Source organism: Enterococcus sp. DIV0901a (assembly GCF_051711525.1).
GTDB lineage: Bacteria > Bacillota > Bacilli > Lactobacillales > Enterococcaceae > Enterococcus_B > Enterococcus_B faecium.
Map to the genome: position 1 here is coordinate 901,372 of NZ_JBIOMW010000001.1, position 57,671 is coordinate 959,042.

The 57,671-nt window shown below is 38.3% G+C and carries 55 protein-coding genes (2 of these 55 only partly in view); 46 read left to right on the forward strand and 9 right to left on the reverse strand.

The genetic code is table 11. The annotated features are described in order from the left end of the window. The 15 genes from IGL70_RS04235 to copB form a co-directional block, all read left to right on the forward strand. Nucleotides 1-1,892 carry the 3' portion of a helicase C-terminal domain-containing protein gene (locus IGL70_RS04235; RefSeq protein WP_002288763.1) on the forward strand. 898 nt of this gene lie to the left of the window's left edge, so 1,892 of the gene's 2,790 nt are visible here — the last part of the coding sequence; its start codon lies beyond the left edge, outside the window; it ends in the stop codon at nt 1,890-1,892. 46 nt (nt 1,893-1,938) lie between these two features. Continuing rightward, on the forward strand, nt 1,939-2,466 hold the full coding sequence (locus IGL70_RS04240) for a cell wall elongation regulator TseB-like domain-containing protein (RefSeq protein ID WP_002348809.1): 528 nt from the start codon (nt 1,939-1,941) through the stop codon (nt 2,464-2,466). A 20-nt stretch (nt 2,467-2,486) separates the two neighbouring features. Beyond that, nucleotides 2,487-3,677: a pyridoxal phosphate-dependent aminotransferase gene (locus IGL70_RS04245; RefSeq protein ID WP_002296294.1), complete on the forward strand. Its 1,191-nt coding sequence runs from the start codon at nt 2,487-2,489 to the stop codon at nt 3,675-3,677. Nucleotides 3,678-3,716: 39 nt separating this feature from the next. After that, nucleotides 3,717-5,015 carry an asparagine--tRNA ligase gene (gene asnS / locus IGL70_RS04250; protein WP_002288767.1) on the forward strand — a complete coding sequence of 433 codons (1,299 nt, stop codon included), beginning with the start codon at nt 3,717-3,719 and terminating at the stop codon, nt 5,013-5,015. A gap of 1,175 nt (nt 5,016-6,190) precedes the next feature. Next, nucleotides 6,191-6,865 (forward strand): SGNH/GDSL hydrolase family protein, encoded by a 675-nt coding sequence (locus tag IGL70_RS04255; protein WP_104873746.1) that lies wholly within the window; start codon nt 6,191-6,193, stop codon nt 6,863-6,865. Then, entirely contained in the window at nt 6,862-7,203 is a 342-nt protein-coding gene (locus IGL70_RS04260) for a hypothetical protein (protein ID WP_104873747.1), read from the forward strand. The genes IGL70_RS04255 and IGL70_RS04260 overlap by 4 nt, the downstream gene beginning before the upstream one ends. Nucleotides 7,204-7,232: 29 nt before the next feature. Further along, nucleotides 7,233-7,592 carry a YccF domain-containing protein gene (locus IGL70_RS04265; RefSeq protein ID WP_002288776.1) on the forward strand — a complete coding sequence of 120 codons (360 nt, stop codon included), beginning with the start codon at nt 7,233-7,235 and terminating at the stop codon, nt 7,590-7,592. 259 nt (nt 7,593-7,851) lie between these two features. Beyond that, on the forward strand, nt 7,852-7,974 hold the full coding sequence (locus IGL70_RS04270; RefSeq protein WP_002294862.1) for a hypothetical protein: 123 nt from the start codon (nt 7,852-7,854) through the stop codon (nt 7,972-7,974). A 141-nt stretch (nt 7,975-8,115) separates the two neighbouring features. Next, nucleotides 8,116-10,197, forward strand: coding sequence for a heavy metal translocating P-type ATPase (locus tag IGL70_RS04275; RefSeq protein WP_104873748.1), 2,082 nt, complete (start codon nt 8,116-8,118; stop codon nt 10,195-10,197). A 310-nt stretch (nt 10,198-10,507) separates the two neighbouring features. After that, on the forward strand, nt 10,508-11,974 hold the full coding sequence (locus IGL70_RS04280; protein ID WP_002288779.1) for an APC family permease: 1,467 nt from the start codon (nt 10,508-10,510) through the stop codon (nt 11,972-11,974). Between the two features lie 614 nt (nt 11,975-12,588). Next, nucleotides 12,589-13,128 carry a topology modulation protein gene (locus IGL70_RS04285; RefSeq protein ID WP_104765654.1) on the forward strand — a complete coding sequence of 180 codons (540 nt, stop codon included), beginning with the start codon at nt 12,589-12,591 and terminating at the stop codon, nt 13,126-13,128. 73 nt (nt 13,129-13,201) lie between these two features. Next, nucleotides 13,202-13,642 carry a CopY/TcrY family copper transport repressor gene (locus tag IGL70_RS04290; RefSeq protein ID WP_002294855.1) on the forward strand — a complete coding sequence of 147 codons (441 nt, stop codon included), beginning with the start codon at nt 13,202-13,204 and terminating at the stop codon, nt 13,640-13,642. A gap of 12 nt (nt 13,643-13,654) precedes the next feature. Then, entirely contained in the window at nt 13,655-13,864 is a 210-nt protein-coding gene (copZ, locus tag IGL70_RS04295; protein WP_002289040.1) for a copper chaperone CopZ, read from the forward strand. Beyond that, nucleotides 13,864-16,050 carry a heavy metal translocating P-type ATPase gene (locus IGL70_RS04300; protein ID WP_104873749.1) on the forward strand — a complete coding sequence of 729 codons (2,187 nt, stop codon included), beginning with the start codon at nt 13,864-13,866 and terminating at the stop codon, nt 16,048-16,050. The genes copZ and IGL70_RS04300 overlap by 1 nt, the downstream gene beginning before the upstream one ends. A gap of 19 nt (nt 16,051-16,069) precedes the next feature. Continuing rightward, entirely contained in the window at nt 16,070-18,241 is a 2,172-nt protein-coding gene (gene copB / locus IGL70_RS04305) for a copper/silver-translocating P-type ATPase CopB (protein ID WP_104873750.1), read from the forward strand. A gap of 111 nt (nt 18,242-18,352) precedes the next feature. Here the strand turns inward: copB and IGL70_RS04310 are convergent, their stop codons facing one another. From IGL70_RS04310 to IGL70_RS04320, 3 genes are read right to left on the reverse strand one after another with little or no spacing between them, the layout of a single operon-like run. Further along, nucleotides 18,353-20,524, reverse strand: coding sequence for a transglutaminase domain-containing protein (locus IGL70_RS04310; protein ID WP_104873751.1), 2,172 nt, complete (start codon nt 20,522-20,524; stop codon nt 18,353-18,355). Then, nucleotides 20,514-21,587 carry a DUF58 domain-containing protein gene (locus tag IGL70_RS04315; RefSeq protein WP_104873752.1) on the reverse strand — a complete coding sequence of 358 codons (1,074 nt, stop codon included), beginning with the start codon at nt 21,585-21,587 and terminating at the stop codon, nt 20,514-20,516. Before IGL70_RS04315 ends, IGL70_RS04310 begins: the two co-directional genes overlap by 11 nt. A 13-nt stretch (nt 21,588-21,600) precedes the next feature. Next, nucleotides 21,601-22,545 carry an AAA family ATPase gene (locus tag IGL70_RS04320; protein ID WP_219842388.1) on the reverse strand — a complete coding sequence of 315 codons (945 nt, stop codon included), beginning with the start codon at nt 22,543-22,545 and terminating at the stop codon, nt 21,601-21,603. Between the two features lie 257 nt (nt 22,546-22,802). Between IGL70_RS04320 and IGL70_RS04325 the strand changes: the two genes are divergently transcribed. Together IGL70_RS04325 and IGL70_RS04330 are read left to right on the forward strand one after the other, a co-directional pair. Continuing rightward, nucleotides 22,803-24,095, forward strand: a complete 1,293-nt coding sequence (locus tag IGL70_RS04325; protein ID WP_010829592.1) for a hypothetical protein — start codon at nt 22,803-22,805, stop codon at nt 24,093-24,095. Between the two features lie 73 nt (nt 24,096-24,168). Continuing rightward, complete coding sequence (locus IGL70_RS04330; RefSeq protein WP_002294835.1) at nt 24,169-24,738, forward strand: prevent-host-death protein; 570 nt, start codon at nt 24,169-24,171, stop codon at nt 24,736-24,738. 61 nt (nt 24,739-24,799) lie between these two features. Here IGL70_RS04330 and IGL70_RS04335 read toward each other — a convergent pair whose 3' ends face one another. Beyond that, nucleotides 24,800-25,165: a hypothetical protein gene (locus IGL70_RS04335; RefSeq protein ID WP_002289810.1), complete on the reverse strand. Its 366-nt coding sequence runs from the start codon at nt 25,163-25,165 to the stop codon at nt 24,800-24,802. Nucleotides 25,166-25,372: 207 nt separating this feature from the next. Here IGL70_RS04335 and IGL70_RS04340 point away from each other — a divergent pair, with 207 nt between their 5' ends. The 4 genes from IGL70_RS04340 to IGL70_RS04355 all read left to right on the forward strand — a co-directional run bounded on the left by IGL70_RS04340 (nt 25,373) and on the right by IGL70_RS04355 (nt 31,391). Then, nucleotides 25,373-25,855, forward strand: a complete 483-nt coding sequence (locus IGL70_RS04340) for a hypothetical protein (protein WP_002305696.1) — start codon at nt 25,373-25,375, stop codon at nt 25,853-25,855. Between the two features lie 196 nt (nt 25,856-26,051). After that, the gene (locus tag IGL70_RS04345) at nt 26,052-26,942 is read left to right on the forward strand and encodes a phosphate ABC transporter substrate-binding protein PstS family protein (RefSeq protein WP_002323154.1); all 891 of its coding nucleotides are present in this window, start codon (nt 26,052-26,054) and stop codon (nt 26,940-26,942) included. A gap of 323 nt (nt 26,943-27,265) precedes the next feature. After that, a complete protein-coding gene (locus IGL70_RS04350; protein WP_010829593.1) occupies nt 27,266-29,734 on the forward strand; it encodes a cation-translocating P-type ATPase in 2,469 nt (822 codons plus the stop codon). Between the two features lie 184 nt (nt 29,735-29,918). After that, a complete protein-coding gene (locus IGL70_RS04355; RefSeq protein WP_104857465.1) occupies nt 29,919-31,391 on the forward strand; it encodes a C69 family dipeptidase in 1,473 nt (490 codons plus the stop codon). 95 nt (nt 31,392-31,486) lie between these two features. Here the strand turns inward: IGL70_RS04355 and IGL70_RS04360 are convergent, their stop codons facing one another. Together IGL70_RS04360 and IGL70_RS04365 are read right to left on the reverse strand one after the other, a co-directional pair. Further along, a complete protein-coding gene (locus IGL70_RS04360) occupies nt 31,487-33,226 on the reverse strand; it encodes an ATP-binding protein (RefSeq protein WP_010829595.1) in 1,740 nt (579 codons plus the stop codon). Next, the gene (locus IGL70_RS04365; RefSeq protein ID WP_002306267.1) at nt 33,223-33,927 is read right to left on the reverse strand and encodes a response regulator transcription factor; all 705 of its coding nucleotides are present in this window, start codon (nt 33,925-33,927) and stop codon (nt 33,223-33,225) included. The genes IGL70_RS04360 and IGL70_RS04365 overlap by 4 nt, the downstream gene beginning before the upstream one ends. A 130-nt stretch (nt 33,928-34,057) precedes the next feature. On the opposite strand from IGL70_RS04365, the gene IGL70_RS04370 reads away from it, so the two are divergent. The 5 genes from IGL70_RS04370 to IGL70_RS04390 all read left to right on the forward strand — a co-directional run bounded on the left by IGL70_RS04370 (nt 34,058) and on the right by IGL70_RS04390 (nt 37,514). Then, complete coding sequence (locus IGL70_RS04370; protein WP_002297194.1) at nt 34,058-34,561, forward strand: DUF523 domain-containing protein; 504 nt, start codon at nt 34,058-34,060, stop codon at nt 34,559-34,561. Further along, nucleotides 34,521-34,859 carry a putative DNA-binding protein gene (locus IGL70_RS04375; RefSeq protein WP_002332522.1) on the forward strand — a complete coding sequence of 113 codons (339 nt, stop codon included), beginning with the start codon at nt 34,521-34,523 and terminating at the stop codon, nt 34,857-34,859. Before IGL70_RS04370 ends, IGL70_RS04375 begins: the two co-directional genes overlap by 41 nt. Before the next feature lie 20 nt (nt 34,860-34,879). Beyond that, nucleotides 34,880-36,298: a signal recognition particle protein gene (gene ffh / locus IGL70_RS04380; RefSeq protein ID WP_002291602.1), complete on the forward strand. Its 1,419-nt coding sequence runs from the start codon at nt 34,880-34,882 to the stop codon at nt 36,296-36,298. A 112-nt stretch (nt 36,299-36,410) separates the two neighbouring features. Beyond that, nucleotides 36,411-36,989, forward strand: a complete 579-nt coding sequence (locus tag IGL70_RS04385; RefSeq protein ID WP_002332521.1) for a DNA-3-methyladenine glycosylase I — start codon at nt 36,411-36,413, stop codon at nt 36,987-36,989. 3 nt (nt 36,990-36,992) lie between these two features. Next, entirely contained in the window at nt 36,993-37,514 is a 522-nt protein-coding gene (locus tag IGL70_RS04390; protein ID WP_002332520.1) for a dihydrofolate reductase family protein, read from the forward strand. Nucleotides 37,515-37,589: 75 nt separating this feature from the next. Here the strand turns inward: IGL70_RS04390 and IGL70_RS04395 are convergent, their stop codons facing one another. Further along, nucleotides 37,590-38,144 (reverse strand): NADPH-dependent FMN reductase, encoded by a 555-nt coding sequence (locus IGL70_RS04395; RefSeq protein ID WP_002306271.1) that lies wholly within the window; start codon nt 38,142-38,144, stop codon nt 37,590-37,592. Nucleotides 38,145-38,323: 179 nt separating this feature from the next. Here IGL70_RS04395 and IGL70_RS04400 point away from each other — a divergent pair, with 179 nt between their 5' ends. The 11 genes from IGL70_RS04400 (at nt 38,324) to IGL70_RS04450 (ending at nt 45,361) form a co-directional block, all read left to right on the forward strand. Further along, a complete protein-coding gene (locus IGL70_RS04400) occupies nt 38,324-39,436 on the forward strand; it encodes a helix-turn-helix domain-containing protein (protein ID WP_104765679.1) in 1,113 nt (370 codons plus the stop codon). Nucleotide 39,437: 1 nt separating this feature from the next. After that, a complete protein-coding gene (locus IGL70_RS04405) occupies nt 39,438-39,638 on the forward strand; it encodes a PLDc N-terminal domain-containing protein (RefSeq protein ID WP_010829599.1) in 201 nt (66 codons plus the stop codon). Continuing rightward, nucleotides 39,638-40,540, forward strand: a complete 903-nt coding sequence (locus IGL70_RS04410; RefSeq protein ID WP_010829600.1) for an ABC transporter ATP-binding protein — start codon at nt 39,638-39,640, stop codon at nt 40,538-40,540. Before IGL70_RS04405 ends, IGL70_RS04410 begins: the two co-directional genes overlap by 1 nt. Then, nucleotides 40,537-41,307, forward strand: coding sequence for an ABC transporter permease subunit (locus IGL70_RS04415; RefSeq protein ID WP_104873753.1), 771 nt, complete (start codon nt 40,537-40,539; stop codon nt 41,305-41,307). The genes IGL70_RS04410 and IGL70_RS04415 overlap by 4 nt, the downstream gene beginning before the upstream one ends. Nucleotides 41,308-41,429: 122 nt before the next feature. Beyond that, nucleotides 41,430-41,705: a 30S ribosomal protein S16 gene (rpsP, locus tag IGL70_RS04420; protein WP_002290274.1), complete on the forward strand. Its 276-nt coding sequence runs from the start codon at nt 41,430-41,432 to the stop codon at nt 41,703-41,705. An 11-nt stretch (nt 41,706-41,716) separates the two neighbouring features. After that, nucleotides 41,717-41,968, forward strand: coding sequence for a KH domain-containing protein (locus IGL70_RS04425; protein WP_002290277.1), 252 nt, complete (start codon nt 41,717-41,719; stop codon nt 41,966-41,968). A gap of 124 nt (nt 41,969-42,092) precedes the next feature. Beyond that, entirely contained in the window at nt 42,093-42,884 is a 792-nt protein-coding gene (locus IGL70_RS04430; RefSeq protein ID WP_104856180.1) for a hypothetical protein, read from the forward strand. 169 nt (nt 42,885-43,053) lie between these two features. After that, a complete protein-coding gene (gene rimM, locus IGL70_RS04435) occupies nt 43,054-43,575 on the forward strand; it encodes a ribosome maturation factor RimM (RefSeq protein ID WP_010829603.1) in 522 nt (173 codons plus the stop codon). Further along, nucleotides 43,565-44,326 (forward strand): tRNA (guanosine(37)-N1)-methyltransferase TrmD, encoded by a 762-nt coding sequence (gene trmD / locus IGL70_RS04440; protein WP_002293717.1) that lies wholly within the window; start codon nt 43,565-43,567, stop codon nt 44,324-44,326. Before rimM ends, trmD begins: the two co-directional genes overlap by 11 nt. A gap of 135 nt (nt 44,327-44,461) precedes the next feature. After that, on the forward strand, nt 44,462-44,809 hold the full coding sequence (gene rplS, locus IGL70_RS04445; protein WP_002286913.1) for a 50S ribosomal protein L19: 348 nt from the start codon (nt 44,462-44,464) through the stop codon (nt 44,807-44,809). 258 nt (nt 44,810-45,067) lie between these two features. Then, a complete protein-coding gene (locus IGL70_RS04450; RefSeq protein ID WP_002332518.1) occupies nt 45,068-45,361 on the forward strand; it encodes a DUF2087 domain-containing protein in 294 nt (97 codons plus the stop codon). An 87-nt stretch (nt 45,362-45,448) separates the two neighbouring features. On the opposite strand, the gene IGL70_RS04455 is transcribed toward IGL70_RS04450, so the two are convergent. Continuing rightward, on the reverse strand, nt 45,449-46,105 hold the full coding sequence (locus tag IGL70_RS04455; protein ID WP_002306282.1) for a CPBP family intramembrane glutamic endopeptidase: 657 nt from the start codon (nt 46,103-46,105) through the stop codon (nt 45,449-45,451). Between the two features lie 573 nt (nt 46,106-46,678). On the opposite strand from IGL70_RS04455, the gene IGL70_RS04460 reads away from it, so the two are divergent. From IGL70_RS04460 to IGL70_RS04480, 5 genes are all read left to right on the forward strand, one after another. Continuing rightward, entirely contained in the window at nt 46,679-49,006 is a 2,328-nt protein-coding gene (locus IGL70_RS04460) for an MBG domain-containing protein (RefSeq protein ID WP_104873754.1), read from the forward strand. Continuing rightward, nucleotides 49,003-49,923 (forward strand): pilin N-terminal domain-containing protein, encoded by a 921-nt coding sequence (locus IGL70_RS04465; protein ID WP_240187441.1) that lies wholly within the window; start codon nt 49,003-49,005, stop codon nt 49,921-49,923. The genes IGL70_RS04460 and IGL70_RS04465 overlap by 4 nt, the downstream gene beginning before the upstream one ends. Then, nucleotides 49,920-50,504, forward strand: coding sequence for a prealbumin-like fold domain-containing protein (locus IGL70_RS04470; RefSeq protein WP_240187442.1), 585 nt, complete (start codon nt 49,920-49,922; stop codon nt 50,502-50,504). The genes IGL70_RS04465 and IGL70_RS04470 overlap by 4 nt, the downstream gene beginning before the upstream one ends. Beyond that, a complete protein-coding gene (locus tag IGL70_RS04475; protein ID WP_162781113.1) occupies nt 50,501-51,931 on the forward strand; it encodes a SpaH/EbpB family LPXTG-anchored major pilin in 1,431 nt (476 codons plus the stop codon). The genes IGL70_RS04470 and IGL70_RS04475 overlap by 4 nt, the downstream gene beginning before the upstream one ends. A 577-nt stretch (nt 51,932-52,508) precedes the next feature. Next, nucleotides 52,509-53,681, forward strand: coding sequence for a class C sortase (locus IGL70_RS04480; RefSeq protein WP_104873890.1), 1,173 nt, complete (start codon nt 52,509-52,511; stop codon nt 53,679-53,681). A gap of 193 nt (nt 53,682-53,874) precedes the next feature. On the opposite strand, the gene IGL70_RS04485 is transcribed toward IGL70_RS04480, so the two are convergent. After that, nucleotides 53,875-55,068 carry an MFS transporter gene (locus IGL70_RS04485; protein WP_002332512.1) on the reverse strand — a complete coding sequence of 398 codons (1,194 nt, stop codon included), beginning with the start codon at nt 55,066-55,068 and terminating at the stop codon, nt 53,875-53,877. Nucleotides 55,069-55,290: 222 nt separating this feature from the next. Between IGL70_RS04485 and IGL70_RS04490 the strand changes: the two genes are divergently transcribed. The 4 genes from IGL70_RS04490 to IGL70_RS04505 form a co-directional block, all read left to right on the forward strand. Further along, complete coding sequence (locus IGL70_RS04490) at nt 55,291-55,668, forward strand: MerR family transcriptional regulator (RefSeq protein WP_104873889.1); 378 nt, start codon at nt 55,291-55,293, stop codon at nt 55,666-55,668. 20 nt (nt 55,669-55,688) lie between these two features. Beyond that, nucleotides 55,689-56,570, forward strand: coding sequence for a LysR family transcriptional regulator (locus tag IGL70_RS04495; RefSeq protein WP_002331511.1), 882 nt, complete (start codon nt 55,689-55,691; stop codon nt 56,568-56,570). 390 nt (nt 56,571-56,960) lie between these two features. Further along, complete coding sequence (locus IGL70_RS04500) at nt 56,961-57,281, forward strand: LPXTG cell wall anchor domain-containing protein (RefSeq protein ID WP_104873888.1); 321 nt, start codon at nt 56,961-56,963, stop codon at nt 57,279-57,281. Next, on the forward strand, nt 57,278-57,671 hold the 5' portion of the coding sequence (locus IGL70_RS04505) for a WxL domain-containing protein (RefSeq protein ID WP_002332509.1). Its footprint extends 266 nt past the window's final position; 394 of the gene's 660 nt are visible here — the first part of the coding sequence; the start codon lies at nt 57,278-57,280; the stop codon falls past the right edge of the window. The genes IGL70_RS04500 and IGL70_RS04505 overlap by 4 nt, the downstream gene beginning before the upstream one ends.

The following is a 57,671-nucleotide window of genomic DNA, read 5'->3' on the forward strand; positions in this document are numbered from 1 at the left end:
TGGCTACACCTGAAAAACCCGCTGTCATCAGTACCGTTTCGCTAGTTTTGCAGCAGCAGATCATAGAAAAAGACATTCCATTGCTGAATCAATTGCTAGATCAGCCCATACAACCTGTAATTATCAAAAGCTATCGCCACTATATCGACCTGCAACGATTTAAAGGAACACTTGTGGAACCGCCAGAACAAAAACAATATGCTTTGTATCAAATGGCGGTCTTAGTTTGGCTGACGCAAACGAAGACCGGTGATTTGGATGAATTACATTTAACAAATTTGAACCATTCATTCTTTGCAGATATCGCGCACAGAGGTATTGGATTTTTAGCAAGAAATCAGTCATTTTACGAACAAGACTTTGTTCGTTTCTTGCAAAAGAAAATCAGGCAAAGTAATTTTTTGATTGTCAATCATGCGTTTTTAGTACAAGAAACACAGCGAAAAGAACCATTGCTTCCAGCTAGTCCATTTTTGTTGATCGATGAAGTACATCATTTGCCGGAAATCGCTGAAAAAGTAAATGACAAACGATTAAGTATTAACTATTTCCATAAACAAATCCAGCAATTAGAAGAACCAAATCAGCTGTTTGACCGAATACAAAGCTATTTACCGAAAGAACATGAAGCCTTACGCTGGTTATCGATTTATCGAGAAGAACTTTCTGCGCTATGCGAAGCACAGATTTGTATGGCAGAAGGATTAATGAGTTTAGTGAGCGGCAAGCAACCCAACGGACAGTATCCAGAAGAAGTCATGATGACAAAAGAGATGTTGGATCAGCTGCCACTGGAATCTGGGACAGCCATTGATCACCTGCAGCTTTTTTATCAGGAGATCCAGCAGCTACAGTCACAAATGCGTCTGACTTTTGAGATTATCCAAGAAAGCTGGACAAACCAGATGCGGATCGATTTAGCAAGTTTATATAGCCTATTTGATCAATTAGACAAGCAGTACTTGCTGATGGATCAATGGCTGGAAGACTGGCGAGATCATTTGATCCATTGGTTCGTTCCTGGGAACACAGCGCAGCAGATGATTTTTCATCTCCATGATTTTCAAGCGGCTATGTTGCCGTCGACTGTTTGGTATCCTCGATATGATCGTATTCTTTATATTGGAGGAACGCTGAAGATCGGCCCTAATCGACACTATCTCTCTAAGAGGCTTGGCATTGAAGCAGCACCTCTTAAAGTGATTGCCTCTCCTTATGATTATGAGAAACAGGCAAGGATCTATGTGCCAAAAGAGGCACCTGCCGTCCATCAAGTCAGCAATCAAGCATATATCGATTATTTAGAGACAGCACTTACAGGTCTGATCGAACAAGAAGATCGGCCAATACTTGTGTTATTCACTTCTCATGATGTTTTGCAGAAGGTCTATCAGAAAATGCATCTGTCTATGCTAGAAAAAGGACGAGAAATACTAGCTCAAGGGTTTGGCGGAAGCCGGGAGAAGCTTTTGAAACGCTTCATTTTGTCAGAAAAAAGCGTATTGTTTGGCGCTGACAGTTTTTGGGAAGGTGTAGATTTGCCTGGAGATGCTTTGCAGATCGTTGTAGTCACACGTTTACCCTTCGATAATCCGCTTCGCCCGATGGTCAAAGCTAGGAACGCTTATTTAGAATCAGAGGGGATCAATCCTTTTTACCAGGAATCCGTACCTAAAGCAGCTTTGAAGTTACGCCAAGCATTAGGTCGCTTGATAAGGACGGAGACAGATCGTGGCGTATTGCTTATTTTGGATCGAAGACTAGTCACTGCAAAATATGGTGCACGGATCATCCATGCATTACCGAAAAAAGTACCGATCAAAGAGCTAGCTATGGAGGAAATCTATCAGGACATCCATGAATTCTTAAAGAAAAATGAAGAAGGAAGTTAGAGGAGCTGTCTTTTTTCATAATTAAAATCTGCTATAATGAAAAGGAATGAAGATAAAGGAGCGACGACCCTTGAAGAAAAAACAGACAAAGGAAAAAACGATTAATCGCGTGTTACTTGGCTTGATCGTATTTTTATTAGCGGTCATCGTGATCAGCTCGATTTTTTACTTGCGTTCCAGTCGTCCGGCGGTGCAGGCGAAGAAAGAAGCAGTAGAAATCGCAAAGAAATATGCAAATCTTGAGGAAGCCGATCATTTTTATTGGTTTACTCGAAAGAAGACATACTTTTCACTGACAGGTACAAATGATAAAGGAAAAGAAATCGCCGTTATCATTCCTAAATCTGGTGAAAAAGTAAAAGTATTGGATCAAACAAAGGGACTGACTGAAAACGAAGCAAAACAGACAATTGCTGCGGCCCATCCTGAAATCCAAATCGAAAAAGCTGCTTTAGGGATGTATGATGATCAGCCTGTGTGGGAAGTAGTAGGAAAAGAAACAAATGGGAAACTGAATTATTACCTGATTGGCTTTGAATCTGGAGATGAAGTCAAGACAATCAAGGGAATTTAAAAGGTAAAGGAATGAATGGGATGGAGTTATCAAAAAGAACAAAACGATTAGAACCGTCTGTCACTTTGGCAGCTGCGGCAAAGGCCAAGGCATTAAAAGCAAAAGGCAGAGATGTGCTGAGTTTGACTGTGGGAGAACCGGATTTTGCGACACCAGAAAACATCCAAGAAGCAGCAATCGAAGCAATCCGCAATGGGAAAGCTAGCTATTATACACCAACAGCAGGAATCCCAGAGCTTCGACAGGCAATCGTTGATTATCTGAAGAAAAACTATGGACTTGTCTATGAACCTTCACAAACAGTCGTAACAGACGGAGCGAAATTTGCTTTGTATACCCTTTTCCAAACGATCCTTGACCCGCAAGATGAAGTCATCATTCCTGTGCCTTACTGGGTCAGTTACGGTGAGCAAGTAAAACTGGCAGAAGGACTTCCTGTCTTTGTGAAAGGGGAAGAATCCAATAGCTGGAAAGTTACTGTTGAACAGCTAGAACAAGCACGTTCAGAAAAAACAAAAGCCGTAATCATCAATTCTCCATCGAATCCGACTGGAATGATTTATAGCAAGAATGAACTGCAGGCAATCGGTGAATGGGCAGTAAAAAATGATATTTTGATAGTTGCTGATGATATTTATGGCCGTTTAGTTTATAATGGCAATGAGTTTACTCCAATTGCAACGATTTCAGAAGCAATCAAAAATCAGACCATCATCATCAATGGCGTGTCTAAAACATATGCGATGACAGGCTGGCGTATTGGTTATGCGGTGGGAAATCCTGTGATCATCAATGGAATGATCGCTGTTGCTTCCCAATCAACTAGCAATCCGACAGCAGTCAGTCAATATGCAGCTGTTGAAGCATTGAAAGGTGAGCAAGATACAGTAGAAGAAATGCGGAACGCCTTTGAAGAACGCCTGAATACGTTATATCCGCTTGTGGCAGAACTGCCAGGTGTTTCTCTTGAAAAGCCACAAGGAGCTTTTTATCTTTTTCCTAATGTAAAAGAAACGCTACGCATGTGTAAATATGAAAATGTCACACAATGGGTAGAAGATCTTTTAGAAGAAACGGGGGTAGCACTTGTGACTGGCGAAGGCTTTGGGGCACCAGAAAATGTCCGCATGAGTTATGCGACTGATCGTGCTACGTTAGAAGAAGCGGTACGCAGAATCAAGCAATTTATTGAGAGTAAAAGTCAAAATTAATCCTGAAGAAATTCAAGGAATATAAAAGGAGAGTCATACGTGGAACAAATTCAAATCATCGATTCGAAAAACCATGTGGGAGAAACAGTAACAATCGGCGCTTGGGTCGCAAATAAGCGATCAAGCGGAAAAATCGCATTTTTACAATTAAGAGACGGAACAGCCTTTTTCCAAGGTGTAGTTGTAAAAAGCGAAGTGTCGGAAGAAGTTTTCCAAACAGCTAAAAATCTACACCAAGAAACATCCGTGTTAGTAACTGGAGAAATCCGTGAAGACAGTCGTTCAAAATTTGGTTATGAAATTGGAATTACAAATGTGGAAGTGGTAAGCGAGAGCCACGATTATCCGATCACACCAAAAGAACACGGAACAGATTTCTTGATGGATCATCGTCATTTATGGCTGCGTTCTTCAAGACAACATGCGATTATGCAGATCAGAAATGAAATCATTCGTGCAACGTATGAATTCTTTAATCAACATCATTTTGTCAAAATCGATCCGCCAATCTTGACTGGTTCTGCACCAGAAGGCACTACGGATCTATTCGAAACAAATTACTTTGATCAAAAAGCTTATTTATCTCAAAGTGGCCAATTATACATGGAAGCTGCTGCTATGGCTTTCGGAAAAGTCTTTTCATTCGGTCCGACTTTCCGTGCTGAAAAATCAAAAACACGACGTCATTTGATCGAATTCTGGATGATCGAACCAGAAATGGCTTTCACTCATCAAGAAGAAAGTTTAGAAGTACAGGAACAATATGTAGCATTCTTAGTACAAAATGTTTTAGATCATTGCGAATATGCATTAGATGTACTAGGACGAGACAAAGAAGTCTTAAAAACTTATACAAAATTGCCATTCCCTCGTATTACTTACGATGATGCAATCGAATTACTGAAGAAAAATGGATTTGATGACATCGAATGGGGCGAAGACTTTGGTTCACCTCATGAAACGTTCATTGCGAATTCATTCGAACAGCCTGTCTTTATCCTAAACTATCCAAAAGCCATCAAGCCATTCTACATGAAACCACATCCAACAAGAGAAGACGTGGTAATTTGTGCAGATATGATCGCACCAGAAGGTTACGGTGAAATTATTGGCGGAAGCGAACGGGCAACAGACTATGATTTCTTGCTAGAACAAATCCGTAATCACGGTTTGGATGAAAAAGAATATTCATGGTATCTTGATCTACGTAAATACGGTTCTGTTCCGCACTCTGGTTTTGGTCTAGGCCTTGAACGAACAGTCACTTGGATTGCTGGTATCGACCATGTACGTGAAGCTATTCCATTCCCACGTTTGTTGAACCGAATTTATCCATAAGAGGTGATGAAAAAGCTGTTCTGCATCAAGTAATTAGAACAGCCAAGCAAAAACAGCTGTTCATGTTTTTGAATTGGCGGGACTTATTACCGCAGATGTAAGCTTTTGAACACCGTTTAGTGGAGAGGTTGTGAAAAAGCTGTTTAGTTTCGAGTATTAAGAAAAACTTTGTGAAAATGGCTTTCCACATTTTTGCATAAATTTGGCTTAATACCGAGAAACTGGCTTTTGAACACCGTTTAAGGAAGAGGTTGTGAAATCAGTGCCTTGACCTGAGTATTAGAGAAACAAAACGGAAAAATAGCTACTCATATTTTACCGTTTTTTGAGCTAATATCGAGGGTCAGCTGATTGAACATCGTTTATATCAAGAGGTTGTGCGCCTGCCATTCAGCTCCGAGTCACAAGGAGTAATTTCAAAAAACAGTTTTTCATGTTTGATGACTATTGTGACTTGTGACCAAGGAGTTGGCCGGAGAGCAACGTTTATTAAAAAAAAAGAACTGCGAACTCTCGCAGTTCTTTTTTTTAAATACGGGATAAAGGAAGTTTCCAGCAGACAAGAGAAGAAAGCAAAAGAAATTGCTATTTGATTCACAAGGTTCTATAACGAAATCGCAATCAATCAAACATTTACAAAGAAGGTAATTCAAATGGAAATCTGATTTGATGATGCTTCTGCTGTTGAAATAAAGCAGCATCTAGCACCTGAAAACAAACTAATAGTAACATTCGAAGATGGAGTAGGTCCGTATTTTCAGCATGCAATAATCCATATGTAAGTTCAATTCACCCTTGAAATCATCGGACCAGATAAAGTTATGACCAATCTATCCCAAGCAATCTAGAAGAGATATTAGTAAAAGAACATTTACTGGAAGTCTTAGATGAGCCTATAAATATATGTTCTGATGGCGTCATCAGTGGTCTGATTGACGGAAGCTTAGGTGTGATCGATCTCTCTGGACCAAACAACGAAGGAATCAAGGGGAATCCGGCACGTTAAGAAAAAAAGTATAAAAAACTAGACACTTGATGAGCGTTCATTCAATTGTTTGAAGGGACTAGGCTGGTGTCATTTTTTATACATATATTTTCTCTTTCGTCTTGATAGGGCTTATGGGATAATATAAGGAAGAAAATCATCGTTTTATTCAAAAAGGAGTTTTTGACAAATGAAAACACGTGTGTTATTTATTGGTGACAGCATTACAGACGCAGGAAGAGACCGTTCAGAAGCAACTGATCTAGGTAAAGGTTATCCACTTTTGATTGCTGGAAAACTAATCTCCCAATATCCAACGATGGAATTTGAATGCATGAACCGTGGGATAGGAGGAGACAAAATTGCAGATCTGCAAGTACGCTGGCAAGAAGATTGTTTAGCTTTACAACCTGACTATGTATCGATTTTGATCGGAATCAATGATACCTGGCATAATACTAGCGATCAGGCTATATTCGGAACTGAGAAATCTGCTCAGCAATTTGAATCCGTTTATCGAAAATTACTAAATGAACTTCAAAAAGCGGGAATCTGCAACATCATCTTGATGGAGCCGTTTGTACTTCCTATAACCGACGACCGTCATGGCTGGCGTAAAGACTTAGACCCTAAAATCCAAATTGTTCGTAAACTTGCTAAGGAATATGGCGCATTGCTGGTTCCTTTAGATGGTATATTCAATGCTTTAGGGATTGCTTATGGTTTTTCGAAATATACAAGAGAAGATGGGGTCCACCCAACGATTGGCGGACATGAGATCATTGCACAAAGCTGGATAGATGCAATTGCCGCAGTCGATTTTTTTAGTGGAGATAAAAATGAGCGAAAGAAAAGTGAAAAATGATGGAAATACGGTGGGCAGTAAAAGAAGATCTACCTCAAATCAATCAGCTGATTACTGATCATCCAGAATCATTCGTAAAAGCAAAAACGGCAGCTGACCTAAATGATAAGAATAAACTATTGCTCGTTGCTGTAACAAAAGAAAAACGGATTATCGGATTTGCGCAAGCGGACGTGCAACAGTCAGAAGAACGGGTGGATCAGCGACCATCAGGAAAACTAATCCAACACACATTAGTAACAAAAGAAAATACGGAAGAAATCCAAAAAAAATTTGCAGAATATTTGATGCTGGAAGCTAAAAAAAGAAGAATAAAATCATTTTTTGCCCAGTTTTAATCAAAAACAGTAATAGAAGGAGAAATATAATGAGTTGTTTAGGAAATGTCATCTGGTTTATATTCGGCGGACTAATCGGTGGTCTTAGCTGGTTAGCAGCGGGGATACTTTGGTGTATCACGATCATAGGTATCCCAATCGGTATGCAATGTTTTAAGATCGCCTCCCTTTCTTTTGCGCCTTTTGGCAAAGAAGTAATTTATCACCAGTCTGGCATGTCATTGATCGTTAATATCATCTGGCTGATCGTTTCAGGCCTACCAATTGCTCTCGCACATGTCGTCAGCGGCATCCTTCTATGTATCACGATCATAGGGATACCTTTTGCCAAGCAATCTTTCAAACTTGCTCGATTGGCGTTGATGCCATTTGGTGCAGAAATTGTATAAAAGAGAATAATAAAGGTTAGATAACGCATAGAGTCAGGTGGGATACATGTATTTCACCTGACTCTATGCGTTCTCCTGTATAAGTTCTTCCATGTGACTTTTACGTCTTTTATTTATATGGGGTTACTGTTTATGGAAAGTTGAAATAATTTTCATTAAAGAACTCTTTCTATATTTTTGAAAGCGTAGTGGAGCTTCGAATATCTGGGAAGGACATTTTGCAGGGATTGAAAAAAGATATTGTCCTATCGAAAAATTAATGAATTTAGACAAATTGCCAGCAACAGGCTTCAAACTTAGTTGCTATCCTGTCAAGATCAAGAAGGCAAGTGCGGGTTGGATAAGAGCAGTGGCAATGATCGAAAAGAAAAAGAAAGAATAAGCCAAAACATCTGTATGGAAGAAATTTTCCGATGCAGATGTTTTTCATTTTTTCTTTCGGATACCTTGACATATGAATAACCATTCATTTATAATTAGTTATGAAGAGATATTCATATGTTGAGGCGAGGAGGTCATTAAAATGAAAAGTTACAGATTAGAAGGTTTAGATTGTGCGAACTGTGCAATGAAAATCGAAAAAGGAGTTCAGAAGATCAATGGAGTCAAGGAAGCAACGGTAAACTTCACTTCTGGAAAACTAACGATTGACGCAGAGGAAGATCATTTGGCTACGATTGAACAAGAAGCAAAAAAAGTAGTGAAGGAATTAGAACCAGATGTCAAAGTAACAGAAATAGATAAGGAAAAAGTATCTGAACATGGAAATGAAAAAGAGAGAAATACGCTGTTCCGGATTTTATTTTCCCTTGCAGGTATCGCTTTATTGCTATTATTTGATTTTAATGAACCAATTCGCTTGATAGGGTATTTATTGATTTATCTGCTGATAGGATATGATGTAGTGAAGAAGGCAGTGATGAATATCGTCAAAGGAAAAATCTTTGATGAGAATTTTCTTATGTCTGTTGCTACGATTGGCGCTATGTTGATCGGTGAATATCCAGAAGCCGTAGCAGTGATGCTATTTTATCAAATCGGCGAGTATTTCCAAGGATTGGCAGTCAGTCATTCAAGAAAATCGATTCGCGAATTGATGGCGATCCGTCCAGAAACAGCTCACGTGCAGACGACGGAAGGATTGATGACCGTGAACCCTGAAGACGTGCAGATCGGTCAGTTTGTACTTGTGAAGCCTGGTGAACGTGTACCGTTAGATGGAACGATCATCGAAGGAGAATCATTAGTCGATACGTCAGCACTTACAGGAGAATCAGTCCCTAAATCTGTATGTGTTGGTGAAACAGTATTAAGCGGATTTATCAATAAAAATAAACCATTTTTAGTTCAAGTAGAAAAATCCTATGAAAATTCTACCATCAGTAAATTATTAGAATTAGTAGAAAATGCCAGCAGCAAAAAAGCACCAGCTGAAAATTTCATTACCAAATTTGCGCGATATTATACACCAGTCGTTGTAGGGCTGGCCGTCTTATTGGCTGTTTTACCTCCAATAGTTTCTGGAGCGGCGTTTTCTGAATGGATCTATCGAGCATTGACATTTTTAGTGATCTCATGTCCATGTGCATTAGTGATTTCCGTGCCACTTAGTTTCTTTGGCGGTATCGGAGGAGCAAGTAAAATCGGTGTATTAGTAAAAGGTTCAAATTACTTGGAGTTGCTTGCACAAACTGAGACAGTGGTATTCGATAAAACTGGCACATTAACGAAAGGCGACTTTTCGATCCAGACGATCGATCCAACAGGAATTGATCCAAAGAAATTTATGCAATATGTTGCAAGTGCAGAACAGTTTTCTACACATCCGATTGCTCAATCTGTTTTAGAAGGCTACGCAGGTCCGCTTTTACCAACAACTAATATCCAAGAATTTGCAGGTGAAGGGATCTTAGCTGAAGTTGATGGCAAACAAGTATTAGCAGGTAATCACAAATTGATGGAAAGATTTGAAATCTCTTTTCCTTCAAGTCAAGAAATCGGTACTTTGCTTTATCTAGCGATCGATCAAAGTTACAGTGGTTATCTTGTTATTGCAGATACCTTGAAAGAAGATGCCGTAGACGCATTGGTTCAATTAAAACAGGCTGGTGTGAAGAACACAGTCATGTTGACGGGCGACTCGAAAAAAATTGCTGATCATATTGGGAAGCAAGTAGGCGTGGACAAGATATATAGCGAATTGCTTCCAGAAGATAAAGTGCAGCGGTTAGAGGAAATCTTACAAAGAAACAATAAAAAGACCGCATTTGTCGGAGATGGAATCAACGATGCACCGGTGCTAGCAAGAGCAGATGTAGGGATCGCAATGGGTGGATTGGGAAGCGATGCTGCAATTGAAGCAGCAGATGTAGTCATCATGAATGATCAACCATCGAAGATTGCAGAAGCAATCCATTTAGCAAAGAAAACATTGAAAATCGTCAAACAGAACATTGTCTTTGCTATTGGGATAAAAATTTTGGTACTTGCCTTAGGTGCTTTTGGTTTTGCATCAATGGGAGATGCAGTATTTGCAGATGTTGGGGTGACAGTATTAGCTGTTTTGAATGCCATGCGAAGCTTGCATGTAAAAAATAAACGTTGATCAATGAAGAGGACGAATGAACGTCCTCTTTTTTTTATATCCTTTTCTTAATGAAAAATGTAAAGAAAATAGATAGAATCATAAAATAACTATTGTTTTTAATTTTACAGAAAATTCAAAATAGCTTGAAATTCAATAAGGTCAATGAAATAAAAGAAAATAACTTATTTTTTTGATGGAAAAAATATGAAAAAACGATGTGTATTAAATAAAAGAATACACACATAAAATAACACTGTCTTGTAAGTTTGTTAAAAATTGAATATGATTACATCTGGATAACAAATTTTTATCATAAAGGAGAGAACGAATGAACAACAAACAATTACGCTGGTTTACTGTTGCGTTAATTGCATTTAACATGGTTTGGGGCATGGGGAATGTAGTTAATAACTATGCTCAGCAAGGAGTATCAGTTGTCACCTCTTGGCTATTGATTTTGGCCATTTATTTTATTCCATACGCATTGATCGTTGGACAATTAGGATCAGCCTTCAAGGATAGTAAAGGAGGCGTCAGTTCATGGGTCGAAAATACGACATCTAATAAACGACTGGCATACTATGCCGCTTGGACTTACTGGGTCGTCCATATTCCTTATTTGGCACAAAAGCCTCAAGCAATCCTGATTGCTGGCGGTTGGGCAGTCCAAGGAAATGGAAATATCGTAAATACGATGTCAGTACAAATGGTAGCAGTTATTTCACTTATTATATTTCTTGCCTTTTTATATTTATCAACAAAAGGACTTTCTACTTTGAAAGTGATTGGCGGACTGGCCGGAACAGCGATGTTCGTCATGTCGATCTTATTTATTCTTTTAGCTGTAACGGCACCGTTCATCAATCCAACGATGGAATTTGCCACACCACATATGAATCAAGTGAAAACATATATTCCAACATTTGATTTCAGTTATTTCACAACCGTTTCGATGCTAGTATTTGCAGTTGGAGGAGCGGAAAAAATATCCCCTTATGTCAACTCTACAAGAAATCCTGCAAAGGAATTTCCTAAAGGGATGATCTTCTTAGCAGCAATGGTAGGGATTTGTGCTGTATTAGGCTCAGTCGCAATGGGTATGCTGTTTGCTAGCGATAATATTCCTAAAGACTTGATGGCAAATGGGGCATATAGTGCTTTTCAAATTTTAGGTAATTACTATGGTATCGGTAACTCATTGATGATCATTTACGCATTGACAAACATGATTGGACAAATCTCCGCATTAGCCTTTTCAATTGATGCACCACTAAAAATCTTGTTAGCAGATGCGGATCCAGAATTTGTACCAAACTGGCTACGTAAACGTAATCGTAAAGGTACATTGGTGAATGGTTATCTTCTGACAGGTATACTAGTAGGAATCATTATTTTGTTGCCGATCTTTGGTATCAAAGATATGAATGAATTAGTAAAATGGTTGACGAACTTGAACTCAGTTGTCATGCCAATGCGTTACCTATGGGTGTTCTTGGCATATATGATGTTGAATAAAGCTTATAAGAAATTCAATTCTGAATATAAATTTGTTAAAAATCCAAAAATCGGTTTTATCTTTGGTGCTTGGTGCTTTGCCTTCACTGCGTTTGCATGTATCCTGGGAATGGTGCCAAAAGTAGATTATACTGCTGATCCTAAAGCATGGTGGTTCCAATTATTCACGAATATCATCACACCAATCGTCTTGATCTTATTAGGTATGATCTTGCCAGCAATTGCTCGTCGAGACAAAAACAAAGAAATCACTGAACCAGAAACAGTGGTTCAGCCTTAAAATAGAAATACTTGTTACAAGAGGTTGTGACAGAAGTGGTCAGCTTCAAGAAATAAGAAGGAATTTACGAAAATTGCTTCTCAAATTTTTGTGAAGTTTCGGCTTGTTTTTCGAAGAAGCTACTTCTGGAACACCGTGAATCAGAGGTTGTGAAAAAGCTGTCCTGCATCAAGTAATAAGAACAGCCAAACAAAAATAGCCCCTCATATTTTTCGTTTGGCTGGGCTTATTACCGCAGATGCAAGCTTTTGAACACCGTTTAAGAAAGAGGTAGTGAGCCTGCCGTTTAACTCCGAGTCACAAGGAGCAATTTCAAAAAACAACTTCTCATGTTTGTTGACTATTGTGACTTGTGACCGAGGTGTTGGCAGGAGAACACCGTTTAAGGAAGAGGTTGTAAAATCAGCGATTTGACCTGAGTATTAGAGAAACAAACGGAAAAATAGCTCCTCATATTTTGCCGTTTTTTGAGCTAATGCTGAAGGTCAGCTGATTGAACACCATTTATTCGAAACAAGGGACTTTGACACGACTTTTGTCACAGTCCCTTGTTTTTTTGCGGCGTTATAAGTGGTATGATCGAACCAAATTCCAAAGAGAAGTGAGGGAGAAGAATGAAGATCATCGTGATTGGACAAAGTGGGTCGGGAAAATCGTCCCTCGCAAGGAATATCAAAGAAATCACCGGCTTTCCGCTACTGCCGCTAGACCTTTTATGGCATACAACAGACTACAGTATTCAGGCAAAAAAGTGGTTTTTGCAAGAACAGCAATCGTTTATGGTATCTAATCCGTCATGGATCGTTGAAGGAAATTATACTTCTACGTTAGAGGAAAGGATTAAAGAAGCAGATAAGATCATTTGGCTTAAAGTGCCGCGTTATCTCGCCATCTACCGAGTAGTTTGGCGTTCTCTAAAAAGAAAGATAAACAAAAAATCTCGGCCAGATATGCCTGAATCATTTTCGGAGAAACTAAACAGGGAATACTTAGAATTTTTATCTTTTATCTGGCATTTTGAAGAAAACAATGAACCAAAAATACAGCAGCTGATCCAAGTAGCTAATGCAAGAAATAAACTGATCATCCTTAAAACAAGACGAGAGAAACAAGAATTTTTAACTAAATTGAAAATAGAGAGCAAAAATAATTGACAGTTTTTGTTTACAAGTGTAATCTGTATTCATAAGCTAATGATTACATTTGTAAACGAAAGGTGTGAAATAAATGGAAAAAGTCAAAACGCCAGTAAAGATCAGTGATTCAGAGTGGGAGATCATGCGTGTTATTTGGACACTTGGACAGACGACAGCCCAAGAAATCACGCAGATCTTAGCTGATTCGATGGATTGGAAACCAGCAACGATCAAAACTTTGCTGGGACGTTTGGTAAAAAAAGAAGTGATCTGGACAGAACAAGAAGGAAAAAAATTCATTTATCATCCAGCTGTCTCGGAGATGGAAACAGTTCGCAGTGCGACGGAAAATCTTTTTTCCCATATCTGTGCAAAAAGGATTGGAGAGACGATTGCGGATCTAGTAGAAGAAGCCACTTTGACTCAAGAAGATATCAATGAGATTTTGAAACAACTGGAACAAAAGCAACCAGTAGATACGATCGAATGTAACTGTATCCCAGGTCAATGTGAATGTAAACAACATCAATAGGAGGAAGAAAAAATGAAACAACAATTTTCAATCGAAGGTATGAGCTGCAATCATTGTGCAGCAAGAGTAGAAGAAACAGTAAGCGCACTTGACGGCGTGCAAAAAGTGAAAGTAAATTTGAAAAAAGCAAACGGTACGGTCAAGTTTGATGAAACAAAAGTTCAATCCGAAAAGATTTGTCAAGCAATCAATGGATTGGGTTATAAAGCAGAGGTGATTTGATGGCAACAGCAGAAACCAAAATGGATACGTTCGTCATTACAGGTATGACTTGTGCAAATTGTTCTGCTAGGATCGAAAAAGAGCTGAACGGACAACCTGGTGTGGTCAATGCCACAGTCAACTTGGCCACTGAAAAAGCAAGTGTCAAATATGAAGGGACGACCACTGAAAAATTAATCCAAAGCGTAGAAAACATCGGCTATGGTGCAATTTTGTACGATGAAGCCCACAAACAAAAAATTGCAGAAGAAAAGCAAGCGTATTTGAAAAAAATGCTATTCGATCTTATATTGAGTACGGTTTTGACTTTGCCGTTGATGTTGTCAATGATTGCTATGATGTTAGGAAGCCATGCGGCGATTGTTCACTTTTTTCATTTTCCAATCGTCCAGTTAGTGCTGTCTGCTCCTGTCCAATTTTATGTTGGTGCTCGTTTTTATAAAGGTGCGTACCATGCAATCAAGACGAAAGCACCAAATATGGATGTATTGGTAGCAATTGGAACATCGGCTGCCTTTGCATTGAGCATTTACAACGGATTTTTCCGTGGACACCCCCAAGATCTTTATTTTGAAAGCAGCAGTATGATCATCACGCTGATTTTGCTCGGCAAATATTTGGAACATACAGCAAAAACGAAAACAGGTAATGCAATCAAACAATTGATGTCTCTTCAAACAAAAACCGCCCAAGTGATAAGAAACGGGAAAGAAGAAACGTTAGCGATTGAAGAAGTAGTCGTTGGTGATCAACTAGTCATCCGTCCTGGTGAGCAGATTCCAGCAGATGGTCGAATTATTTCAGGAAGCAGTGCGATAGATGAAAGTATGCTTACTGGTGAAAATCTACCTGTAGAAAAGAATCCGGATGACACGCTTTTTGGCGGGACAATCAATACGAATGGTCTGCTACACATGGAAGTCACACAAGTCGGCAAGCAGACAGTATTAGCGCAAATCATTCAAATGGTGGAAGATGCTCAAGGGAGCAAAGCCCCAATCCAAAAAATCGCAGATCGGATCTCAGGGATTTTTGTTCCGATCGTATTAGTCATCGCGTTTATCACGCTCATAGCTACAGGTTTGATCACTGGTGATTGGCAACTCGCATTGATCCATAGTGTCTCTGTATTAGTCATTGCGTGTCCATGTGCATTAGGTTTAGCGACCCCAACAGCTATTATGGTAGGAACGGGTGTTGGTGCACGAAATGGAATTTTAATTAAAGGCGGAGAAGCATTAGAAGCAGCTGCTCACTTAGACAGCATTGTTTTGGATAAAACTGGAACGATTACAGAAGGAAAGCCCAAAGTTACAGATCTAGTCGGTTCAAAAGAAGTCCTATCTATTTTTTATACTTTAGAACAAGCTTCTGAACATCCACTAGGTAAAGCAATCGTGGAATACGGAAAACTGCAAGAAGCAGCAACATACGATATGATTGATTTTACAGCCCACCCAGGTGCTGGGATCAGCGGTACGATTAATGGAGTACGCTATTTTGCGGGTACACGTAAACGATTAATTGAATTGAACCTATCATTTGATGAATACCAAGAACACGCGTTAGAATTAGAACAGCAGGGAAAAACAGTCATGTTTTTAGCTGATGAAAAGCAAGTGATCGGGTTGATTGCCGTGGCTGATCAAATCAAACTAGAAGCCAAACAAGCAATCAAGCAGCTCCAGAATAAAGGATTAGATGTTTTTATGCTGACAGGAGACAACAAACTGGCAGCCGAAACGATTGGTAAACAAGTTGGTATTGATCCAAAGCATATCTTTGCTGAAGTACTTCCAGAGGATAAAGCAGCCTACGTAGAAAAACTTCAGAAAGATGGCAAAAAAGTCGGTATGGCAGGCGATGGAATCAATGATGCACCGGCTTTAGCATTAGCTGATGTTGGTATGGCAATGGGAAGTGGAACGGACATCGCGATGGAAACAGCCGATGTGACACTGATGAATAGCAGTTTGGCATCCATTGCTCAAACAATCGAGTTGTCTAGGGTGACATTGAGAAAAATCAAACAAAATCTTTTCTGGGCTTTTATCTATAATACGATTGGTATTCCTTTTGCTGCATTAGGCTTTTTGAATCCAATCATTGCAGGAGGAGCGATGGCGTTTAGTTCCGTCAGTGTATTGTTGAACTCCCTGAGCTTAAATCGGCACATGAAAAAGTAAGAGAAGGGATGGAGTAAAAATGAATGGGAACGATATGGAGAAAAAACATGAACATAAAAAAGAAGTAGTAAACAAAGAAAGTACAGAATCTCCTGAAAAACAGATGGAGATGAAGCATGACCATAGCCAGATGGACCATTCCATGCACATGGGACATAACCATGGAGATATAGCAAACAGCAAACAAATGGACCATTCGATGCACATGGATCACGAACACGGCGGCATGGATCATTCCATGCACATGGGGAATTTCAAGCAAAAATTTTGGCTATCGCTTATCCTAGCCATCCCAATCATTCTTTTTTCACCAATGATGGGAATGGAATTTCCATTTCAAGTAACGTTTCCTGGTTCTGATTGGCTCGTACTGATCTTAGCAACTATACTGTTTATCTATGGCGGACAACCATTTTTAAGCGGGGCAAAAATGGAATTGAAACAAAAAAGTCCTGCTATGATGACGCTGATCGCGATGGGGATTACAGTTGCATATATTTATAGTGTCTATTCGTTTATCGCGAATCTGATCAATCTTCATACGCACGTCATGGATTTCTTCTGGGAATTAGCTACTTTGATCGTTATTATGCTACTAGGTCACTGGATCGAAATGAACGCTGTTTCGAATGCCAGCAATGCTTTACAAAAACTAGCAGAATTACTGCCAGAATCAGTGAAACGCTTGACGAAAGATGGAAAAGAAGAGACAGTTTCATTGAAAGAAGTAAACGAAGGTGATCGTTTGATCGTCCGGTCTGGTGATAAAATGCCAACAGATGGTGTAATCTTGAAAGGTGAAACAATTGTTGACGAATCAGCTGTGACTGGCGAATCAAGAGGAATCAAAAAACAAGCCAATGACAAAGTGATTGGCGGTTCTATCAATGGGGATGGAACGATCGAAATCGAAGTAACTGGAACTGGTGAAAATGGTTATCTAGCGAAGGTTATGGAAATGGTGCGAAAAGCACAAGGAGAAAAATCCAAGCTAGAGTCATTATCTGACAAAGTGGCAAAATGGCTGTTTTATGTCGCATTAATTGTGGGTATCCTGGCATTCATCGCCTGGTTGTTCTTGACAGATCTTCCTAATGCATTAGAACGTATGGTAACAGTCTTTATCATCGCCTGTCCTCATGCTCTAGGTTTAGCTATCCCATTAGTTGTTGCTCGCTCTACATCAATAGCAGCTAAAAACGGATTACTTTTGAAAAACCGCAATGCACTGGAGCAAGCCAATGATCTAGATGTGATCATGCTGGACAAAACAGGAACACTAACAGAAGGAAAATTTACTGTAACGGGTGTCGAAGTACTTGATGATGCGTTCAATAAAAATGAAATCCTTCAATATTTAGGAGCATTGGAAGCGAATGCCAATCATCCATTGGCTGTTGGCATTATGAATTATTTGAAAGAACATGAAATCAAGCCTTATCAAGCCGAAAATCTAAAAAATCTTTCAGGAGTTGGGCTAGAGGCAACAGTCAAAAACCAACAAGTGAAAATAGTTAATGAAAAAGAAGTTGAGCGTCTCGGATTAAACGTAGAACAAGCATTATTGAAACCTTACCAAGAACAAGGAAATACCATCAGCTTCCTGATTTTAGAAAATCATCTAGCTGCAATCGTTGCTTTAGGTGACGTAGTAAAAACAGAAGCAAAAGAATTTATCCGAACATTGAAAGAAAGAAAAATCACTCCTGTCATGCTTACTGGTGACAATAAAAACGCTGCCCAAGCAGTAGCAGATTATTTAGGGATCGAAGAATATTATGGCGGTTTATTACCAGATGATAAAGAAGCTGTTGTCCAGAAATACCTTGACCAAGGGAAAAAAGTAATCATGGTGGGTGATGGGATCAATGATGCGCCAAGTTTAGCCCGTGCTTCAATCGGGATGGCAATCGGTGCAGGGACAGATATCGCAATCGATTCTGCGGATGTCGTATTGACAAACAGCGATCCAAAAGATATTTTGCATTTCCTTGATCTAGCCAAGCAAACGCGAAAGAAAATGATCCAGAACCTCTGGTGGGGGGCAGGTTACAATATTCTTGCAATCCCGCTAGCAGCCGGAATTCTTGCGCCAATTGGTATCATATTAAGTCCAGCAGTTGGTGCTGTCTTGATGTCGTTAAGTACGGTAGTTGTAGCTCTAAATGCTTTGACATTGAAAATCAAATAATAATGAAAAAAGGTTGTGACAAAAAACGTGTCACAACCTTTTTTTCGAATAATCGATACTCAATCAGCTGGTTCTCGGCATTCCAGAAGTAGATTCTCCAGAAATTTTATCTTATTTTTTGAAGTGGCTCCCTTTTGTCAGAACTTTTTTGTATACCGTTTTTCTTATTATATGCGTAATTTCTAAATAGGTTTTTTTATCGAATTTTACCGGATCTGCTTGTCGTCCATATATTTCTGCTTCATATTGAGTAGTTAATCGAATGAAACGCAGATCTAGCTTGAATTCTTGTTCTATTCGCAGGCTATATTCCTGCAAAGATTCTGCGGGTTTGCGCGGTACCAATGTTTCCAAATGGTTAAGAAGTTTTTGATATGCAATCGTATTAGTAGAAGCAAAAAAATGAAGATAGATAAGATAACTTGTCCAGCGCAGAGATTTTCTGAATAACAATAGAAAGAACAACAAGACGGATAAACACACCCCAAGGCTGAATAAGACGATTTTATAAGCTGGTGTGAGTGTTGTTTCTTCTGATGGAATGACCTCAGATCTCTCACTGGAAATAGTTTCTGCCATATTTTCGCTTTCATTTGGTTGTTCGATAGCAGGCTGGACGGTTTCGGTTGTTTCAGCAACTGGTTGTGAACCCATTGGATTGGCAAATGAAGGGGTTGGTTCAAATGGAAGCCAGCCAAATCCAGGAAAGTATACCTCTGGCCAAGAATGAGCATGACTATTGAGAATGCTGTATTCCTCATTCCCTTGATTATCTGTGCCTGTTCTGAGCCCATTTGTAAAACCTTTTGTCCAGCGAGCTGGGATACCAAGTGTTCGAAGAAGGACGACCATAGAAGTTGAAAAGTTGTCACAATAGCCGACTTTTGAATCAAAGAGGAAATAATCCACATAATCGTGTTCTTTCGGAGTATGTCCGGTATCCGTTTTGGAATAGCGGAAATTTCCGCTTGTTTTTAAATACTGTTCGACAGCTTCGACTTTACGAATTAAAGTTGCTTCATTTTTGGTCAATTCGACCGCCAAATCCTCAATACGTTTAGGCAAACTTTTTGGCAATTGAAGATTTGTCTGCTGATTTTCTAAATCATCAGCTTTTAACTGACTGCTTTTTAATTCTTCTCTCGTAAAAACTAACCTTTCTGTTTGTAAAGTTGCAGAACGTGTCGATTCATTCGGGACAGGAATGAATCGCTGGCTTTCAGGCAAATAGTAAAGCGTTTGTCCACTAGCTAATGAAAAATCAGTCAAGGTAGTATTTCCATAAGGATAAGGTAAGAAAGCTTGTTTTTTTAGGGTCAATGTAATGTTTTCTTTGTCTTCTATAATGGTTTGGTAGCTCGTGATGTCAACAGGGAATTCTTGGATTGGTTGGATGGGTGCGTCCTGATCTTCTATCCATCCAGAACCGGTGTAATGATTTTTATTTTCGATCTTCCAATAGCCATTTCCTTTTTGGTTCGCTGTAAAAACAACTTCGCCATTATCATATAAAGGTCCACCAAGCTGTTCATCATTCTCACTGAAGCCTGTTCTTGCACTTCCGGTTAATTGATACTCATGGAGTGTGTCATAAAGCCCTTCATCATTAAGATATTCTCGGATCGGTTCACTCGTTTCCTCGAGAGATTGGTGTACTTTCGGAAGATATAAAGGCAAGATAGCGCTAAAAGTTAAGAAACAAATAAGCAGAACTGTAGTCAATGACTGGAATCGAGTGTTTCCCGACAACAACCGGATGGAGAAAAATTGCCTTGCTGCCAGATACACGAACAAAACAGTTACTACCGCAATCATTTCGTACAGTAAATCTTTTTCCCGAAAAACGGTAAGCATCATGAAGTAAGCCATCAAAGAAAGAAAGGGTGCGTACCAATAGTCGTAATCCACGGTCAATGTAATAAATAAATAGATCAGCAACATTATGAGAAAAAAAGCTGTCTTTTCTGGCAAATAATAAAGTTTACCTTGGGATAGATGGAAGAATTCCTCTGTGACTGACGAAAAAAACTGTAAGATCCATAATATGGAAAATGTCTTCGAAGGAAAATATAAAAACAAACAACCTATCATTACTGGCAAAGAAAGCAGCAAACGTACCCATTTTTTAGAAATACAGCAGACAATAAGGCATAGGACACCAATAGTTAGGATAAGAAGGTAGCTGTTTTGCAATTGATTAGCTACGACAAATATCGGAGCACCTACACTTAGTATCACAAAGGAGTAAACGCCACGCAGCCATTTTTCCCATTTAATCGTCAATCCATTCACCTCCTGGCAATGAACATATCTTGTCTTTTTCTTGGACCATGAGTTGTTTTTCTACGAAATAAACAAGATAAACCGTTCGATCTTTTGACAATGTTTCAATAGCTTCTGAGACTTCAGGAGAATTCTCAGGAACAAAGAGGACGATTTGTTTTTTTGCATATTTTTTCAAGTGTGCTAAAAAAGCTTTCTCATCGCCAGCTTCCAAAGAAGCAAAATAGGTATGACCGGGGTCTTTGCCATGAAAGGCGCGGTTGCCTAATATCAGAAGTTCCGGCTGCTTTTCTTTTCTCAAATGCCATAAAGAAAAATACAAGTCTAGCAGAGGTTCAAATTTTGGACTGTGCGAACCCCAAAAGCAAAAAAGAGGAGAACATTCTTCTTCTTGATAATCGTATTCACGGTATAACCACTCTTGAGTATGAGCAGACAATTTCCAATCGATTCGGTTGAAAGAATCACCTGGACGATAAGCGCGATGTTCCCGAAAATCAAGACCTCTTTGGTACGCGTTCAGCTGCTGTTTTTTTTCCAGAACTCTCTGTAATTTTTCTGCTTGAATCTTACAAAAAGCAGGCAGAACAGTCACAGGAAAAGAGATCTCTCTTTTTGCACTTTTTCTGAAAAGTCCTAGACTATCATAGGCTGTAAAAATGACAGTTAATGTTTCATGGCATCCTCTTTCTTTTGGCTGCCAAAGCAATTGGACTTCTTGCGGTTTATTTGTAAGAATCAAAATCTCTTGTTTTTTTTCTGCAAAGATTGCTGGGAAGCCGATTTGTAAACGAGGGAGAGGTAAAGAAAAAGTTCTCTTTTTTGCTATGGAAAAAATAACCTGCATACTTTTTTTGCGATAAACGAGTGGCTGCAATGTACAAGTAACCGAAAGTTTCTTTAGAAAGCTGCTTAATGAAATCAAGCTCCATGATACATAAAGAGTAAAAAAGGCCAACAAGAACCAGCCTAAAGAATTGTTGAATACAAGAGCAAAAAGCACAATGTTGAAATATACCAGAAATAACACAAAATTAATGAAATAATCTTTGATTTTTTCCATTATCTACCTCAATCTACCTCACAGGAATAGGAATTTGTGCAACAAGAGTATGAATGATTTGTTTCTTTTCGTCTTCCTTCAATGAACGATCGTAAAAAATCAGGCGATGGGAAAACACGTAAGGAACTAAATCCTGCAAATCTTTGGGCGTGACGTAATTTCTCCCATGGATTAAAGCATAAGCTTTTGCTGCCTGAATAAAGGAAAGGCTTCCTCGTGGACTGATGCCAAGCTGGATGGCAGCATGGCTTCTTGTTGCTGACACTAACTGCAAGGCATAAGATGCCACTTCGGGACTGACAAAGACATTCGCCACATTTGTTTTTATTTCTTCTATTTCATAACTGTTCAATACTTCATTTAAGTTATCCAACACTTTTTCGAATTTATCCAAAAGTAGCAAAAGTTCGTCATCAAAAGAAGGATAACCGATTTGTAGTCGGAATAAAAAACGATCGAGCTGTGCTTCCGGCAAAGGATATGTTCCTTCGTACTCGATTGGATTTTGCGTAGCTAAGACAAAAAAATGATTGTCTAGAGGGTATGTATTGTTGTCGATCGTTGCATGATTCTCGGCCATTGCTTCTAAAAGTGCTGACTGAGTACGAGGAGTCGTACGATTGATCTCATCTGCCAACAAGATCGTGGTAAAGATCGGTCCCGGACGAAATTCAAACTCTTTTGATTGTGAATTGTATACGGAAAAACCAAGAATATCACTAGGCAGCAGATCAGGAGTACATTGGACTCTGCTGAAGGTTCCCTGTACAGCTTTTGCTAGTGCTTTGACCAGTAACGTTTTACCTACACCGGGAATATCTTCGAATAAGACATGACCACCTGCTAATAGGGCCACGATCATCAATTGGATAGTTGAACGTTTGCCGATGACCGCTTTTTCTAATTCTTGTATCAACTGATCGATTTTTTGTTTGGATTCTTCGATTTTTACTTCCATTTTCACATCACCTTCTCATAAAATCGCTATTTATTTCATTGTAATGGAAGGGAATACATCCTACAAGCAAAGTGATTTTATTATGTTTTTTTAAAGTACATTCGTTTTGAAATGAGAATACGATTAAATTGAGTAAAATAAAAAATAATGAGGAAAATTTGCGTATTTAAATAAATAGAAAGGGAGTTTTTTATCTTTTTAGGAGTGACCCCATTTTGATCAAACAATATGTTTAGAAATCAGGTGAGAAATGATCGATGAGATGGCAAAAACTATTATCAAAAAATGCACAGAATTTATTTTCACTAATCAATCTAATGAAAGATTTGATCTGGCGAAAAGCTGATTTAGCTGAAGAACTGAAAATCGATGTTAAAACAGTGGATCGGCATCTGAAACGTTTGGCAGAAAGCGACTGTCCCATCCAGCTGATTCTTCATAAGAAAACCGTTCAGTTAGTTTATGATCAAGGATATAGCGAACCTTACCTCCTATTTGTTTTTCTGATCCAATCACCCCCGTTTTGTTTACTGAAAAATCTGCTATTGAATGAACCTTACGAGCAGAAGTACGATCGTTCTACGCAAGAGCGATTGAGAAAGTGGTTTGGCGAGTACCACCTTTCTTTTTCTTATAAAAAAGCACAGATCTTTGGTTCAGAAAGAAAAGTAAGATATCTGCTGTTTTGCTTTTTGAAAGATTTTCCGCATTTTTTTGCAGATGATGGAGAGCAGTCCTTTTCTGAGATGTTCATCCAATTATTGAAGCAAAGAAAGGATCCGGCAGAAATCGAGATTTTAGGAGACAGTCGAACACTATTCTTTGAATTGTTTCCTGAATTGCTATTTAGAGAGGAGCAGATTTTGCCAATAAAAGAAAAAAATTATCTAGCAATTTTGCGCTTGAGCTGTAACCAGATTACTGAAAAGCGGTGGAAACGGATAGAAGAGACACAAGACTATCGGAAATTGACGATTGTGACTGAAAAGCTTGATTCGCTGTTTTGGCTGAATAGCGAATTTGAGAGCGAAAACAAATCAAAGCTGACAAAAGTACTTTACCAAGAATGGCTTCGTTACGTAATTGGTATCCATGACCGGCTGATAGAAGAAGAAGTTCGTTATTATCAGGAAACATTAGAAAAATTTCCCAATTCCAAAGATAAACTATATCAATTTCGGCTAGCGATCCAACAAGCTCTTGCACACCCCGCAGTAGAGTGGGGGATGCTTTTACTGAAAACACTCCAGGAACGAGGGTATTTAGATGTCCACCCTCCTGAAGTGAAAATCGTCTTTTTTTTTCGCTATGAACACCAAGAAGCAAGAAGACTTGCCGGGGTACTGAACAAAACGCTAAGACATCGAAAACGGATCTCTATACATGTATGTACTCGAAATAAGCCGCCTCGGTATGCAGATCTAGTGATCACCGATCATTTTTTTCCACTAGACCATAACGAAGATCAAAAAACGTATCTGTACCATCCTTCATTTGGTATCGAAAGACTTCTTACCGATATCAATTACTGGTTAGGCAAAAACCGATAAAACCTTTGGAAAAAAGATCAAAACAAGTCAGTCTGTGCTATAATAAAAAGCGATTAGTAAAGGAGGAAATCCATTGGAATTAAAGAAATTAGAAGTTCCCACATCTTCGATCACAGAAGTGAAACGATCGCCGATGGATGTATTTGCTCAAGCGCGAGACGCGGGAACTGGCGTATATATATTTAATCGTGAAAAAGTAGCTGGCGTGATGCTGACCCAAGAACAATACGAAACGCTCTTGCAAGAACTAGATGTCCTTCGTCAAACAGTGAAAGTGGAGAGGAAAGAACCAAAAGAAATAAACGAAGAACCTATTAACAAAACAGCTTCCGTCGTATCCAATGCTGAAGGGATGGAAGAGCTGGCCCAAACATTACAGCACTCGCTCATTACTGGTGTGACGATTACAGCAAAAAATCTAGATGAACGAATGGTAGCACTAGGTTTTATTACGAAAAAGACCGGATTTGGCGGAGTCGTGGATATGCTTAGCGAGTTGATGGAAACTGGGAAAATCAACTACCAGTTAAGAAGAAAACCGCAAAATCGGACAATCATAGCTGAAATCATAGGAGAGCAAAACAGTCAATCTCAATTGATGGATAAAATCATCATCAAGAAAATTTTTCTACATGAGCTATAAGAAAACCATATATGTATAAAAAGAAGAAAGTAGCTTCTCTTTGTACATATATGGTTTGTTTTTATGGATGCCGAGCTTTTTTATAAGATAAGGCTACCGCCCATAACGACCCAAGGATTTGTGGAACTAAGTAAATACCTGCAAGAAGCAAGATCAGCTGGGTCGGTTTTAAAGGATGATAGAAGTAACGCCATTCAGTAAAATTGGCACAAAATAAATAGGAAGTGACAGTAGATATAATATTGGCAATGAATAAAGATATAATACGCCTGTTCCTTTGAAAATAATATCCAGCAAAAAGAGATAAAAATATCAATGTGATGAACCCGCTTACGGAATGGTAACGGAAATCAAGCAGTAAGGCGAAATGCACATAAGGAACAAAAGATAAAAGCAATGGAAGATTTTTCCAGCAAGTTTTTATCATCTTTCATCACCACCTAACAAGTGTTATTATTTTGTTAGTTTTATTGTAAATTGAATCCTGCAATAATCAATTACTTTTTCATTATTTCTAGATTAAATGAATAAACTCTCATGCCATTATCTCTAAAAAAAAAGTTTTTCCCCCTAATTTTTTTAGATAGAAAATTGTATAGTATGATGAGAGAAAAAGTAGTTTGGGGGAACGTTAATGAGAAGAAAAGCAGTAATCGATCGGCTTTATTTATTTTTTTGGTTTTTTCCTATCGTTTTGCTACCTTTTACATGGGTAAATGCTGTTGTACAAGGTGCGGAGATATTAGGCCTGATTCAAGGAAGCGGATTTGTGGTTTCTAGGAATTTTCCAGCTTTGACTGTTTTCTATTTAGTGATAAGTGTAGGTCTCTTATTACCAAAATCTCTGATCAATCACTACAATTGGCAGCTGCTTTACTTTTCTTGCTTATTAGTATTTACATCTATGTTTTCTTTGCTGCCTCGCTTGATTATCGGCCCTAATGGTTTGAGCGAGAGTGGATTGAAGGATTCAGCTTATTCCTCCATGTATTTCTTGACGATCAAACCATGGTTCTATTTAGTAATTGCCTCATTTATTCTTGCAACATTTTTTTACTTCTGGACAGAAATCAGGATAAAAAGTGAACGATCTGTATCTATAAAAAATAACTATTGATGGTGGATCATCAGTAAAAAAGCATATGAGCTGCGTAAAATGCACGTTTCTCATATGCTTTTTTTATTATTATGTAAAGAATGCGAAAAACGTTTACATGATTTTTACATAACTTAACTATATTTTTACAGCAACCATACGAGGGATTTACAGTCGACTGATAAACTTTAGTTGTAAATAAGAAAGGAGCAATAAAATGAAAAAAGTATTGTTTACTCTAGGTATGATGGGAATTCTTTTAGCCGGATGCGGCTCAGGATCAGGAAATACAGATGGCTCTGCCACACAAAATAATTCAAGTGACTCAAATGAACAAGTAAAAATCGTTGCGGTAGGTTCGACAGCATTACAGCCGTTAGTCGATGCAGCACAAGAAAGCTTTGTACAAGAAAATCCAAATTATCAAATCTCTGTACAAGGAGGAGGAAGCGGAACTGGTTTGAGCCAAGTCGAAGCTGGAGCAGTTACTATCGGAAACTCTGATGTATTTGCAGAAGAAAGAGACGGAGTTGATGCTTCAAAATTAGTGGATCATAAAGTAGCAGTGGTCGGGATGGCACCAATCGTCAATAAAGATACAGATGTCAAAGATATCACCAAACAGGAATTGATTGATATCTTTACAGGAAAAATCACTAACTGGAAGGAAGTTGGCGGGAAAGATCAAAAAATCAACGTCGTGAACCGTGCAAACGGCAGCGGTACCCGCGCGACATTCGAAAAATGGGGACTGGATGGTGCTACCCCTGTGCAGTCCCAAGAACAAGATTCATCAGGAACAGTTCGGCAGCTGGTAAGTCAAACACCAGGAGCAATCAGCTATTTAGCTTTCTCATATCTTGATGATTCCACACAAGCACTAAGTATCGACGGTGTAGAACCAAAAGAAGAGAATGTAGCAGATAACAGCTGGGAAATCTGGTCATATGAACATATGTACACGAACGGAAAACCTTCCCCTGAAGTTCAAAAATTCTTAGACTACATGATGACAGAAGAAATACAAGAAGGTCCTGTCAAAGAATTAGGGTATTTACCGATCACAATGATGGAAGTAGAACGTGATCACGAAGGAAATATCAAATAACTAGCAGATAAACATACTACGGTAGTCGTTACTATTAAGGAAAAATCAACTATGTTTCCCCACATATACATTTTTCCTTTAATTGTGAAAAATAGTTCCTCATATTTTGCCGTTTTTTGAGCTAATACCGAGGGTCAGCTGATTGAACACCGTTTATTCGAAAAAAAGAGCTACGACATAGAACTGTCGTAGCTTTTTTTGCTATATGACAGGAATGAAAGGTGTTTGCAAGCTTAATGTGAGGAACACTTTCCATATCTGTTCTATACTGGATAGGAGAAGTTTGGAAATATCCAGAAAACGAAATCAATCGAGGTAGCCACATGAAGAATAAATGGACAAATCGAAGTAAAAAAAAGAAAGTAACACAAAGATCATCAGATAAAGTCATCCGTCTTTTTCCATCGTATAAAGAAGGATTAACGGCAGATCAAGTCAAGGAACGAATAGAAAAAGGTGCAGCAAATGATTCAGTCGATCCCACATTCAAAACAAATCAGCAAATCGTATTGGAAAACATTTTTACGTATTTCAATTTGATCTTTCTTATCTTAGCCATTTTGCTTTGTTTAGTAGAATCCTATAAGAACTTGACTTTTTTACCAGTTATCATAGCCAATACAGGAATCGCCATTTTTCAGGAAATTCGATCCAAAAAGATCTTGGACGAACTAAATGTTTTAAATACAGCAAAAGTCAATGTCATACGAGACGGGATAGAACAAACAATAGATATAGAAGACCTTGTAATAGATGACATTGTTATTTTAGAGACTGGACATCAAATTCCAGCAGATGCAGAGGTCGTGGAAGGGAAACTGCAAGTTAATGAGGCTTTATTGACAGGCGAAGCAGATGAAATAACCAAAGAAATAGGCGATCCATTAATGTCCGGCAGTTTCATTGTTTCCGGAAAAGCTTACGCCCGATTAGACAAAGTTGGAGCAGATTCGTATATTTCCCAGCTGACAGTCAAAGCCAAGACAATGGGAGAAGGAGAACAGTCGGAGATGATTGCTTCTCTTAATCAATTGATCAAATGGATTGGGATCATCATTATTCCTATCGGTATCCTGCTTTTTTCTCAAAGTTACTTTTTTAATGGAAACACGATCAAAGAAAGTGTCGTTGCAATGGAAGCAGCATTGATCGGTATGATACCTGAAGGACTGTACTTGCTGACGACGATTGCATTAGCATTAAGTGCGACTAAACTAGCAAAGCAAAGAGTTCTTTTACACAATATGAAAAGCATTGAGACATTGGCAAGGGTAAATGTCCTTTGTGTAGATAAAACAGGAACGATCACAGAAAATAAAATGTCTGTTCAAAAAGTGATCGTCTCTAAAAAACAAGAAATAATCAGTCAGTCAGATCAATTGGAAGCATGCATTGCTGACTATGCAAAAGCGATGGCAGGAGACAATGCAACAATGGAAGCTGTTAAAGCATATTTTACAAAAACCACTGATCAATCCTATCACCATGTTATTCCTTTTTCTTCTGTCCAAAAATTCAGCAGTGTAGCGTTGGCAGACAAGGTGTATGTTTTAGGAGCGCCCGAAATGGTTTTGCGCGATCAATTGCCGGAATATGCGGAAGAGTTTGTTTCTTTCGCTGAAAAAGGCTATCGCGTGTTGGTCTTTGGTGTGTACGATGGGATTCTTGAAGAACCAGTATTGACAGAAGCAGTCACACCATTAGGCTATATTCTGATTGCTAATCCTATCAGAAAAGAAGCAAGAGCCACATTTGATTACTTCAAAAAACAGCAAGTAGCCATCAAAGTGATTTCTGGAGATAATCCGCTCACCGTATCCAATGTAGCTGTCCAAGCAGGGATTTCACATGCTGATCAGTACGTTGATGCATCTAAATTATCAGAAGAAGAATATGAAGCAGCTGTCGAAAAATATACAGTTTTTGGACGCGTCAAGCCAGAACAAAAGAAAATCTTCGTTCAATTGCTAAAGCGTAACAATACAGTAGCTATGACAGGTGATGGCGTGAATGATATTCTAGCCATGAAAGAAGCAGACTGCAGTATAGCGATGGCTTCCGGAAATGAAGCCGCCATGCAGGCCTCACAAGTGGTCTTACTTGATTCTGACTTTTCACGCATGCCAGAAGTTGTTGCAGAAGGACGGCGCGTTGTGAATAATATTGAGCGATCAGCCAGCTTGTTTTTAGTGAAGAATATTTTCTCCTTTTTGCTCTCACTGTTTTCAGTGATCTTTGCTCTGACCTATCCTTTAGAACCATCACAAATCACATTGATTAGTTTGTTTACTATCGGACTTCCATCTTTCTTGCTTGCTCTAGAAGAAAACAAAAAGCGAATCAGAGGGAAATTCATCATGAATGTGATGGAAAAAGCTGTGCCAGGTGGACTAACAGATATGATCGTAGTCGGTGCGTTGGTGATCTGCGGGGTGACTTTGAATCTAAATAAAACAGATGTTTCTACAGCATCTACCATGCTTTTGATTGCAGTAGGGTTCCTCGTTCTCTATAAAATCTGTTCACCGCTGAATAAATTCAGAAGTCAGATCATTCTTTTCTGTGCTAGCGGTATCTTTTTTTCGGTCGTCTTTTTGCATAAGCTGTTTTCAATCACCGGTATCTCAGCTGTATCGCTTTTGCTGTTGAGCATTCTATTTTTCTCGGCAGATTCGATTTTTAGGCATTTGACCACATTGGTAGAATATTTGTTTGAACGTAAAAATGAAAAAGAGTCGGAGATAATAAATCAGATGCCTCGTTTCCTTCGGTTATTCAAAAGAAATAAGTGACTAATAAGATAAAAGAAGCTTAAAAAATACATTAACCCAAAAACTGTATTTTCTAAGCTTCTTTCTGTATAAAAAACAAAGCGAATTTTTATCTAGAACTTATAGAAAACCAATTAAATCTTTACTTCAGGTGTCATATAATTATTTTGAAAACGCTTTTATAAAAATAGGAGGGATGCTTCAAATGAAAAATAGAAGATTGCTTCAATTTAGTTTATTTTTTGGTGTAATGTATGGGATTTTCTTATCAGTAGTTTCCATTGATGCTTGTACAACGGTTTTAGTAGGAAAAAATGCTTCAGTAGATGGATCAACGATGATTGCTAGAAATGAAGATCTGAACACGGCTTGGTCAAAACACTTTGTTGTCAGAAAAGAAAATACGAATCCTTCACATTTTGTATCAAAAGGGAATGGATTTACCCTCGATCTTCCGAAAGAACAGCTGAAGTACACAGCAACCCCAGAATGGGATATTTCAGAAGGATTATTTGAAGAAGATGGTATCAATAGCAAAAATGTTGCAATGAGCGCTACTGAATCTGCTACGACAAAGGAAGAGATATTGAAGAAAGATCCATATACCGCACATGGTATCGCAGAAGACTCCATGTTGACAGTGACCCTTCCTTATATTGATTCAGCAAGAGCAGGAGTAGAACGATTAGGCAAAATCGTTGATAAGCAAGGAGCTGCGGAGACGAATGGTGTGATTTTCTCTGATAAAAATGAAATCTGGTATATGGAGATACTTAGTGGTCATCAGTGGGCAGCTGTCAAAGTTCCAGATGACTGTTATGCAGTTATTCCTAATATGTTGTCAATTGATTCATTTGCTTTGAAGGACAAAGATTCTTATCTTTGTTCACCAGAGTTAGAATCTTTTTTAGAAAAGAATCAACTGATAGATACGAAACGGGATATTTCTTTAAGAGACATATTTGCAGATAAGTCAAAGGATGAAAAATACAACCTTCCTAGGATATGGGATGCACAGAGAAAACTGACACCTTCAAAGAAACAAAAAATAACAGACCAATCATTTGAATTGTTTGTCAAACCTGATAGACCTATTTCAATTGCAAAAATAGCTTATATCATGACACTACACTTCAATGGTACTGAATATGATACTATCGAAGGGACAAAGCCAGATAAGTATCGTCCAATCTCTGTGCCGAATACGATGGAATCTCATATTCTACAAATAAGAAACAATGTACCAGAAGAAATCAGTGGTATCCATTGGCTAGCGTTGGGGGTTCCTGATACAAGCAATTATGTACCATTTTATAGCAATATAACTGAGACACCTAAAGCTTATCAAAAAGGAACCGATGTGCCAGATGATATTTCCGCTTACTGGACATACCGGTTGACGAACATCTTGACGAAGCCATACTATAGTGACTTTAAGAAAAACATTACTTTACCAACTCGTCAAAAAGTTCGAGACCATCTCTCGAAAGAGTTAGCAATTACAGACCAACAAGCAAGTGAATTAATAGTAAATCATCCCGAAAAATTAACGGATTATTTGAATCAAAAAACACAAAGTTTTGCTGACTATGCTATAGATGCTTATCAGAAAATGAACCAGGAGCTGATTGTAAAAATGTCAGAAAAGACAGCTACACATCATGACAAAGATTTATAATATGTGGCTCAGCATTTTTTAGGTAATAAAAAGCCTGCTTTTCAGCGTAGTAGATGATCGTTAGACATCTAAACACTGCTGCAAGCAGGCCTTATTTAATTGCTTTTTGGAATGGTAACGGTGAAAGTCGAACCTGTTCCAAGATGACTGTCTACAGTAATCGTACCATGAAGGAGTTGCACGTAGTCTTTTACAATTGCTAACCCTAATCCGGTCCCGCCTGAATGTCGGCTTCGCGCCTTGTCTACGCGGTAAAAACGCTCAAAGATACGTTCCTGATCCTCAATGTCGATACCTATACCAAAATCTTGGACAGAAAACGATAGATCATCTGTTGCCTGATAGCGGATAATAATCTCGCTGTCGCTTTTTGAATATTGGACAGCATTTTCAATCAGATTTTTGATAATTGGATAAAGGATATCTGCTTTAGTAGTAAATGGTTCGTTCTTTCCAATCAATCGAATCGTCAACCGTTTCTTTTCGATGATTGGCTGATAATTTTGAACGATTTGCTGGAAATAAGGTTCTATATAAATTGTCTGGATCTCGTAAGAATTCTCGCCATCTTTTGACAGCTGGATGATTTCCCGAATCAATTTATCTAACCGAATCGCATCTTTTTGCATGATCTCAAGAAAAGAAGTCAGAGTTTGCGGGTCATCTTTTGCACCATCCAGTAAAGTCTCGGTAAAACCAATCAGTGAAGTCACAGGAGTTTTTAATTCGTGAGAGACGTTGCCAACGAAATCCTTTTGTAGCTTTTCTAAACGTCGCACTTTCGTTAAGTCATACGCCACCCCTAGAATCTGTCCGCTACCTTCTGAATTAGTAAAGTAGCGCAAACTCAAGTCTAATGTCTGCCGACCTTCTGTAAGGGTGATCTCCTGATGGATCAGCGGATGCTCAGGAGTCACTTGATGAATCAGCTGAATGAGTTTTGGCTCTTGAATGACTTCTGTGTACCGCTGTTCAGGTTGATAGCTTACCACGTTTAAATGTAGCTGCATCTTTGGATTAAGCAGTAGTAAACGAGAATCAGCATCATCAATCAGGAATACGCCAATCATCAGTTCGTTCAGTAACGTATATAATTGCTCTTCTGTGGTAGTATACGCCCGATACATCTTACTCATTTGTTCGCTCAACGCATTGATCGTCTGATACAATTCTTCCCATTGATCGGGTGTTTGCATGATTACTTCCGCCTGATTAGGATTTTGCACCATTTTTTTAAGTACGGGCAGCACGGTTTTCAATGGCTGGTTTTTTTGATAGATCAGATAATAGATCATTCCTGCAAGAACAAGGAAGAAAGACAGAAAGAAGAAAAAGACCCAACGGCGAAAACTCTCAGTTCTCGGTAAAAAACCGCTTGTCGGTTCTGCGATACGTAAAATGGCTTCTAACTGGCCACTTTTTTTGACTGGTAATGCGACATATAAAAGATCCTCATCCAAAGTGGTACTTTTACGCAAAGCGCTACCTAGGTTTCCGCCATTCAATACGGCTTTGATTTCGGGACGGGAGTTTCGCTGTTCATTCAATGTTTCATTGTTTGTGTCAAATAAGATCTTTCCAGTAGCATCCATTAAAGTAATCCGTTCGTTCGACTGATGGACGAATTCTTCCAAAGCAGTTTTGTTTTGCGCTGCTTGGAGGTTTTCGACATCTAATTGCCGGATCAGCAGTTGTGCTTTTTTTGTCAGGTAGCTTTCTTGCTGTTCCACGATCTGCTGTTGAAAATAATGGGAAATCAATTGCCAGCCACCAAAAAACAAACTAACTAAAAGAATAAGAAAGAAGAGACGTTCATAAATTTTTTTCCATTTCATCGTTTTGGTTCCTGAAACTTATAGCCAAATCCTCTAACAGTCACCAAGTACTTTGGATGTTTTGGATCTCGCTCGATTTTTTCTCGCAAATGACTAACGTGTACATCTACGATTCGGCTTTGTCCTGCGAAGTCAAAATTCCAAATGCGGTCTAGCAGTGTGTCTCGGTCGATCACACGGTCTTTTCGTTTCATGAAATAAACCAGTAATTCAAATTCTTTCGGTGTTAGTTCAATCAGATGGTCGTCTACGGTCACTTGATAATTGGTCAAATCAGCAGTGATTTGTCCAATCGATAGATATTCAGGCTCAGCTTCATCTTTTGATTGCTTACGAGGTTCAATCCGTCTGAATATTGCTTTCATACGGGCTAATACTTCACGTGGACTAAATGGTTTGGTCAAATAGTCGTCAGCACCTATCTCTAGACCAATGATCCGATCCACTTGATCATCTTTAGCCGTCAGCATCAAAATCGGTGTTTCATTTTTTTCTTGACGCAGCCGCTGAGTGATCTCCATGCCATCCATCGTTGGAAGCATCACATCTAAAATGATGAAATCAAATGATTGTTCTAATGCTAATTCTAATCCTTCGCCTCCATCTGTGGCACTGGTTACCTTGTAGCCTTCTTTTTCCAAATTGAACGTCAAGAGCGTTACAATAGAAGGTTCATCATCAACAACTAGTATTTTTTTCATTCAAATCTCCTTTAAATAGGTTTCATTCTGTTTATATTTTAGCATAGAATCAGTACAAAGGGCTATTTTACAAAAGAAATAAATGGTATAATAGGAAGGCACTTTGCTGAATAGAAAGGAAGAGCAGTCAATGATTGGAATCAGTGCATGTTTAGGCGGTCTGGCATGTCGCTATGATGGACAGAAAAAAGAAGTACCAGAATTGATGGAACTAGTTGAAACTGGAGAAGCTGTCATGGTCTGTCCAGAAGTGATCGGCGGATTACCAATTCCTAGAGATCCCGCTGAAATCATTGGTGGAAATGGATTCGATGTGTGGAAAGATCAAGCAAAAGTATGGACGACAAGCGGCGAAGATGTAACGGAAGCGTACAAAAATGGCGCGATCAAAGCCTATCAAAAATTGCAGGAAAAACACATTGATCTAGTCATCATGAAGGAAAAAAGCCCTTCATGCGGAACCCATTCGATTTATGACGGGAGTTTTTCCGGAATAAAAAAAAATGGTGCCGGAGTGGCTACTGCTTATTTTATTCAGCAAAAAATGACTGTGCTCTCTGATGAAGAATGGCTGAAAACTAGAGGTGAGCAGAATGGAAATCGAAAAGACCAATCGAATGAACGCGCTCTTTGAATTTTATTCGACCTTATTGACAGAAAAACAAATGAACTACATGGAATTATATTATGCAGATGATTTTTCATTAGGTGAGATCGCGGAAGAATACGAAGTAAGCCGACAAGCAGTATATGACAATATCAAGCGGACAAGCAAGATCTTGGAGGATTATGAAAAAAAACTCCATCTTTTCTCTAATTATATTGTTCGAGAACAGGTATTGGAAAATATGACTGCATATATTACAGATAAGTACTCGGAAGATAAAAAACTACTTGAATATGTACAGCAAATTCAAGCAATCGAAGAATAAATAAAAGGAATGAAGAAAATATGGCATTTGAAAGCTTAACTGAACGTCTCCAGCAGGCGATGGGAAAACTAAGAAAAAAAGGAAAAGTATCAGAAGCTGACGTAAAAGAAATGATGCGGGAAATCCGCCTTGCCTTACTAGAAGCCGATGTTAACTTGCAAGTAGTCAAAGATTTTACTAAGCGCGTACGCGAACGTGCGGTAGGGGCAGAAGTGCTGGAAAGTTTATCACCTGCACAACAAATCGTAAAAATCGTTGATGAAGAATTGACGATCACACTTGGTTCTGAAACAGCAGAGTTAAATAAATCACCAAAAATACCAACTGTTATCATGATGGCTGGTCTTCAAGGGGCAGGTAAAACGACCTTTACTGGTAAATTAGCCAATTATTTAAAGAAAAATGAAAATGCTCGTCCGCTCCTAATCGCAGGGGACGTATATCGACCAGCTGCGATCGACCAATTGAAAGTATTAGGTCAACAGCTAGACGTTCCTGTATTTGATATGGGAACTGAAGTCAGCCCGGTAGAGATCGTCCGTCAAGGGATGGAGTTAGCAAGAGAAAAGAAAAACGACTATGTATTGATCGATACGGCAGGACGTCTGCATATCGATGAAACATTGATGGATGAGTTGAAACAAATCAAAGAATTGACGCAACCAAATGAGATTTTGCTTGTTGTCGATGCCATGACTGGTCAAGATGCCGTCAACGTAGCTGATAGCTTCAACCAGCAATTAGGTATTACAGGGGTCGTCATCACTAAACTTGATGGGGATACTCGAGGCGGGGCAGCACTATCGATCCGCTCAGTGACAGGCGCACCAATCAAATTCATCGGTTCTGGTGAAAAATTGACTGACTTAGAAGTATTCCACCCAGATCGTATGGCTAGCCGTATCCTTGGTATGGGGGATATGCTGACATTGATTGAAAAAGCGCAGCAAGACTATGACGAGAAAAAAGCGGAAGAACTTGCACAGAAAATGCGGGAAAATTCATTCGATTTCAATGACTTTATTGAACAGCTTGATCAAGTGATGGGTATGGGACCATTGGAAGATCTAATCAAGATGATTCCAGGAATGAATCAAGTACCCGGAATCGAAAACGTCAAGGTAGATCCAAAAGACGTAGAACGTAAAAAAGCGATGGTTTATTCTATGACACCAGCAGAAAGAGCAAATCCTGATCTGTTGAACCCAAGCCGTCGTCGCCGAATTGCTGCCGGTTCTGGAAACAGTGTGGTTGAAGTAAACCGAATGATCAAACAATTCAAGGAATCAAGAAAAATGATGCAGCAAATGTCCAAAGGGGATATGAACATCCCAGGTATGGACCAAATGTTTGGTTCAGGCGTCAAAGGAAAACTAGGCAAAATGGCGATGAATCGAATGATCAAGAAAAACAAGAAGAAAAAGAAAAAACGGAAATAAAATATGAAAAACAGCTTCGGTATAGACAGAAGAATGTCTACTGCCGAAGCTTTTCTATCAGCAATTTTTATTACTTATTGGTACAATTACTCTAAATAAAGAGGTGGCACAGATGAGATGTCCGTGGAGTGAACAAACAGAAAATATGCGGGAATATCATGATACTGTCTGGGGTGTTCCTGAATATGATGACCAAAAGCTGTTCCGAAAATTGATGCTTGATATTAATCAAGCCGGATTGAGCTGGCAGACGATTTTAAATAAAAGTGAAGCATTCGATGAAGCATATGATCGATTCGATATCAAAAAAGTCGCAAATTATGGAGAAACAAAAATCAGTGAACTAATGGAAAACAAAGGAATTATTCGTAACCGAAGAAAAATCGAAGCAGCCGTCCAAAACGCCAAAGCAGTCTTGAAAATTCAAGAAGAAATCGGCAGTTTTTCAGAGTATCTTTGGTCGTTTTCTAATGGAAAAATCGTTGATTCTTCTTATCATTCACAAGAAGAAGTCCCAACAACAAGTCCTCTTTCAGATGAATTAGCAAAAGATCTAAAGAAAAGAGGATTTAAATTTATCGGAAGCACAACAATCTATGCTTTTTTAGAAGCTGTCGGGATCATCAATGATCACCTTGACAGTTGTTTCCGCAAAGAAGAGGTCGTACGTATCGGCAGAAAGGGCGAATAAAGCATGCGAAAAATCATATTTTATGGTGCTATAAGTTTAGATGGCTATTTGGCAACGAAAACGGATGATCTTCAATGGCTTTTTGACACTCCAACAGGTAAGCAAACCACTTATGAAGCTTTTTATGAAACAATCGATACGACCATCATGGGCAGAAAAACTTATCAGGAAGCAAAAAAATATTTGGAGACCGAAGCAATTTATCCAGAGAAAAAGAATTTCGTTTTTTCCACCCACGCACAATTACAATTGCCAGATGCTGAGGTCGTAAACGAAGATCCTGTTGCTTTTCTAAAAAATCTACAAATGACAGAAGGAAAAGATATCTGGGTTGTGGGTGGCGGTCGATTGATCAAACCGTTAGTAGAACATCAAATGATTGATGAATGGTATATCCAGATTGCCCCTGTATTATTAGGGGACGGGATCCCTTTATTCCAAAAAGGAACATATGAAGCGCGTTTTGAATTGCTAGACACGACACGATTCGGTGAATTTATCGAATTGCATTACGTACGAAAGTAGAAGTAAATAAAAAAAAGGCAACTATAATCAGAAGTAATCTGCATATAGTTGCCTTTTTTTATTATTGTTCTGATTTTATTCTGCTAATTTGTTAGAAAAATCTAGATACGCATCTAAAATCGTTTGGAAGAAACTTAATGTTCCTTCAACGATATTACCGTTTTCATCAATTAGATTCGCAACGTTTCCGATATATGCTTCCGGTTGCTGCAAGGTTGGCACATTCAAAAAGACAAGTGATTGGCGTAGATGGTGGTTTGCGCCAAAGCCGCCGATCCCACCTGGTGATGCAGTAACGACTAAACCTGGTTTATGATCCCAAACACTGTGTCCATAAGGTCTTGAGCCTACATCTAAAGCATTTTTCAATACTGCTGGCACAGAACGGTTGTATTCAGGAGTAACGAAAACGACACCGTCTAGTCCCCTCACTTCCTCACGAAAACGAGTCCATTCAGCAGGAGCCTGTTCTGGAGTTTCGAGATCCTCATTGTAAAATGGCAGATCATCGATTTTTACAAATACACTTTCGTACCCTTCAGGAAGCAATTTCGCAAAAGCTTCTGCTACTTTTTTGTTGTAAGAATCTTTTCTTAAACTACCAATAAAAAATCCAATTTTTTTTGTCATACGATTTTTCCTCCTTCAAACTATCTATAATAATCTTACAAAAAATAAGTAACTGGAGCAAATAAAAACACTTATTGATAAAAGTTTCGTTTTAGTTGACAAATGATCGCGAAGTATCGTTAGTCTCCATTGCCAACCCTCTTAGAAAGTCTATATAATGAAGAAAAAGGAGGGATAAGATGGAAGAATTATCATTATCCAAAAATGTAGCAAATTTACGAAAGGAAAAAGGCGTGACTCAAGAAACTCTAGCTGAATTCATAGGTGTGACAAAAGCTTCTGTTTCCAAATGGGAGACAGGCCAAAGTATGCCTGATGTACTCATATTGCCTAAATTAGCCAGTTTTTTTGATGTGTCTGTTGATGAACTGCTTGGCTATCATCCTCAATTGACGAAAGAGCAAATCAGACACTTTTATCAGCAGTGGACCATCGCTTTTTCTGAAGAGCCCTTTGAATATGTGATGGAGGACTGTAGAAAAGCGGTCAAACAATATTACTCATGTTATCCTTTTCTTTTACAAGTAGTCGTTTTGTGGTTGAATCATTTTATGCTAACAAAGGATCTGGAGGAACAACAAGCAATTCTGTCTGAAGCAGAAGCATTATGTACGAAAATCGTAGAAGAATCAGCAGAATTATCTCTATGCAATAATGCTTCTTTGTTAAAAGTAGCGGTCATGCTCCAGCTAGGCAAACCAGAAGAAGCTTTATCTGAGATCGAAGAAAAAGCGGATCCTTATCGTTTTACCCAGCAAAGCGACACATTACTTATCCAAGCGTACCGAGCCGCTGGTCAAACAAAAAAAGCGGTAAGCTACACTCAATTCAGCATGTTTTCTCATTTAATCAATCTCGTATCTTCAGCCACTCATTATCTATTGATCCAAATCATTCAATTACCGGTTATAGAAGAAACTGTCAATAGAATAGATGCTGTGATCCAAGCATTCAACCTGACTGCGGTCCATACCAACAGCTGTGCTCAATTTTCTTATGCTGCAGCCTGTGCTTATGCGAAACATGAAAAAGAAGAACAAGTAATAAAGTGCTTAAAACAGTTTGTGGATTTGACACTTATACTTTTAAGCGAGGAAGGCAGGATCCTTCATGGTGATAGGTATTTTGATGAGATAACTGAGATATTTGAAGGAGCAGATCTTGGGGTACAGCAAATAAGAGACACGAAAATCATCAGGGAAGGGGCATTGAGTGCATTAGAAAATCCGATTTTTCAACAAATTGAAAGATCAAAAATTGAAAAACTAAAAAAACGATTGGCAGGCGAGTAATATGGGCATCAAAGAATTTCTTCCGTTTTTAATTCCTTTAATCATTGTACAGTTTGGATTACTTATTTATGTACTTCATCATATCTTTACACATTCTGAATATAAACATGGAAATCGAATGATATGGGTGATTATTGTTATTGTTGGTATGCAGTTTATCGGTCCTGTCCTTTATTTGATTTTTGGCAAGGAGGATGCGTAGTGGCTATCTTGACACTTGAAAAAGTCTCAAAGTCTTTTGGTACAAACAAATTGCTGGATGATTTATCTTTTTCTGTAGAAGAACAGACGATTTTTGGTTTCATCGGTAAAAACGGTGCTGGAAAAACGACAACTATGAAACTGATCTTAGGTCTTATCAAAAAAGACAGCGGAACAATCCGAGTGAACGGAAAAGAAGTAGAGTACGGACAAACAACGACCAATCAAGAAATCGGCTATCTAGCTGATGTGCCGTTTTTTTATGATTATATGACCGCTTCCGAGTATTTAATCTTTTGCGGCGAACTCACAGGAATGCCTAAACAGCGGATAAAGGAAAAAACCAATGAACTGTTGTCACTTGTTGGTCTGTCAAATGAAAAGAAGCGGATCAAAAAATTTTCCAGAGGAATGCGACAACGTTTAGGGATTGCTCAAGCCTTGTTGAACGAGCCCAAATTACTCATTTGCGATGAACCAACTTCTGCTCTTGATCCTGTTGGTCGAAAAGAAATCTTAGATATCTTATCCTCTGTGAAAGAGCAAACGACGATTTTATTTTCTACTCATATTTTATCTGACGTGGTGCGTATCTGTGATAAAGTTGCTTTTTTGGATAATGGAAAAATCGTGTTGTCTGGATCAGTAGACGAATTGAAAAAGCAAACAAATGCTAGTGGATTTGAGATCGTATTTTTTTCCAAAAAAGAGCGCGAACAATTTGAAGAGCTTTTACCTGGAGGGATGATCCGAAGTGAACTGCGTATAGCTTATCCACAAAAAAGTAAAGAAGAAATGCTTTTTGCTATGGATTTGCTAGCCAAATATCAATTGCCAGTCCAATCGGTCCAGATGGAAGAACCTACGCTAGAAAAACTCTTTTTGGAGGTCGTTCAATCATGAGACAACTCATTGCCTTCGCTAAAAAGGAGCTAAAAGAAAACTGGCGTACTGGAAAAATCATCACATTAAGTGCGCTCACAGTGATTTTCGGTATAATGAATCCATTGCTAGCTAAATTGACTCCTTATTTAGTGCAAGCTATGTCAACAACTCTGGCAGAGTCAGGGATATCTGTTCAGGAAATCACAGTTGATGCCACGACTTCATGGACACAATTTTATAAAAATATTCCGATGCTGTTGATTTTCTTCCTTCTTTTATTCAGCGGGATATTGACAAGCGAATACCAAAACGGAACAATCATCAACTTGCTAACAAAAGGAATGAAGCGCTGGAAGATATTTCTGTCGAAATGGATCATGGGTATACTGTTTTGGAGTGTCAGCTATTGGTGCTGTTATAGTATTACGCTAGCATACACGATTTATTATTGGGACCAGTCGATTATCTCCCATCCTTTATTTATCAGTTTTACTTATTATTTTTTTGGCTGTTGGCTTTATTCATTGATTTTATTTTATTCAGCTTTTCTTTCTTCCAATTATGCGGTTCTGTTGGCTAGTGGGGGAACGGTCATTCTGAGTTATGGTGCTGGGTTGTTCTCTAAAGTAGCAGAATATGTACCGACTTATTTGATTTCTTCCTCAAATTTTCTTACGAAAGAAATCCACCTTACAGATTATACTCAGTCATTAGCAGTGACGTGTTGTTCTATCGTCATATCCATCGTAGCTGGGTGGCTTATTTTTAACAAAAAAGAAGTCTAAAATCTTCTATTTCCTAAAAAAAATCGAATTTAATCAAGCTGTAAAGAAAAAAAGCTTTACAGGGTAAAAAAAAACTGTTACACTACATCTTGTGAATAAAACAATGGAGGTGGAAATAAATAATGGCAGTTAAAATCCGTTTAAAACGTATGGGTTCTAAAAAGAGTCCGTTTTACCGTATCGTCGTAGCTGATTCACGTTCTCCTCGTGATGGACGTTTCATCGAAACTGTAGGTACTTACAATCCTTTGAAAGACCCTGCAGAAGTAGTTTTAAAAGAAGACTTAGTTCTTGACTGGTTATCAAAAGGTGCACAACCTTCTGACACTGTACGTAACATCCTTTCAAAAGAAGGCGTTATGCAAAAACACCACGAAGCTAAATTCTCAAAGAAATAAGGTGACCGGATATGAAAGATTTAAGCGACTTAGTCTTAACAATCGTTCGTCCGCTAGTCACTTATCCTGATCAAGTCAAGTTAGATGTCGTAGAGTCGAAAGACTTTTACGAGTACAATCTAACAGTGGCTCCTGAAGATATTGGCCGTATCATTGGAAAACAAGGGCGTGTTGCTAAAGCAATCCGCACAATCGTTTACGGTGTTCGGATCAATGCACCGAAAAAAGTGCGTTTGAATATCATCGATGATAAGGAAAAGTAAATAAACGTGCTGTACTCGAATTTTCGAGTGCAGCTTTTTTGTTTTTTTTATTAATTGAAGAAATGATTATTTGGCAAAACAAGCAAGAAAGCGTATCCTTATAGGAGGAGGGAGTGAACAGCCAATGAGAAAGAAAATGTTATTTATTTCATTTGCTCTATTGTTAAGCGCTTGTAGTTCGGTTACTCAAGAATCAGACAATACACATCTATCAAGCAGTATATCTGAAACTGTTACCAGTCCAGAAAAAAGTAGTACCAAAACGGCTTCCACCACTGAACAAACAATGGCTACCTCAAATAATGAGAAAAAGACTGCTTTAGACCAGTTGAAAGAACAACAGCCAAATGTTCCCATGCCTCTAGATGTACCAGTCTCTTCAGGCTATCTCAATATCGCAGCGGCACATACAAAGCAAGGTTATTCTATTTTATATTACAGAACAGATCGTCCCCTCGGGTTGAATGCTGACGAATTGAATCAAGAAACGCCTATTGCAACCTATCTATATCAATATGGGTTTGCTTCTAGTCAAGAAACAATCCAAGTTTTGCAGCCCTTTGAGATCAACACAAATGGTCAGCAAGTGGACTTAGGTTCTCGAATCACAGGGTATCAGCAAGGTGCAGCAGGTTCAAGTTTTCTTGAATGGCAAGAAGGAAACTGGCGTATTCGAATCCGTGGGAATAATATAGAAGGCCAAGATCCCTTACTATTAGCTAAAGAAATCGTAGCTTATTTGGAAGAAAACAGTCTACCAGCACCTGAACAATTTGGTAAAATTACTGTTGATATGGGTGATACGACGAATCGAGCCATAGAAGTAAGCTGGCAAGAACCGAAAAATGCCTATACGATCACTCATCAAGATCCTATGTCTGCGTTGAAGATGGCAGTTTCTATGAAGAGGTTGTGAAATCAGCGCGCTGATCTGAGCCCATCATTTAACTCCAAGTCACAGGAAGTAATCAAAAATAGCACGCCGCATTTTTGCATAATTTTGGCTTAATACCTTAAAAGAAAACTAGAATTGCCTCTTCACACATGCTAAAATAAAACAGACAAAAAAGAAATGGGGATATAAGTTGACTGAATACTTGAATGTAGGAAAAATCGTAAACACACAAGGTATCAAAGGCGAAGTCCGTGTGATCTCAACAACGGATTTCCCAGAAGAACGTTACAAAAAAGGAACGGTGCTAACACTATTCCAAGACGGAAAAGCACCTGTGGAATTAACAGTCAAAAGTCATCGCAAACATAAAAATTTTGACTTATTGAGTTTTGAAGGACATCCTTCTATCAATGATGTGGAAAAATATCGGGATGGCATATTAAAAGTGTCAAAAGACAACTCTGTAGATTTAGCTGAAAATGAATTCTATTACCATGAGATCATCGGTCTGCGTGTATTAGAAGATGGAACTGAGTTAGGTAAAGTAAAAGAAATCTTGTCACCAGGTGCCAATGATGTTTGGGTCGTTCAACGTCCGAAAAAATCTGATATATTGCTTCCGTATATCGCTTCTGTCGTCAAAGAAGTCGATTTAGAAGCTGGAGTGGTCCGTGTAGAAATCCCAGAAGGACTGATTGACGATGAAGATTGATGTATTGACTTTATTTCCAAGAATGTTTGAAGGTCCTATGGGGGAATCCATCATCGGTAAGGCTGTAGATAAAGGATTATTAGATATCAATATCTCTAACTTCCGCGATTATTCAGATAACAAACATCAGACAGTAGATGATTATCCATACGGCGGTGGAGCAGGCATGCTGCTCAAAGTCCAGCCCATCTATGATAACATCCAAGCCATTGAAAAAGCTGCACCGGATGTCAAAAAAAGAGTAATTCTTCTTGACCCAGCTGGTAAACGATTCGATCAGAAAATGGCAGAAGAATTTTCACAAGAAGAACACTTAGTATTCATTTGTGGTCATTATGAGGGATATGATGAACGTATCCGCACATTAGTGACAGATGAAGTTTCCTTAGGAGATTATGTCCTTACTGGGGGAGAATTAGGTGCGATGGTCATGATCGATGCAACAGTTCGGCTTTTGCCAGATGTGTTAGGGAATCAGACTTCAGCTCAAACGGATTCTTATTCAACCGGTTTATTGGAACATCCCCAATATACTCGCCCGGCAGAATATAAAGGGATGAAAGTACCAGAAGTATTGACAAATGGAAATCATAAATTGATTGAAGAATGGCAATTAAAAGAATCACTAAGAAGGACCTATCAACGACGGCCTGATCTTTTGGAAACACTTGAATGGACACCTCAAATGACGAAATTTTTAGAAGAAATCAAGAAAGAAGAACAAGAAAAAACAGCAGATGAAGCCAAGTGACTTTTTCTAAAATCTTCTTTACAGTAGGTTGATAATATGTTAGTATTTTATGGTGAGTGCAAAAGCACTTAACTATTACGATATTCCGCTGTGAGAAAAGCTCATAAGAATATTTGGAATAAGGAGAAGAAAACCATGAATCCATTAATCGAAGAATTAACAAAAGAACAATTACGTTCTGACATCCCAGCGTTCCGCCCTGGTGACACTGTGCGTGTTCACGCAAAAGTTGTTGAAGGTACTCGTGAACGTATCCAGTTATTTGAAGGTGTTGTTATCAAACGCCGCGGTGCTGGAATCAGCGAAACTTATACAGTACGTAAAGTTTCTAACGGAGTGGGCGTTGAGCGTACATTCCCATTGCACACACCACGTGTTGCAAAAATCGAAGTAGTTCGCTACGGTAAAGTACGTCGTGCAAAATTGTACTACCTACGTGCATTACACGGAAAAGCTGCTCGTATCAAAGAAATCCGTCGTTAATCATTGTTATCAGACTGAGAAAGAACCCTTGGTATTCAAGGGTTCTTTTTTCTTAGCATGTAATTTGAACACCCTGATCCAGTTTTTTTCTTTAATTATTGGTAGGGGAGAATAATGGATTAGAATAAATCTACCTATAAGTAGTAGTAAAAAAAAGAGCACTATGATAATATCTTTCTTAAGAGTAACCGCTTTAATAAAAAATCCAGAATATTCTAACATAAATGGAGTATTCTTAGAATCAAAAGGAGAAAGAAGATGATTTATACTTATACGGAGAAAGAGAAGATGAAAGTTTTGGAGACATTCATGAATGATGGAAAAGTAAAACAAGTACCAAGTTCAACAAAAAAGAAATACATCCTATTGAAAGAAGTCTTGAAACGCTTTGACCATGGAGTGATTTATACAGAAACAGAGGTTAATTCGATACTGCTGAACGTATTTTCTAGTGGCGATTATGTCGAACAAAGACGTTATCTAATCACATTCGGCTTTTTCAAAAGAAGTTCAGACGGTCGGGCATATCAGATGATGGGAATTGAAAATTAGAAGTTTTAATTTATACTCATTGAAAAAAGTTCAAGTATGCGATATTGGTTCTACACCGCATACTTGAACTTTTTTTGTCATCTGTATCTATAATACAAAGCCAAGAACGTTATTCAAAATATGGATAGCTATGATAAAAGCTAATGAGCGATTCGCAGTTAAATAAGCAATCGTCAGTAAAATCGTTCCAGGAGCGTACATGAAAAAATCAATTGGATGCGTTACATGAATAAATGTAAATAGAAAAATAGAAATCAAAGAAGACAAAATTAAACCAATAGATTGAGAAAGCCAATTAATTAAAAGATGACGAAAAATAAGTTCTTCTAAAATCGGACCAAAGAAAGCAAAAACAATCAAAGTCAAAAATAGCGGCGTTTGTTTTCCTAATTGCAATAAATATCCCTGATTGGCTGATTGGTTAGTAGGACCTAAAATGTATTGCATGAAGACGTCTACTAAAAAGATCAAGCCTACCCAAAAAAATATACTAGCAATCCTCAGCCAAGTTTTTTCTTTGAAGTAAGAAAAACTTTCTATGATCTCTTTACGAAACAAAATGATACCAATAATAGAAGGAATACATAAGTTAACCGCGAACACAACAAACTCTGAATGTATTAAATCACTGTTCGTTACCATAGATAATAAGGCTAATGGAAGGATCCCTAATTGAAATCCTATGAATAGAAAATAAAGAATGAATAAAGATAATTCTCTTTTATTTGTACGAATAAATACCAAAACGTACCTCCTAAAATTAGATTTTGGACAGATGCCCTTTAAAAAAATAACAAGATTTCGTTCTTGAAACAATATATATGCTTTTATTCCAATGAGGTTGTGAAAACAGTATTTTGTCCTGAGCGTTAGAAAATTGAAAATGGGGAATAGCAACTCGTACTTTACCATTTTTTAAGTGAATACAAGATCAGCTAATTGAACACCGTTTATTCGTGATGAGGGACACAACACTGCAGTCGACACATTTCTCTTTTATGTTCAAAGATAGCAAATATTTAAAACAAAGAAAAATAGTAGATAATCCCGTCCTAACTCTTTTATTCTTCCCTCCTAGCTTCCAAATTTAAGCAATACTTCAATTAATCAAGTTTTATCTTTTTTTTTCAATAATCGTAAAAAAAGAGTATTTTTTATTTAAAAATAAAATCTTTGTATTAAAGGACAAGACTAAAATAACCTTAGAATAAAAAGAGAAAAAAAGCCCCAAACTTTCTATACATCAATAAAATAATAAAAATTAAATTTAGAATAACGTGTAAAGGATTATTTGATGATTTTTTATTGAGAGGAGGGATGAAAATGATTAAGAAAACTCAAAATAAAATCCAACGTATATGTCAAAAACATTTTGTTTCTAGACTCAAAGCTGTATCTAAAAGAAAATACTTACACCCCATTATGATTTCGATCATCTTGATTTTTACTTTCTTAGGGAGCTTATCAAGTATTTATGTAAACGTTTATACAGAAACGTCAAATTTTGCTAACCAAACGATAGAGGAGACAAATAGTCCACCCGCTTCTGAAGTACAGTCAACAGAAAGTACCAAACAGTCTAGCAACAACGAGACAACCTCAACCACATCCTCGACTCAACTGATTGATCCGACAGAAAAAGAAATCACAGCAGCAAAAGCAGCAGGGGAGAAAGCTTATTCAGAAACAGGTAGAAGCCAGACATTTAGCGCTGTTGCGGCCACTGCGAATTTCAACGGACATACCATACCAGATGGATATACAGTGATATATGCCAAAGATGGAGTCATTGTTGCGGTTAACGGATCGATGAGTGCGGATAAAACTGCGTTACAAGGCGTAACCAAAGCAATCGCTTTTATTGATAACCGTCCAGATATCCATAATCTGTTTATTGGCTCCACAGTAAATGGTACTACTATCACATTCCCAAAAAGTATCTATATGGGGGTGGCTACCGCTGGAAATACGATCGATTCAGTTACACCCAATGCGGATAAAAGTTATTCTTTTACACCCTCAACATGGGGAGGGCTTCCTGCCGGAGGAGGTATGAGTACTTTTTCAATCGGTATACAGTTAGCAAATGATATTCCATTCACAGGGTACTCGATCAAAAATGGGCAGATCGTTGATGGTAAGGGAAATGTTTCAAATTTCCCAACCTATCAAGCAGCGACGGTTCAGGTCAATGCGAATCGGACAGGAACTTTTTCTTATACAGTCAATGGTGGAGCAGCAAAAATCGGAACGTACGGGACTACATTATCTGGAATCCATGTGGGTGACAAAGTGGTTATCACTCCAACAGCAGTAACGGGCTATTCTTTTGCACAAACAAACGGTTCTTTCACAGCCCTAGAAAGTAACGTCGATACGGTGACCTATACAGGCAAACAAACACCAATCACTATTAAGTATCAAGACTATTTTGGACAGACGATTGCTCCTTCTAAAATAATGAATCTTACTTACGGAAGTGCTGCACAAGACCTGACGACTAATGCGCCTACTATCGGCGGATATACCTTTACAGCTGTTTCAGCGACAGAAACAAAGAACCAATCAGCAATGAGTGTTTTAGCTAGTTTAGATACAAATGGAAATGTAATCGTAAAGGACGCAAATGGAAAACAGATTTCTGAAGTCATCCTATATTATAAGACAAATGCAACAGTATCAATCAATGCAAATGGCAGTAAGTACTATGATGGTCTTTCTGTTGTACCGATCGTTAAATATACCTTTAATGATAAAACAGAATCAACATCCCTTTTAAACAATGATCTCAGTATTGATCAAATCACATGGAATCCAACTGATTTCAAAGCGATGAATGAAAAGGGAGTTGAAGTAACTGCGCCTACTGAAATTGGAACCTATACGTCTTGGCAATTGACAAAAAGCGGACTAGCTAAACTAGCTGCCAGAACAAACTATTTATTTACTATCGTGCAGACATCTGATGTCTATACGATTAAGCAAATCAGCGGTGCGGTAGAGCTCAGTGGCAGTAAGACATATGATGGAAAAGCAGGTGTCCCGTCAATCCATGTCAAGCTAGCAGAGGGTGTCACTAGTTCGCTTACTCCAGTACAAGTGGCACTTAGCAGTATGGATTACACAGTAGATGCACAATCAGCAAAAAATATGATTAATGCTGGCAGCTATACAATTAAACTAACGAATAGCGGAATAGACAAAGTCAAAGCAGCAAATCCCAAGTTGTCATTTACTGATATAGCCAACATATCAGGAACTTATACCATCTATAAAGCTAACGCAGTGATTACTGTCGATGACGCTGCTTTTAGTTATGATGCCCAAAGTCACTCGATTCCGGTTGGAAATGTCCACGTTACCGGTGTTGTCTTAGGCGAATCATTGGATTATACCCTAACAGTTAACAGCCGGACAGATATTGGATCACAAATAGTAACGATTAGTTTAGGCGAAGGAACTGTAAACAATAATTATACGATTATCGCAACAGATACCGCTAAGTTGACGATCAATCCGACTCTCTTGCTTCCTTCGACAGGCGGGATAGGTCTACTGCCCTTTGTCTTTTTAGGACTGATCTTTATTTTTTCTGGCTTCTTTTATTTTATCCATCGTAAGAAAAAAGCAGGTGAACAGCGATGAAAAAAACAAAAAATGTACGTGTGGATATATTTGCTGTTCTCTTTTTTATCCTACTGGTCTTTTTTATAGGTTCTCCGACTGTGTCAGCTAGAGAATCACCTATTACATTTACTTTGCATAATCGAATGTTCGAAAGCGATAAGATACCAAGTATCAGTCAAAACGACGGAATAAATATCCCAGATAACTTTCAAGGAGTAAAAGGGTTGAACGGCGTTACTTTCGCTATATATGATGTCTCGGATGAATTTTACAAGCTGCGGTCAGAAGGAAGTAGTGTGGAAGACGCACAAAGAAAACTAGCACAAAAAAGTGATAGTGAAAAAATACTGGCAGAAAATGTGACAAAAACAGTAGACGGGGAAGAGGGCATTGCTTCTTTTAGTGCATCGGACAAAGATGAGCAAGGTCGTGACGCTGTTTACCGATTTGCGGAAATAAAGACTTCAGATCAAGTAAAAGAAAAATCAGCACCATTTGTCGTTGTGCTTCCTGTGACAGATTCATCTAATCATAAATTGACGACCATCCACTTGTATCCAAAGAGTGAACAAAAAATACCTGCTGCACTCACATTAACAAAAACAGTAGAGAATAAGCACACAGATTTTGCAGATGGGGATAAAGTCCCTTATCTCATCACCGTAACAATTCCTGAGAACATCAACGAGATAGGAACCTATACGATCAAAGATACAGCTGATCCTCAGTTATGGCTAGAACCAGAAACGATCGATTTTTTGATTGGTGGAGACAAGATTCATACATTTCACACACAAAAAACAAAACATGGTTTTGTCTTATCAGATTCTGGAAAAGATCTCAGTTCGTTTGCTGGGAAAAAATTAACGATCCGTTACCAAATGACATTGAAGAAAACAGTGAAAAAACGACATTTGATAACGATGTACGTTTGACGACTGACAATCAAACAGTAGAAACACATCTTGCCATCCAAACAGGAGGCAAACAATTTGTCAAAGTGGATCGGCAAACGAAACAAAGACTAGCAGATGCTCAATTTCTAGTCAAAAAAAATGACCAATACTTAGCGCAAGAAAACGGGATAAATCATTGGGTAGCCAAAGATGATTCAAGAGCAACGATTTTTACTTCCAGTAAAGATGGAACATTTTCTGTCCATGGATTGTCTTTTGGAAGTTACGAACTAGTGGAGATTAAACCGCCTAAAGGATATATATTGAGTCAATCAACCATTCCCTTTGAAGTTGAAAAAGGCAGTTATGATCCGCTTCATCCTATACCATTGGAAATCATCAACGAACCAAAAGCAAATCCGACGAATAATGGAAAAACGCCAGTTCAGATGCAGACAAATGGTCCATCAGATGAAAAAAATGGAGGAAGCTTTCCAAAAACAAGCGAAGAGATGCTTGGAGGTTTCTCAATTTTAGGGTTGTTGCTAGTCCTTTCAACAGGGACAGCTTGGTTTTATAAAAAACAACAAAAAGGAAACAATAGGAGGGAAATAAAATGAAAAACATCAAAACAAAAATATGGACGTTTTTAGGAACTGCTATCATGCTGCTTCCTTTCGTTCTCGGCCTAGGAACTGCAGAGGTTTCTGCAGCCGTATCACCTACACCAGAAAATGTTACGGTTAATTTGCATAAATTGAAATTCACTTCAGCACCAGAAAATCAAATAAACAACGGAACGGAATTGACATTTCCGAATAGCGAACCGTTGAACGGCGTTGAATTCAACGTATATGACATCACTGCTACGTACTATCCAAGTAAAGACACAGCAGTTCCAGCAGACGCTACACCCTTCGCAAGTGTAACGACTTCTGGTGAAGGATTAGCTAACCTGACTCTTCCAGGTAAATCTGATGGGAAAGATGCTGTATACGTCTTTGTAGAAACACCAAAGCCCGGTGTCGAAACGTCGCCAAATATCGTGTTAAGCTTACCCTTTTATAACCCGAATTCATCAGACCCTGACAAACCTTTAGACACGATTCACCTATATGCTAAAAATGTCATCAAAGAAAGCAATATCAAAATCCAGAAAGCTGGGAACTTTTCAGGGGTAGATAAGTTAGCAGGGGCGCAATTCCAGATCAAAAATTCAGAGAATCAATTCGTGACCGGTTTTGATGAAAACACTGGTGTCGCTCTCTATGATCCTGCTGAGTCAGCGTTGACATTCACAACTGATACTGAAGGATCCATCAGTGTCAATGGATTAATAGACGGCAATTATACTTTAGTTGAAACAAAAGCACCAGATGGTTATCAATTAACCGATCCACAAAAAGAAACTACTTTTATAGTAAAAAACGGAAAATTGCAACAAACAACCGGAATCATCCATGGGGCAGATCAAGCAAATCTTGGGAATCCAACCGGTGTAGTCAATCGGGAAAATACAACTACAGATAACACGATTACTGTAGAAAACGTCCAAAAATACGGTGATTTCCACTTCATCAAACAAGATGTGAACACGCAAGAAAAATTAGCCGGTGCAGAATTTTCTATTCTAAGAGCAAAAGATCCAACCGTTAAATTGATGAAGAAAATAGCAAACCTTGTCTCAGGAGAATACCAATATGCTTGGTCAAGTGAAGTCTCAGGTTCTGACTGGGAAGAAGTGAAATTGATTTCTGATTCAGAAGGGAAACTTTCAATCGAAGGACTGAAACAAGGAACGTACTGCCTACAAGAAATAAAAGCACCAAAAGGCTATGCGTTACCTAAGAATGAAGCAGCGTACACTGAATTTACAGTAGATGATGATCCAACAACTTCTGATAAAACAACGATTGATAACCAGCCTAAAGGAATCTTGCCTTCAACTGGTGGTACAGGGATCATCGCGTTCATCTTAGCAGGTATTTCTTTAACGGGAGGAGCAGTGATCTACTTCAAAAAACGCCATCAAGAAATAGAAGCTTAAACTATTGGAAACAAAAATCATACGATAAATAAACGACAGTGAATCAGATGGGGAGAAAGGTTGTGAAAGAGATGTTCAGCCTTGACCGATAAGAAGCGATTTTGAAAAATAGCTCCTCATATTTTACAAAATCGTGCCTTATTGCCGATAGGCTGTCTCTTGAACGCCGTCTATTCGGAAGAAGGGACTGTGATAAGACTTTTGTCACAGCTTTTCCTTCTAAAAAATAGCAAAATATGAGGAACTATTTTTCCGTTTGTTTCTCTAATACTCAGGTCAAGACGCTGATTTCAGAACCTCTTCTTTAAACGGTGTTCTCCTACCAACTCCTCGGTCACAAGTCATAATATTCATCAAACATGAGAAGCTGTTTTTTGAAATTGTTCCTTGTGACTCAGAGCTGAACGGCAGGCTCACGACCTCTTTCTTAAACGGTGTTCAATCAGCTGACCCTCGGTATTAGCTCAACAAACAGTAAAATATGAGGAACTATTTTTCCGTTTGCTTCTCTAATACTCAGGTCAAGACGCTGATTTCACAACCTCTTCATATACATATTAGAAAACAGGTGGACATGATGAAAAAAAACAGAATAAGAATACTGGACATCTTCATGGCAATCATTTTAGCCGTTGGGATCGGGATCTTTTCCTATCCTTTTGTAGAAGATTCACTGAATGATTTTCTTGCCCAGCAGATGATCATCCATTATCAAAAGCAAGCATCGAAAAAGAATTCAGCAGAAATAAAAAAACAGCAAGAAAAAATGACAAAGAAAAACCAGCAGCTGGCAGAAAAAAATGTATCACCAGGGATAGCCAGTTTCAACCAGACAGTTGATGCAAAAGTATTAAAAGATTTACCTAGTAATGCCTTTTTTATGGCACACATGCTTGGAGTCATCGAAATCCCAAAAATCAATGTCAGTTTACCCATATTTGATCAGACAACGGAGATATTTTTGCAAAAAGGAACGTCATTATTGGAAGGAAGCTCTTACCCGACTGGGGGGAAAAGCACCCATGCCGTTCTTTCTGGGCATCGTGGTCTTCCAGAAGCAAAATTATTTACAGATCTGCCTAAATTGAAGAAAGAAGACCAATTTTTCATCCAGATCAATGGAAAGACACTGGCATATCAAGTAGAAAAAATCCAAGTAGTCTTACCTGATGAAGTAGATTCTTTGGGTATCCAAAAAGGTAGGGATCTCGTGACTTTGCTTACCTGCACTCCTTACATGGTCAATACACATCGACTGCTTGTGACTGGTCATCGTATTCCTTATCATGCAAAAGAGGCAAAAAAAGCAATCCAAGGAATTGATCAATGGAAAAAATGGAAATTTTTTGCATTGACTATCGGCATACTACTTGGATCGATCGGCTTAATTTGGTTAATCATAGCTTATTTAGATTTTTTGGCCATTGCTAAGCGAAACTATCCTTTATCTTTTTATGTAAAGAACAAAAACGGACGACCAATCGAAGGAATGGTCTTTTCTGTAAAAACACTCAACGGCAAACACTATATTACTAGAGAAAAAGTTCCATTCGTGAAAGCTTCTGATGAATATGGATTAGTCATGTTTTCCGATTTGAAGGGCGGGAACTATCGCTTGCAACATGAGGAGATCCTACTTAAAATCCATGTAAAACATAAACATTCGAAACAGTTTTCAATGAAATTGAAAAAAGGAAGATACAAACTGCGAAAAGAAAAAGAGGCGTACTATTTGATTGAGAAAGAATGAATGAAGATGTCCAAAAAAGCAGAGGAAACCGACTAAATAAAAAAAGAGAAGCTGACGAAATGGACGTGTAAACTACTATTTTTGGTTTACTATCTGGAACGCCAGCTTCTATTTTTTATGCTTCAGAAGATTTTTATTATTATAGTATAACTTTTTAATCAGTCTCCCTTTTGGTTCTTTATATCATCGAATTTTAATGCTGCAAGCTTTCCCTTAATTCTGTAATACCAGTAATAGTTGTCAGAACTAGCAGACTGACTAGGTAAATACCACTCAAAAACAAGATCACGGCAGTTAAACTATAATGATCCATCAAAAAACCGATGACGATAGAAGAAAAACCACCAACAGCTCGTCCAAGATTCATAATGAAATTATTCGCCGTCGCACGGATTTCCGTTGGATACAAACTGCTGATTACTGCGCCATATCCACCATACATACCATTGATAAAGTAGCCGACTATCACAGCTGCGGCTACCAAACTCCACTGGCTATGAGCTAATACAAGTAGATAGACAGATAAAGAAGAACAAATCAAAAATAAAGAAAAGGCTAGTTTAGGCCCCATCTTATCCATGATCATGCCAAAAGTCATCATCCCCAAAGACATTCCTAAAATAGTACTTACCATCCACAATGAAGAACCAGAAACTGAAAGTCCTAATCGATCTTGCATAATCGAAGGGAGCCAGTTCATCAACCCGAAATAACCGGCAATTTGGACAGTCACCATGATACTAAGGCCACATGTTTGCCAAGCAAGATGTTTTGTTTCAAATAGTCGGCTAAGTTTGGTTTTCTTTTTGGCGGATTGTATAGATTTGAATTCCTTTGGTTCAGTCAAACCACGACGAATGAACAATACCATCAGTACCGGAAGTACGCCTACGACATATAGCATCTTCCAACCAAACGCTGGAATGATCAAAGCAGCTAAAATCGCAGCCAAAGCCGCACCAACCTGCGCACCAATACCAGCAACCGACGAAGCTCGGCCAATTTGTTTTTTGGAAAAACTTTCGGAAATCAAGGACATGCATGCACCATATTCTCCTCCTGCTCCTACACCTGCGATAAAGCGAAAGAGATAAACTAAGTAGATATTTGAAGCAAAATACATCAATAAAGAAGCAATCGAAAACAGAAGGACCGTTTGAGAAAATACTTTCACGCGACCATATTTGTCAGCTATGATGCCAAAAAAAATACCTCCAATGAGCATCCCCAAATTAGTGATCGTTGAAATGAACCCCGCTTGCGTACCACTAATATGAAAAGAAGCAATCATTGAAGATAATGAAAAAGCTAAAAACATAATGTCCATATTCTCTAATGCAATTCCCGCCGATGTCGATAATAATACCTTTCGCTGATACTTTGTCATTTTTATACCCCTTTTCCTAAAATTTTCCTAAATTGTTAAAAGTATATCCAAAAAAGAATAAAAAAACAAGTCTTTTTTATTCCGAATAGAGTAGATCCGACTGATATAGATGATCCAGCTCAGTTTTAATAGAAATGGTTATTGACTTAGAGTACACTTAAAGTTATAGAATAATAAGATACATAAGAGAAGTGGTAAGATAATGAAAGAAAGAGTGATCAAATGAATATCAAACAAGTCAGTGAAGAAAAGGGAATTTCGGCCGATACATTGCGCTATTATGAACGAATCGGGCTGATTCCGCCAGTTAATCGGACAAAAGGCGGGATTCGTGATTATACAAAAGAAGACCTGGAATGGGTCGATTTTACGATTTGTATGCGAAACGCTGGATTATCGATTGAGTCTTTGATCGAATATATTCGTCTATCTAGCGAAGGAGAAGCAACTGTGTCTGAACGACGTAAGCTTTTGATTGAAGAAAGTGAACTTTTGACGAAAAAAATTGCTGAAATGCAAGAATGTTTAGAACGTTTGCAAGGTAAAATCAAGAAATATGATCATGTTTTATCTAGAAATAAAATGGAATGTATCAAGTAAAAAAATCAAGGAGCATCGTTATGGAATTACGCTTGCTAAAATATTTTTGGACAATTGCAGAAGAAGGAACGATTTCCCAAGCTGCAGAAGTTTTGCATCTTACACAACCCACCTTAAGCCGACAATTGAAGGAACTAGAAGAGGAGCTAGGAATAGAACTGTTTGTACGTGAAAATCGTAAAATGATCTTGACAGATGCAGGTTATTTTCTAAAAAGCCGAGCAGAAGAAATCTTAGATTTGACGAATCAAACGACTCAAGAATTCGAGAACAGAAAGAAACAATTATTCAGCGGACGATTTACGATCGGATGTGTGGAAGCTGATAATTCAGACACATTGGCATTATTACTAGAAGAGTTGATCCGTGATTATCCTAGCGTTCAATTTCATATACATAGCGGAACAAGTGATGACATCACGGAGCGGCTAGAAAAAGGTCTGTTAGATTTAGCGATTTTGCTAGATCCAGTAGATACAGAAAAATATGAAACGATTTTGCTGCCAAGAAAGGAAAAATGGGGATTACTCATTTCAAAAGCTTCTGATTTAGCACAAAAAGATGCAATAAAAAAAGAAGACTTTTCCAATGTCTCTCTTTTGATTTCTAAGCGTCCAGAAATACAACGAATGTTTGCAGACTGGTTAGGTATAAAAAAAGAACAGCTGTTGATCACAGGAACGTACAATTTGATTTTCAATGTGTTCTCGCTAATTGAGAATCAGGTAGGAGCTGCTTTAGTCATAGAAGGGGCTGTAAGTAATCATTCAAAGGAAGTGAGATTTGTTCCGCTTGACCCGCTGATTGAAACGAACTGCATGCTAGTCTGGAAAAAGAATCGGATCTTGTCACCTGTAGTCAATGAATTGATCCACCGTTTTAAAGAAGCTTTTGAACAGTAATAACCATTTCTAATCAAGGAAACTCAATAATATTAATTGATAAAAAGGTTGTGACAAAAGTGGTCAGTTTCAGGAAATAAGATGAGATGTACGAAAATAGCTTTTCAAATATTTTATATAATTTCGACTTATTACCTCAAATACAAGCTTTAGAACATCGTTTATTTGAAAAAAGGAGAGTGACATAACTATTGTCACACTCCTTTTTTATTTTTCATTTTGAATCAAAAAATCAAAAAATTTACACAACTTATTAAATAAGCGCTTACAAATAAAAAAAGGATAGAACGGAATCGGCTATAATAAGCGTTGTTCTGGATTGTAATCATTATAAAGAAATGAAGGTTATAACTTTGGAGGTGTTCGAAAAGAAAAATGGGAGGAGCTTTCATGAAAAGATTTAGAAAAAGTTTGATATTGGTTTTTACGTTGAGTTGCTTGATACAACTTTCTGCTTTCAACCAAGTGGTGTTTGCTGCAAGTAAAAAAAGTAGTGTAGGTATCACTTTTGAAGGAAGCGTTCCGCCAAGTTCAACTGATCCATCCGTACCATCCTCGCAAGATGCTGATAAATCAGCAGATCAATCCAGACAAGAGAAATACCCGAAGACCAATGAGCAACAGCAATCATTTATTACATGGAGTGGAGTATTTCTTTTAGTAGTTATTTTATTATTTATATTTTGGAATAGAAAGAGGAGTAGAGAATGAAAAAAACAATTTTAGCTACAATATTAATCAGCACAACAATCTTAGCGGGAACAGTGGCCGTACATGCAGATGACCTAAGTGGTAAGAGTACAGCAAAAATCGGTCTAACGAAACAAGATCCAGATAATCCAGTAGGCCCGATCGACCCAATCGATCCTGATGATAATCCTCCTTCAAATGATCCAACTGGAAATACTGGGGACTTGCGTATCGATTATATCTCAAACATCGACTTTGGTACTCAAACGATTTCTGGGAAAACAGAAACATATATTGCCGAAAAACCTGCATCTCTAACAGAATCACAAGTATCAGATTTACGAGGAACTGGTGCTGGCTGGCATTTGCAAGTAAATTACGATACAGAAAAACCAGGATTTACTTCAGAAG

Bases quoted from the DNA above. Each gene is read 5' to 3' on its own strand.
- IGL70_RS04245 (WP_002296294.1), top strand. From the start codon at position 2,487: ATGGAGTTATCAAAAAGAACAAAACGATTAGAACCGTCTGTCACTTTG.
- IGL70_RS04360 (WP_010829595.1), bottom strand. From the start codon at position 33,226: ATGAAATGGAAAAAAATTTATGAACGTCTCTTCTTTCTTATTCTTTTA.
- IGL70_RS04290 (WP_002294855.1), top strand. From the start codon at position 13,202: ATGGAAAAAGTCAAAACGCCAGTAAAGATCAGTGATTCAGAGTGGGAG.
- IGL70_RS04300 (WP_104873749.1), top strand. From the start codon at position 13,864: ATGGCAACAGCAGAAACCAAAATGGATACGTTCGTCATTACAGGTATG.
- IGL70_RS04485 (WP_002332512.1), bottom strand. From the start codon at position 55,068: ATGACAAAGTATCAGCGAAAGGTATTATTATCGACATCGGCGGGAATT.
- IGL70_RS04480 (WP_104873890.1), top strand. From the start codon at position 52,509: ATGAAAAAAAACAGAATAAGAATACTGGACATCTTCATGGCAATCATT.
- IGL70_RS04275 (WP_104873748.1), top strand. From the start codon at position 8,116: ATGAAAAGTTACAGATTAGAAGGTTTAGATTGTGCGAACTGTGCAATG.
- IGL70_RS04385 (WP_002332521.1), top strand. From the start codon at position 36,411: ATGAGATGTCCGTGGAGTGAACAAACAGAAAATATGCGGGAATATCAT.
- IGL70_RS04265 (WP_002288776.1), top strand. From the start codon at position 7,233: ATGAGTTGTTTAGGAAATGTCATCTGGTTTATATTCGGCGGACTAATC.
- IGL70_RS04370 (WP_002297194.1), top strand. From the start codon at position 34,058: ATGATTGGAATCAGTGCATGTTTAGGCGGTCTGGCATGTCGCTATGAT.
- trmD (WP_002293717.1), top strand. From the start codon at position 43,565: ATGAAGATTGATGTATTGACTTTATTTCCAAGAATGTTTGAAGGTCCT.
- IGL70_RS04400 (WP_104765679.1), top strand. From the start codon at position 38,324: ATGGAAGAATTATCATTATCCAAAAATGTAGCAAATTTACGAAAGGAA.
- IGL70_RS04270 (WP_002294862.1), top strand. From the start codon at position 7,852: ATGAATTTAGACAAATTGCCAGCAACAGGCTTCAAACTTAGTTGCTAT.
- IGL70_RS04280 (WP_002288779.1), top strand. From the start codon at position 10,508: ATGAACAACAAACAATTACGCTGGTTTACTGTTGCGTTAATTGCATTT.
- IGL70_RS04345 (WP_002323154.1), top strand. From the start codon at position 26,052: ATGAAAAAAGTATTGTTTACTCTAGGTATGATGGGAATTCTTTTAGCC.
- IGL70_RS04500 (WP_104873888.1), top strand. From the start codon at position 56,961: ATGAAAAGATTTAGAAAAAGTTTGATATTGGTTTTTACGTTGAGTTGC.
- IGL70_RS04255 (WP_104873746.1), top strand. From the start codon at position 6,191: ATGAAAACACGTGTGTTATTTATTGGTGACAGCATTACAGACGCAGGA.
- IGL70_RS04495 (WP_002331511.1), top strand. From the start codon at position 55,689: ATGGAATTACGCTTGCTAAAATATTTTTGGACAATTGCAGAAGAAGGA.
- copB (WP_104873750.1), top strand. From the start codon at position 16,070: ATGAATGGGAACGATATGGAGAAAAAACATGAACATAAAAAAGAAGTA.
- IGL70_RS04465 (WP_240187441.1), top strand. From the start codon at position 49,003: ATGAAAAAAACAAAAAATGTACGTGTGGATATATTTGCTGTTCTCTTT.
- IGL70_RS04240 (WP_002348809.1), top strand. From the start codon at position 1,939: ATGAAGATAAAGGAGCGACGACCCTTGAAGAAAAAACAGACAAAGGAA.
- IGL70_RS04365 (WP_002306267.1), bottom strand. From the start codon at position 33,927: ATGAAAAAAATACTAGTTGTTGATGATGAACCTTCTATTGTAACGCTC.
- IGL70_RS04355 (WP_104857465.1), top strand. From the start codon at position 29,919: ATGAAAAATAGAAGATTGCTTCAATTTAGTTTATTTTTTGGTGTAATG.
- IGL70_RS04260 (WP_104873747.1), top strand. From the start codon at position 6,862: ATGATGGAAATACGGTGGGCAGTAAAAGAAGATCTACCTCAAATCAAT.
- rplS (WP_002286913.1), top strand. From the start codon at position 44,462: ATGAATCCATTAATCGAAGAATTAACAAAAGAACAATTACGTTCTGAC.
- IGL70_RS04375 (WP_002332522.1), top strand. From the start codon at position 34,521: ATGGAAATCGAAAAGACCAATCGAATGAACGCGCTCTTTGAATTTTAT.
- copZ (WP_002289040.1), top strand. From the start codon at position 13,655: ATGAAACAACAATTTTCAATCGAAGGTATGAGCTGCAATCATTGTGCA.
- IGL70_RS04475 (WP_162781113.1), top strand. From the start codon at position 50,501: ATGAAAAACATCAAAACAAAAATATGGACGTTTTTAGGAACTGCTATC.
- IGL70_RS04315 (WP_104873752.1), bottom strand. From the start codon at position 21,587: ATGGAAAAAATCAAAGATTATTTCATTAATTTTGTGTTATTTCTGGTA.
- rpsP (WP_002290274.1), top strand. From the start codon at position 41,430: ATGGCAGTTAAAATCCGTTTAAAACGTATGGGTTCTAAAAAGAGTCCG.
- IGL70_RS04450 (WP_002332518.1), top strand. From the start codon at position 45,068: ATGATTTATACTTATACGGAGAAAGAGAAGATGAAAGTTTTGGAGACA.
- IGL70_RS04325 (WP_010829592.1), top strand. From the start codon at position 22,803: ATGAGATGGCAAAAACTATTATCAAAAAATGCACAGAATTTATTTTCA.
- IGL70_RS04285 (WP_104765654.1), top strand. From the start codon at position 12,589: ATGAAGATCATCGTGATTGGACAAAGTGGGTCGGGAAAATCGTCCCTC.
- IGL70_RS04390 (WP_002332520.1), top strand. From the start codon at position 36,993: ATGCGAAAAATCATATTTTATGGTGCTATAAGTTTAGATGGCTATTTG.
- IGL70_RS04415 (WP_104873753.1), top strand. From the start codon at position 40,537: ATGAGACAACTCATTGCCTTCGCTAAAAAGGAGCTAAAAGAAAACTGG.
- IGL70_RS04350 (WP_010829593.1), top strand. From the start codon at position 27,266: ATGAAGAATAAATGGACAAATCGAAGTAAAAAAAAGAAAGTAACACAA.
- IGL70_RS04460 (WP_104873754.1), top strand. From the start codon at position 46,679: ATGAAAATGATTAAGAAAACTCAAAATAAAATCCAACGTATATGTCAA.
- IGL70_RS04430 (WP_104856180.1), top strand. From the start codon at position 42,093: ATGAGAAAGAAAATGTTATTTATTTCATTTGCTCTATTGTTAAGCGCT.
- IGL70_RS04340 (WP_002305696.1), top strand. From the start codon at position 25,373: ATGAGAAGAAAAGCAGTAATCGATCGGCTTTATTTATTTTTTTGGTTT.
- IGL70_RS04490 (WP_104873889.1), top strand. From the start codon at position 55,291: ATGAATATCAAACAAGTCAGTGAAGAAAAGGGAATTTCGGCCGATACA.
- IGL70_RS04405 (WP_010829599.1), top strand. From the start codon at position 39,438: ATGGGCATCAAAGAATTTCTTCCGTTTTTAATTCCTTTAATCATTGTA.
- IGL70_RS04425 (WP_002290277.1), top strand. From the start codon at position 41,717: ATGAAAGATTTAAGCGACTTAGTCTTAACAATCGTTCGTCCGCTAGTC.
- IGL70_RS04395 (WP_002306271.1), bottom strand. From the start codon at position 38,144: ATGACAAAAAAAATTGGATTTTTTATTGGTAGTTTAAGAAAAGATTCT.
- IGL70_RS04335 (WP_002289810.1), bottom strand. From the start codon at position 25,165: ATGATAAAAACTTGCTGGAAAAATCTTCCATTGCTTTTATCTTTTGTT.
- ffh (WP_002291602.1), top strand. From the start codon at position 34,880: ATGGCATTTGAAAGCTTAACTGAACGTCTCCAGCAGGCGATGGGAAAA.
- IGL70_RS04320 (WP_219842388.1), bottom strand. From the start codon at position 22,545: ATGGAAGTAAAAATCGAAGAATCCAAACAAAAAATCGATCAGTTGATA.